Origin of the sequence: Pediococcus sp. M21F004, from assembly GCF_051122535.1 — a bacterium.
GTDB lineage: Bacteria > Bacillota > Bacilli > Lactobacillales > Lactobacillaceae > Pediococcus > Pediococcus inopinatus.
Map to the genome: position 1 here is coordinate 631,377 of NZ_CP177314.1, position 57,671 is coordinate 689,047.

The 57,671-nt window shown below is 38.1% G+C and carries 54 protein-coding genes, 1 tRNA gene, 1 pseudogene and 1 riboswitch (2 of these 57 cut by a window edge); of the genes and pseudogenes, 8 read left to right on the plus strand and 48 right to left on the minus strand.

Features of this window, described 5'->3' with window-relative positions; genetic code table 11:
• The 3 genes from ptsP to ACLHK8_RS03340 form a co-directional block, all read right to left on the minus strand.
• Nucleotides 1–1,557, minus strand: partial view of a phosphoenolpyruvate--protein phosphotransferase gene (gene ptsP / locus ACLHK8_RS03330; RefSeq protein WP_434520391.1) — the 5' portion only. 165 nt of this gene lie to the left of the window's left edge; the window shows 1,557 of its 1,722 coding nt (coding positions 1–1,557); the start codon lies at nt 1,555–1,557; its stop codon lies off the left edge, out of view.
• Nucleotides 1,557–1,823, minus strand: coding sequence for a phosphocarrier protein HPr (locus ACLHK8_RS03335; RefSeq protein WP_057774159.1), 267 nt, complete (start codon nt 1,821–1,823; stop codon nt 1,557–1,559). The genes ptsP and ACLHK8_RS03335 overlap by 1 nt, the downstream gene beginning before the upstream one ends.
• A 163-nt stretch (nt 1,824–1,986) precedes the next feature.
• A complete protein-coding gene (locus ACLHK8_RS03340) occupies nt 1,987–2,184 on the minus strand; it encodes a hypothetical protein (protein ID WP_057774161.1) in 198 nt (65 codons plus the stop codon).
• Between the two features lie 249 nt (nt 2,185–2,433).
• Between ACLHK8_RS03340 and ACLHK8_RS03345 the strand changes: the two genes are divergently transcribed.
• Entirely contained in the window at nt 2,434–4,671 is a 2,238-nt protein-coding gene (locus ACLHK8_RS03345) for an ATP-dependent Clp protease ATP-binding subunit (protein WP_063696971.1), read from the plus strand.
• 101 nt (nt 4,672–4,772) lie between these two features.
• Here ACLHK8_RS03345 and ACLHK8_RS03350 read toward each other — a convergent pair whose 3' ends face one another.
• From ACLHK8_RS03350 to recX, 7 genes are all read right to left on the minus strand, one after another.
• On the minus strand, nt 4,773–6,929 hold the full coding sequence (locus tag ACLHK8_RS03350; RefSeq protein WP_063696969.1) for an LTA synthase family protein: 2,157 nt from the start codon (nt 6,927–6,929) through the stop codon (nt 4,773–4,775).
• Nucleotides 6,930–7,139: 210 nt separating this feature from the next.
• The gene (locus tag ACLHK8_RS03355) at nt 7,140–8,717 is read right to left on the minus strand and encodes a peptide chain release factor 3 (RefSeq protein WP_063696966.1); all 1,578 of its coding nucleotides are present in this window, start codon (nt 8,715–8,717) and stop codon (nt 7,140–7,142) included.
• 187 nt (nt 8,718–8,904) lie between these two features.
• Nucleotides 8,905–9,315: a glycerol-3-phosphate cytidylyltransferase gene (gene tagD, locus ACLHK8_RS03360; protein WP_057774169.1), complete on the minus strand. Its 411-nt coding sequence runs from the start codon at nt 9,313–9,315 to the stop codon at nt 8,905–8,907.
• A gap of 124 nt (nt 9,316–9,439) precedes the next feature.
• Entirely contained in the window at nt 9,440–10,546 is a 1,107-nt protein-coding gene (locus tag ACLHK8_RS03365; RefSeq protein ID WP_057774171.1) for an AI-2E family transporter, read from the minus strand.
• 241 nt (nt 10,547–10,787) lie between these two features.
• A complete protein-coding gene (locus ACLHK8_RS03370; protein ID WP_063696980.1) occupies nt 10,788–11,345 on the minus strand; it encodes a DUF402 domain-containing protein in 558 nt (185 codons plus the stop codon).
• Nucleotides 11,346–11,487: 142 nt separating this feature from the next.
• On the minus strand, nt 11,488–12,687 hold the full coding sequence (locus ACLHK8_RS03375; protein WP_063696964.1) for a serine hydrolase domain-containing protein: 1,200 nt from the start codon (nt 12,685–12,687) through the stop codon (nt 11,488–11,490).
• Between the two features lie 20 nt (nt 12,688–12,707).
• On the minus strand, nt 12,708–13,529 hold the full coding sequence (gene recX, locus ACLHK8_RS03380) for a recombination regulator RecX (RefSeq protein WP_057774175.1): 822 nt from the start codon (nt 13,527–13,529) through the stop codon (nt 12,708–12,710).
• Between the two features lie 148 nt (nt 13,530–13,677).
• On the opposite strand from recX, the gene ACLHK8_RS03385 reads away from it, so the two are divergent.
• Nucleotides 13,678–14,139: a flavodoxin gene (locus ACLHK8_RS03385; protein ID WP_057774177.1), complete on the plus strand. Its 462-nt coding sequence runs from the start codon at nt 13,678–13,680 to the stop codon at nt 14,137–14,139.
• Between the two features lie 29 nt (nt 14,140–14,168).
• On the opposite strand, the gene ACLHK8_RS03390 is transcribed toward ACLHK8_RS03385, so the two are convergent.
• From ACLHK8_RS03390 to ACLHK8_RS03410, 5 genes are all read right to left on the minus strand, one after another.
• Complete coding sequence (locus tag ACLHK8_RS03390; RefSeq protein WP_057774180.1) at nt 14,169–14,588, minus strand: GtrA family protein; 420 nt, start codon at nt 14,586–14,588, stop codon at nt 14,169–14,171.
• A 6-nt stretch (nt 14,589–14,594) separates the two neighbouring features.
• Nucleotides 14,595–15,719 carry a non-hydrolyzing UDP-N-acetylglucosamine 2-epimerase gene (gene wecB, locus ACLHK8_RS03395; RefSeq protein WP_063696962.1) on the minus strand — a complete coding sequence of 375 codons (1,125 nt, stop codon included), beginning with the start codon at nt 15,717–15,719 and terminating at the stop codon, nt 14,595–14,597.
• A 173-nt stretch (nt 15,720–15,892) separates the two neighbouring features.
• Nucleotides 15,893–17,215, minus strand: coding sequence for a nucleobase:cation symporter-2 family protein (locus ACLHK8_RS03400; protein WP_320532109.1), 1,323 nt, complete (start codon nt 17,213–17,215; stop codon nt 15,893–15,895).
• A 110-nt stretch (nt 17,216–17,325) separates the two neighbouring features.
• A riboswitch (purine riboswitch) is annotated at nt 17,326–17,425 on the minus strand.
• A gap of 101 nt (nt 17,426–17,526) precedes the next feature.
• Nucleotides 17,527–17,760 (minus strand): heavy-metal-associated domain-containing protein, encoded by a 234-nt coding sequence (locus tag ACLHK8_RS03405; RefSeq protein WP_063696960.1) that lies wholly within the window; start codon nt 17,758–17,760, stop codon nt 17,527–17,529.
• Nucleotides 17,761–17,856: 96 nt separating this feature from the next.
• Nucleotides 17,857–19,728: a heavy metal translocating P-type ATPase gene (locus tag ACLHK8_RS03410; protein WP_434520488.1), complete on the minus strand. Its 1,872-nt coding sequence runs from the start codon at nt 19,726–19,728 to the stop codon at nt 17,857–17,859.
• A gap of 167 nt (nt 19,729–19,895) precedes the next feature.
• On the opposite strand from ACLHK8_RS03410, the gene ACLHK8_RS03415 reads away from it, so the two are divergent.
• Nucleotides 19,896–19,969 (plus strand) — tRNA-Arg (locus ACLHK8_RS03415).
• A gap of 511 nt (nt 19,970–20,480) precedes the next feature.
• Here the strand turns inward: ACLHK8_RS03415 and ACLHK8_RS03420 are convergent.
• From ACLHK8_RS03420 to ACLHK8_RS03440, 5 genes are all read right to left on the minus strand, one after another.
• Nucleotides 20,481–21,374, minus strand: coding sequence for an IS3 family transposase (locus ACLHK8_RS03420; RefSeq protein ID WP_063696711.1), 894 nt, complete (start codon nt 21,372–21,374; stop codon nt 20,481–20,483).
• Entirely contained in the window at nt 21,371–22,045 is a 675-nt protein-coding gene (locus ACLHK8_RS03425) for a helix-turn-helix domain-containing protein (protein ID WP_057775631.1), read from the minus strand. Before ACLHK8_RS03425 ends, ACLHK8_RS03420 begins: the two co-directional genes overlap by 4 nt.
• 212 nt (nt 22,046–22,257) lie before the next feature.
• Nucleotides 22,258–22,485, minus strand: a complete 228-nt coding sequence (locus ACLHK8_RS03430; RefSeq protein ID WP_320531880.1) for a helix-turn-helix domain-containing protein — start codon at nt 22,483–22,485, stop codon at nt 22,258–22,260.
• Between the two features lie 24 nt (nt 22,486–22,509).
• Nucleotides 22,510–23,376, minus strand: a complete 867-nt coding sequence (locus ACLHK8_RS03435) for a DegV family protein (RefSeq protein WP_434520392.1) — start codon at nt 23,374–23,376, stop codon at nt 22,510–22,512.
• 358 nt (nt 23,377–23,734) lie between these two features.
• Nucleotides 23,735–25,390: a peptide ABC transporter substrate-binding protein gene (locus ACLHK8_RS03440; RefSeq protein ID WP_434520393.1), complete on the minus strand. Its 1,656-nt coding sequence runs from the start codon at nt 25,388–25,390 to the stop codon at nt 23,735–23,737.
• A gap of 221 nt (nt 25,391–25,611) precedes the next feature.
• Here ACLHK8_RS03440 and ACLHK8_RS03445 point away from each other — a divergent pair, with 221 nt between their 5' ends.
• A complete protein-coding gene (locus ACLHK8_RS03445) occupies nt 25,612–27,039 on the plus strand; it encodes an ISNCY family transposase (RefSeq protein ID WP_057775614.1) in 1,428 nt (475 codons plus the stop codon).
• Nucleotides 27,040–27,213: 174 nt separating this feature from the next.
• Here ACLHK8_RS03445 and ACLHK8_RS03450 read toward each other — a convergent pair whose 3' ends face one another.
• Nucleotides 27,214–27,492, minus strand: a complete 279-nt coding sequence (locus ACLHK8_RS03450; protein WP_057775553.1) for a hypothetical protein — start codon at nt 27,490–27,492, stop codon at nt 27,214–27,216.
• Between the two features lie 69 nt (nt 27,493–27,561).
• Nucleotides 27,562–28,017 (minus strand): hypothetical protein, encoded by a 456-nt coding sequence (locus ACLHK8_RS03455; RefSeq protein ID WP_434520394.1) that lies wholly within the window; start codon nt 28,015–28,017, stop codon nt 27,562–27,564.
• Between the two features lie 214 nt (nt 28,018–28,231).
• On the opposite strand from ACLHK8_RS03455, the gene ACLHK8_RS03460 reads away from it, so the two are divergent.
• A complete protein-coding gene (locus ACLHK8_RS03460; protein ID WP_434520395.1) occupies nt 28,232–28,774 on the plus strand; it encodes a VanZ family protein in 543 nt (180 codons plus the stop codon).
• Nucleotides 28,775–28,823: 49 nt separating this feature from the next.
• Here ACLHK8_RS03460 and ACLHK8_RS03465 read toward each other — a convergent pair whose 3' ends face one another.
• From ACLHK8_RS03465 to ACLHK8_RS03475, 3 genes are read right to left on the minus strand one after another with little or no spacing between them, the layout of a single operon-like run.
• Nucleotides 28,824–29,750: a hypothetical protein gene (locus ACLHK8_RS03465; protein WP_434520396.1), complete on the minus strand. Its 927-nt coding sequence runs from the start codon at nt 29,748–29,750 to the stop codon at nt 28,824–28,826.
• A gap of 57 nt (nt 29,751–29,807) precedes the next feature.
• Nucleotides 29,808–30,692, minus strand: a complete 885-nt coding sequence (locus ACLHK8_RS03470) for an IS3 family transposase (protein ID WP_434520489.1) — start codon at nt 30,690–30,692, stop codon at nt 29,808–29,810.
• Nucleotides 30,677–30,934, minus strand: a complete 258-nt coding sequence (locus tag ACLHK8_RS03475) for a transposase (protein WP_063698079.1) — start codon at nt 30,932–30,934, stop codon at nt 30,677–30,679. The genes ACLHK8_RS03470 and ACLHK8_RS03475 overlap by 16 nt, the downstream gene beginning before the upstream one ends.
• Nucleotides 30,935–31,516: 582 nt before the next feature.
• Here ACLHK8_RS03475 and ACLHK8_RS03480 point away from each other — a divergent pair.
• On the plus strand, nt 31,517–32,806 hold the full coding sequence (locus tag ACLHK8_RS03480; RefSeq protein WP_434520397.1) for an ISL3 family transposase: 1,290 nt from the start codon (nt 31,517–31,519) through the stop codon (nt 32,804–32,806).
• Nucleotides 32,807–32,912: 106 nt separating this feature from the next.
• Here ACLHK8_RS03480 and ACLHK8_RS03485 read toward each other — a convergent pair whose 3' ends face one another.
• The 20 genes and pseudogenes from ACLHK8_RS03485 to ACLHK8_RS03580 form a co-directional block, all read right to left on the minus strand.
• Nucleotides 32,913–33,950 (minus strand): LCP family protein, encoded by a 1,038-nt coding sequence (locus tag ACLHK8_RS03485; protein ID WP_434520398.1) that lies wholly within the window; start codon nt 33,948–33,950, stop codon nt 32,913–32,915.
• A 136-nt stretch (nt 33,951–34,086) separates the two neighbouring features.
• On the minus strand, nt 34,087–34,935 hold the full coding sequence (gene rfbD / locus ACLHK8_RS03490) for a dTDP-4-dehydrorhamnose reductase (RefSeq protein ID WP_434520399.1): 849 nt from the start codon (nt 34,933–34,935) through the stop codon (nt 34,087–34,089).
• A gap of 55 nt (nt 34,936–34,990) precedes the next feature.
• Nucleotides 34,991–36,019: a dTDP-glucose 4,6-dehydratase gene (gene rfbB / locus ACLHK8_RS03495; RefSeq protein ID WP_434520400.1), complete on the minus strand. Its 1,029-nt coding sequence runs from the start codon at nt 36,017–36,019 to the stop codon at nt 34,991–34,993.
• 14 nt (nt 36,020–36,033) lie between these two features.
• Nucleotides 36,034–36,615, minus strand: a complete 582-nt coding sequence (gene rfbC / locus ACLHK8_RS03500; protein ID WP_434520401.1) for a dTDP-4-dehydrorhamnose 3,5-epimerase — start codon at nt 36,613–36,615, stop codon at nt 36,034–36,036.
• The gene (gene rfbA / locus ACLHK8_RS03505) at nt 36,615–37,487 is read right to left on the minus strand and encodes a glucose-1-phosphate thymidylyltransferase RfbA (protein WP_434520402.1); all 873 of its coding nucleotides are present in this window, start codon (nt 37,485–37,487) and stop codon (nt 36,615–36,617) included. Before rfbA ends, rfbC begins: the two co-directional genes overlap by 1 nt.
• 14 nt (nt 37,488–37,501) lie before the next feature.
• Nucleotides 37,502–38,932, minus strand: a complete 1,431-nt coding sequence (locus tag ACLHK8_RS03510) for a flippase (RefSeq protein WP_434520403.1) — start codon at nt 38,930–38,932, stop codon at nt 37,502–37,504.
• A gap of 170 nt (nt 38,933–39,102) precedes the next feature.
• Nucleotides 39,103–40,047, minus strand: coding sequence for a GT-D fold domain-containing glycosyltransferase (locus ACLHK8_RS03515; RefSeq protein WP_434520404.1), 945 nt, complete (start codon nt 40,045–40,047; stop codon nt 39,103–39,105).
• 16 nt (nt 40,048–40,063) lie between these two features.
• On the minus strand, nt 40,064–41,209 hold the full coding sequence (locus ACLHK8_RS03520; RefSeq protein ID WP_434520405.1) for a hypothetical protein: 1,146 nt from the start codon (nt 41,207–41,209) through the stop codon (nt 40,064–40,066).
• 25 nt (nt 41,210–41,234) lie between these two features.
• Complete coding sequence (locus tag ACLHK8_RS03525) at nt 41,235–42,086, minus strand: glycosyltransferase (RefSeq protein WP_434520406.1); 852 nt, start codon at nt 42,084–42,086, stop codon at nt 41,235–41,237.
• Entirely contained in the window at nt 42,083–43,045 is a 963-nt protein-coding gene (locus tag ACLHK8_RS03530; RefSeq protein WP_434520407.1) for a beta-1,6-N-acetylglucosaminyltransferase, read from the minus strand. The genes ACLHK8_RS03525 and ACLHK8_RS03530 overlap by 4 nt, the downstream gene beginning before the upstream one ends.
• A 77-nt stretch (nt 43,046–43,122) precedes the next feature.
• Nucleotides 43,123–44,283, minus strand: coding sequence for a glycosyltransferase family 4 protein (locus ACLHK8_RS03535; RefSeq protein ID WP_434520408.1), 1,161 nt, complete (start codon nt 44,281–44,283; stop codon nt 43,123–43,125).
• Nucleotides 44,280–45,464, minus strand: a pseudogene (gene cps2T / locus ACLHK8_RS03540) (beta 1-4 rhamnosyltransferase Cps2T). Before cps2T ends, ACLHK8_RS03535 begins: the two are co-directional and overlap by 4 nt.
• A gap of 21 nt (nt 45,465–45,485) precedes the next feature.
• Nucleotides 45,486–46,154 (minus strand): sugar transferase, encoded by a 669-nt coding sequence (locus tag ACLHK8_RS03545; RefSeq protein ID WP_434520409.1) that lies wholly within the window; start codon nt 46,152–46,154, stop codon nt 45,486–45,488.
• 39 nt (nt 46,155–46,193) lie between these two features.
• Nucleotides 46,194–46,976: a tyrosine-protein phosphatase gene (locus ACLHK8_RS03550; protein WP_434520490.1), complete on the minus strand. Its 783-nt coding sequence runs from the start codon at nt 46,974–46,976 to the stop codon at nt 46,194–46,196.
• Nucleotides 46,963–47,706 (minus strand): CpsD/CapB family tyrosine-protein kinase, encoded by a 744-nt coding sequence (locus ACLHK8_RS03555; RefSeq protein ID WP_434520410.1) that lies wholly within the window; start codon nt 47,704–47,706, stop codon nt 46,963–46,965. Before ACLHK8_RS03555 ends, ACLHK8_RS03550 begins: the two co-directional genes overlap by 14 nt.
• An 8-nt stretch (nt 47,707–47,714) precedes the next feature.
• Nucleotides 47,715–48,467 carry a YveK family protein gene (locus ACLHK8_RS03560; protein WP_434520411.1) on the minus strand — a complete coding sequence of 251 codons (753 nt, stop codon included), beginning with the start codon at nt 48,465–48,467 and terminating at the stop codon, nt 47,715–47,717.
• Between the two features lie 17 nt (nt 48,468–48,484).
• Nucleotides 48,485–49,624 carry a serine hydrolase domain-containing protein gene (locus ACLHK8_RS03565; protein ID WP_323707301.1) on the minus strand — a complete coding sequence of 380 codons (1,140 nt, stop codon included), beginning with the start codon at nt 49,622–49,624 and terminating at the stop codon, nt 48,485–48,487.
• Nucleotides 49,625–49,795: 171 nt separating this feature from the next.
• A complete protein-coding gene (gene thiD, locus ACLHK8_RS03570) occupies nt 49,796–50,620 on the minus strand; it encodes a bifunctional hydroxymethylpyrimidine kinase/phosphomethylpyrimidine kinase (protein ID WP_057771961.1) in 825 nt (274 codons plus the stop codon).
• Nucleotides 50,621–50,622: 2 nt separating this feature from the next.
• Nucleotides 50,623–51,975, minus strand: coding sequence for a DEAD/DEAH box helicase (locus tag ACLHK8_RS03575; RefSeq protein WP_057771958.1), 1,353 nt, complete (start codon nt 51,973–51,975; stop codon nt 50,623–50,625).
• Between the two features lie 17 nt (nt 51,976–51,992).
• A complete protein-coding gene (locus ACLHK8_RS03580) occupies nt 51,993–52,994 on the minus strand; it encodes a Gfo/Idh/MocA family protein (protein WP_434520412.1) in 1,002 nt (333 codons plus the stop codon).
• Nucleotides 52,995–53,172: 178 nt separating this feature from the next.
• Between ACLHK8_RS03580 and ACLHK8_RS03585 the strand changes: the two genes are divergently transcribed.
• A complete protein-coding gene (locus ACLHK8_RS03585) occupies nt 53,173–53,559 on the plus strand; it encodes a DUF4828 domain-containing protein (protein WP_057771954.1) in 387 nt (128 codons plus the stop codon).
• Nucleotides 53,560–53,597: 38 nt separating this feature from the next.
• On the opposite strand, the gene ACLHK8_RS03590 is transcribed toward ACLHK8_RS03585, so the two are convergent.
• On the minus strand, nt 53,598–54,380 hold the full coding sequence (locus ACLHK8_RS03590; protein WP_434520413.1) for a GH25 family lysozyme: 783 nt from the start codon (nt 54,378–54,380) through the stop codon (nt 53,598–53,600).
• Nucleotides 54,381–54,514: 134 nt separating this feature from the next.
• Between ACLHK8_RS03590 and ACLHK8_RS03595 the strand changes: the two genes are divergently transcribed.
• Nucleotides 54,515–55,846, plus strand: a complete 1,332-nt coding sequence (locus ACLHK8_RS03595; protein ID WP_323707298.1) for an APC family permease — start codon at nt 54,515–54,517, stop codon at nt 55,844–55,846.
• 171 nt (nt 55,847–56,017) lie between these two features.
• On the opposite strand, the gene ACLHK8_RS03600 is transcribed toward ACLHK8_RS03595, so the two are convergent.
• Together ACLHK8_RS03600 and rlmD are read right to left on the minus strand one after the other, a co-directional pair.
• On the minus strand, nt 56,018–56,821 hold the full coding sequence (locus ACLHK8_RS03600) for a hypothetical protein (protein WP_320531901.1): 804 nt from the start codon (nt 56,819–56,821) through the stop codon (nt 56,018–56,020).
• Nucleotides 56,822–56,915: 94 nt separating this feature from the next.
• Nucleotides 56,916–57,671, minus strand: partial view of a 23S rRNA (uracil(1939)-C(5))-methyltransferase RlmD gene (rlmD, locus tag ACLHK8_RS03605; RefSeq protein ID WP_320531902.1) — the 3' portion only. It continues 615 nt past the right edge of the window; 756 of the gene's 1,371 nt are visible here — the last part of the coding sequence; its start codon lies beyond the right edge, outside the window; its stop codon occupies nt 56,916–56,918.

Here is a 57,671-nt window from a genome sequence, read left to right on the forward strand (position 1 = left end):
ACCCATTAAAATTGGAACAGCTGTTTGATCTCCAGCCATTTCACCACACATACCAGTCCATTTACCTTCTGCATGAGAAGCATCAATTGTACGTTTGATTAAACGTAACAATGATGGATTATATGGTTGATATAGGTATGAAACTTTTTCGTTACCACGATCAGCAGCAAATGAATACTGAATCAAATCGTTGGTACCAATACTGAAGAAGTCAACATACTTAGCTAACTTATCTGCAATAATTGCAGCAGCTGGGATTTCCATCATCATACCAACTTGGATTTCATCACCGATCTTAGTACCAGCTTTAACCATCTTTTGTTTTTCATCTTCAAAGATAGCTTTAGCTTTCTTAAATTCAGCAACGGTTGCGATCATTGGGAACATGATAGCAAGCTTTCCGTATGCAGAAGCCCGCAATAATGCGCGTAACTGGGTACGGAACAAGTCTGTACGATCAAGACTGATCCGAATTGCTCGGTAGCCCAAGAACGGGTTCATTTCTTCTGGAAGTGGCAAGTATGGTAACTGCTTGTCTCCACCAATATCCATTGTCCGAACAACAACCTGTTTGCCCTTCATGCCTTCAACAACGGCTTTGTATGCCTTAAACTGATCATCTTCACTTGGAAGCTCACTGGCATCCATGTATAAGAATTCAGAACGGAACAAGCCGACTACTTCAGCACCATTATCGACAACTCCCTTAATATCATCTGGAGTACCAATATTAGCTGCTAAATCAAAGTGAACGCCATCTTTTGACAAAGTCTTTTCGTCACGAAGTTTGTACCATTCAGCTTTTTGTGCCAAGAATCCTTTTTGCATAAGTTCATACTTAGAAACTTGGTCAGCATCAGGTTCAACAATTGCGACACCGTGAATTCCGTCAATAACGACATTTTCTCCGGATTTAATTTCTGTTGTAGCTTTTTCACTACCAACAACTGCAGGAATTTCAAGTGTTCGAGACATAATTGCTGAATGCGAAGTTCTTCCACCAATATCAGTAATAAAGCCTTTGACATACTTGCGATCCAATTGTGCAGTATCACTTGGAGTCAAATCGTGCGCTACAATAACCACTTCAGAGTTAATCAGGGCTGGATTTGGTAATTCAACACCTAATAAATGACTCATTACACGTTTTGTGACGTCACGGATATCTCCGGCACGTTCTTGCATGTATTGGTTATCAGTCATAGCTTCAAATGTTTCAATAAAGCCATCTGTTACATCTTTTAATGCTTGTTCTGCATTTACAGAATCATTCTTGATCTTATCTTCAATATTCCCAATTAATTCAGGATCGGAGAGAATCGTAATATGTGCTTCAAAAACCTCGGCTTCATCCTCTCCAAGATTCTCAGAAGCCTTACTTTTGATTAACTCTAATTCTGATTTAGATGCGTCCAAAGCGGCATTAAGTCGTTTGATTTCAGCATCTGGATCATCAATTGTTTTCTTATCAAATGACAGATCAGGGTCGACAAGCATGTAAGCTTTCGCAATTGCAACACCATCACTGGCAGCAATTCCCTTCAATTCTTTTGTCATTAGTCAGAAAGTCCTTCCTTTTTCATTGTATCTGCGAGTGCTTCAATTGCTTCTTTTTCGTCGTCGCCATCGGCAGAAACTGTTACATCAGCATTCTGGCCAACACCTAATGACATTACACCCATAATAGACTTCAAATTAACTGATTTGTCTTTGTAAGTTAACTTAACGTCTGCGTTAAATTTGCTAGCTGCCTGTACTAATAAAGTAGCTGGACGAGCATGAATACCTGTTTCTGCAATAATATGAAAGTCGCGTGTTTCCATTATAAATCGATCTCCTTTAATATATATATAATTTGGTAAGGGCTTTCTTTTAATAGTAAAAAATAAATAACCATTTATTCTACTAACAAATAATCAGCCTTTCCCATTGATTTTAGCAATTTCTCTAAATTATTACAAGCCCTTTCACGAAATTAAAAGAAAATTAAGATTTACCGTTTTCATCACTTTCAAAATGGTAAACCACTTTTCCGTTTCTCTGAGCTTGACCAATAATTCTTTTTCGTTGTTCATACTTCATATAAATAGGTTGAAAATCGGGAAACTCATCCGATTCAACTATTAATTCCTTGATGCTTCCCTGACGCAGCTGCTCTAATAAATTTGAAAAGTCGCGTGCCATTTAATCACCTACCCTTTTTTGGATAATTTTAGTTTAGTTGATTTCATAAAAAAGTTCAAACATTGGCACTCTAATTATGAAAGTGCTAATATAGCTTTGTGACCAGCGCATTGGCTGATTATCCGATTCTAGCAGGCTAAATTTTAGAAAACAAATTGCTTGCACAAATTAGTATGCGAGGTATAATGTGTTCATGGTCAAAGTTGGTCAAACTTTTTAAGCTTTGATTTTTCGAAAGGAGACGGCAAGATGCTTTGTCAAAATTGTCATAAAAATGAAGCAACGATTCATCTGCACGTTAATGTGAATGGACAACAGCGGCAGATTGATCTTTGTCAAAATTGCTATCAACTTCTAAAACAACAAGAAGGCAATAATTTTGGAAATGGAGGTGCTACGAATATGGCACAAGACCCATTTGGATTTGGAAATCTAGACGACATTTTCCGTGCTATGCAAAATGGTAACGTTGAAAATGCGCAAAACTTTAGTCAACAGGTTCCCCCTACTCAACCTAGTGGCCCCACTGATAATAATGGTGGTCGCCAAAATGGCCAAGGTGGTCTGTTAGCTCAGTACGGCTTAAATCTGACTGATCTAGCAAAACAAGGGAAAATTGATCCTGTTATTGGACGCGATACAGAAATTTCAAGGGTTATTGAAATACTGAACCGTCGTACCAAAAACAATCCAGTTTTAATTGGTGAAGCCGGTGTTGGTAAAACAGCAGTTGTTGAGGGCCTAGCTGAAAAGATTGTGGCTGGTGATGTTCCTCAAAAATTGATTAACAAACAAATTATTCGTTTAGACGTTGTTTCACTTGTTCAAGGAACTGGAATTAGAGGACAGTTTGAACAACGGATGCAACAACTTATGAAAGAAGTTCAAAAGAATAAGGACGCCATCGTCTTTATTGATGAAATTCATGAAATTGTTGGTGCTGGTAACGCTGAAGGTGGCATGGACGCAGGTAACGTTTTGAAACCCGCTCTTGCCCGTGGCGATTTCCAACTTGTTGGTGCAACAACTTTAAATGAATACCGTGATATTGAAAAAGATGCTGCTCTTGCCCGTCGTTTGCAACCTGTTCAAGTCGACGAACCTAGTGTGGAAGCTTCCATCAAGATTTTAAAGGGTATTCAAAAGAAATACGAAGATTATCACCATGTTCACTACACAGATAAAGCAATTGAGGCGGCAGCCAAATTGTCAAAACGCTACATTCAGGATCGTTTCTTACCTGATAAGGCAATCGACCTGCTTGATGAAACAGGTTCTAAGAAAAATTTGACAATTAATACGGTTGATCCAAATACTATTCAGCAAAAGATTGATAATGCCGAAAAATACAAGCAAGATGCAACTAAAGCTGAAGATTATGAAAAAGCCGCTTATTATCGTGACCAAATCAATAAATTAGAAAAAACCAAGTCTGGTGCAGCTAACCAAAACGAAATTCCTACTGTAACCGATAAAGATATGGAACAAATTATTGAAGAAAAAACTAGTATCCCGGTTGGTGAACTCCAAAAACGGGAACAAGAGCAGCTTCAAAACCTTGGTAAAGATTTGAACTCCAAAGTTATTGGTCAAAGCGAAGCCGTGAACAAAATTGCTCGAGCAATTCGGCGAAATCGAATTGGGCTAAATGGCACTGGCCGACCAATTGGGTCTTTCTTATTCGTTGGTCCTACCGGAGTTGGTAAAACTGAATTAGCTAAACAATTAGCTAATGAGCTCTTTGGCTCTGAGGATTCAATGATCCGCTTTGACATGAGTGAGTACATGGAACCACATTCAATTTCTAAATTGATTGGTTCCCCTCCTGGCTATGTTGGCTACGAAGAGGCTGGTCAGTTGACCGAACAGGTTCGTCGTCACCCATACAGCTTGATCTTACTTGATGAAGTTGAAAAAGCTCATCCAGATGTCATGCATATGTTCCTTCAAATTCTTGATGATGGCCGTTTGACCGATTCACAAGGTCGCACCGTCAGTTTTAAAGACACGATTATTATCATGACTTCCAACGCCGGAACTGGTGATGTTGAAGCTGATGTCGGATTTGGTGCTGCAGCTAAGGGTGAAACGCATTCCGTTTTGAACAAGTTAGGTAATTACTTCAAACCAGAATTTTTAAACCGGTTTGATGACATTGTCGAATTCAATTCACTCACTAAGGAAACCTTAATGAAGATTGTTGACTTAATGATTGGTGATGTTAATAAAATGTTGGCCGTTCAAGGCTTACATGTGCATGTGACAGAACCAGTTGAAGAGAAGCTAGTCGAATTAGGTTATGATCCAAAAATGGGTGCTCGTCCTTTGCGACGTGTCATTCAAGAGCAAATTGAAGATCGCATTGCGGATTACTATCTTGATCATGCGGATGCAAAAAATCTTGTGGCAAAAATTGCCGATGGTGAGATTACCTTATCCACTGAAGATCTCGCTCCCGCAAAAAAAGCATCATCTTCTAAATCTTAATAGTTAAGTTGTAAAAACCAAGTCCCTGGTGACTTGGTTTTTTTGTATCCAAAAAGGAGCCCATATCTGGTTTTATAAACAATGATATAAGCTCCTTTAATTTACTTTGATGAAGATGACGATGAAGCTGATGAACTCGAGCTAGAGCCTGAACTGGAACTGCTGCTATCATCACTACTGCTACTTGAACTTTCACTCTTTAATTCGGGTGCGTCAGTTTTGTAGAGATCCTCCGTTGATTTTCCGTCATTTTCTTTTAATAAACTGGTTGGTGTCTTCGTCTGCGCTTCACTTAATTCTTTCAATGCCGCCGATTTTTTATAATTAAAATCTGATTTGTCGACTTTTTTAAACCAGCTTTGTTTTGAGAATCGGAGTAAATCACCGTTAATAACGGAATCGGATAACGATAATTCCTGATTGACATACTTTTGAATTTTAGCGACTTCTTTTTTCTCAGTATCCGTTTCATCTGTAATCTGTTGTCCCGTCTTAGTCAGATACAGATCGCCCCCATACTTAGTGTACTTCGGCGAAACAAAGTCTCCATCCCTAAAGGAAACAATTTGATTACGATCCTTTGAAAGGAGATCTTGACCAAACTGAATGGCCCCAGAAACATTAATTCCCATCAGGTTTTCTAACGTTGGCATAACATCTATCTCACCACCATAGGTATGATTGATGCCACCCTTTAGTCCGTCCATGTGAATCATGAAAGGCACTTTCTGGAACATAGCCAAGTTGTAATTATCAATTTGTTTTAGGCCTAAAATTTTCGCAATAGCTGCTTTATGGTTATTTGAAATTCCGTAATGATCACCATAGAGAACTAGCATACTCTTCTTATCCAACCCAGATTTCTTCAGATAACTTAAGAGTTCGCCAATTGATTGGTCCAAATAATGCGCAGTTTGCACATAAGGATCAACCGTTGGATCACCGGTATCCCAAGCCTTTATAGAAGCATCCTTCTTGGCAATCAAGTAAGGATAATGGTTTGAAACAGTGATGAGCTTGGCATAAAACGGTTGAGGTAACTGCTGAATATACTTAACAGTATCTTTCAAGAAGAGTTTATCCTTCATCCCGTAACCACTGACATATCCAGGTTTGATCTTGTAATATTCCTTACTAAAGAAATATTGGTAACCAAAAGACTTATAGGCATTATCACGATTCCAGAAACTTGGAACGTCCCCATGGAATGAAGCCGTCGAGTAGCCATTTTGATCTAAAATAGCTGGCATACTCTGGAGCGTATTGCTTGTCCCATCCATAACCATTGCTGATCCTTCTGCTAAACCAAATAGTGAGTTTTCAAGCATCATTTCAGCATCGGCCGTTTTCCCCTGGCCGACTTGATTAAAGAAATTATCAAAACTAAGCGTATCGTCTTCGTGATATAACTTATTTAAGTTCGGCGTAATTTCTTGGCCATCCCACTTTTTATCAATCACAAATTGTTGCAAACTTTCCAAATGAATGACAAAGACATTTTTTCCCTTTGCGACCCCTTTGTACTGGATGTTAGACGAAATATGATTATCTTTTAAGAATTTTTGAACCGGCTTCAATTGATTGTTTGAAGCTTTCGATTTCTGTTCACTATTTTGATACGTCTTAATTGCATCATACGCTGTGTACGTTTGGAGACCTAAATACTTAACGATGTAATTATTATCAAAAGTTCGCGTTAAAAGCCCGGAACGATTGCTATATGCCATTCCCAAGTTTACGCCAAACACCCCAACAGATAAGATGGTGGTGGCTACTGCGTATCGAAATTTAAATGGTGTGGTATCAATTTTAATGAATCGAATCAGTAACAATAGAATCAAAAAGGCAACATCTATGAACACCAAAAAATCAGTGCCACGCATGATTCCCATTAAACTTTTCCCGAGGTTATCTGAAGTGGCTCCAGATCCCTTAATCAGATTAAAAGTAATGAAATCTGAAAATTCCCGATAGTATAAAATGTTAGAAAATAACCAAGTCGACAAAATCGCGTCAACTAAAATCATCCACCAATAAGCCCATCGACCTCGAAAATATAATCCAATCCCGAACAGCAACAGCGCCGTCGCAATTGGTGAAATCGCTAAAATTAATTCTTGCATATTGCCTTTGACACCCAAACTGAATTTAGTTTGGTAAGCCATGTAGGATTTAATGCAAAATAGAATAACGGCGAACAAGAAAAATCCAAACCGTGTATTTAATCCACGGCGAATTTTATGCCACGCTTGACTCATAGTTGACCCTCCATTGCACATTCACAATTTTAAATTTAAACGCTAAATAGCATTCATAAACTAAATAAGTATAACTGAAAATCCGTTTTTTTAATAGTCTTATCCCGGGTATCCTTAGAGATTTTAAGGAACTTTAACCATTGTTAGTTAAATAAAAGAGGACAATCTCAACTAAAAAATTGAGTTTGTCCCCCCCCTGTTTACGTAATTTTATAGCTTGGCTGTTAATTTAACTTCCGGATATTTGCCTTTAAACCAGCGTTCTGCGAATTCATTTTCAAATAAGAACAGTGGCTTGTCAGCACGATCCTTCACCAATAAGTTTCGTGAAGATGACATCTTTTCATCTAATTGATCAGACTCAATCCAGCGCGCAATCTTTTTACCCATTGGCTCCATCACGACTTCAGAATGATATTCATTTAACATCCGGAATTGGAAGACTTCGAATTGAAGTTGGCCAACCGCACCTAAAATATAATCACCCGTATTGTAATTTGTGTACAGCTGAACTGCTCCTTCTTGCACCAGTTGTTGAATTCCTTTATGGAATGATTTTTGTTTCATCACATTTTTAGCAGCAACGTGCACAAATAGTTCTGGCGTAAATTGAGGAAGCTTTTCAAACTGAACATCATGCTTCCCGGCATAAATGGTATCACCAATCTGGAAATTTCCCGTATCATATAAGCCAACGATATCACCAGCCACCGCCTTTTCAACCGTATGCCGGGAGTCCGCCATAAATTGGGTGGAGTTTGACAAACGAAGAACTTTTCCCGTTCGCTGCAACGTCACATCCATTCCGCGGTCAAACTCACCCGAACAAATTCGTACAAAGGCAATGCGATCCCGGTGGTTAGGATTCATATTAGCCTGAATCTTAAAGATAAATCCAGAAAACTCTGAATCATTTGGTTTAATAACTTCACCAGCGCGATCTTCGTGTGCAGCAGGTGCTGGTGCGTATTTCAAATAAATATCAAGGAAAGTTTTAACGCCAAAATTAGCTAAAGCCGAACCGAAGAAAACGGGGGTTAAATCTCCCGAGGCAATCTGGTCTTCATCAAATTCATTTCCGGCTTCACTCAATAATTCCATGTCACCTAGCGCGTCTTGATAAGTACTATCTTCTGTTAAAGGATGATCACTTGATAATTTACCGTCTTTATCCAAAGGCAAATATTGATTACCATCTGCATCTTTGCGATATAAAACGATTCTCTCATTGTAACGATCGTATAATCCTTGGAGACCCTTACCCATCCCGATTGGCCAGTTCATTGGGTAAGCATTGATTCCCAAAACTTCTTCAAGTTCATTGACCAAATCTAAAGGTTCGCGACCATCACGATCCAATTTATTCATAAAAGTAAAAATGGGGATTCCCCGCATTTTACAAATTTGGAATAATTTCTTAGTTTGGGGCTCAATTCCTTTTGCAGAATCAATAACCATCACGGCAGAATCCACCGCCATCAGTGTTCGATACGTATCTTCAGAGAAATCCTCATGTCCAGGGGTATCCAAAATGTTAATTCGTTTGTCACCGTAATCAAATTGCATAACCGAACTTGTAACCGAAATGCCCCGCTTCTTTTCGATTTCCATCCAATCAGACTTGGCAAAACTACCTGATTTACGAGCCTTTACCGTTCCAGCCTCGCGCACAACGCCACCAAACAATAATAACTGTTCCGTGATCGTTGTTTTACCAGCATCCGGGTGAGAAATAATGGCAAATGTTCGCCGTTTGGCAACTGCCTGATCTATTTTTGTTTCGCTCATAACTAATTTCCTACTTCCTAATTGCATTCACAATATAATTTACTACTTTTATCCGGATAATACATCCCAAATTAAGAATAACGTATTTTTTACAAAAAGTGCGCTGATTCGACTTCAATTTGGCTATTTTCTTACTAGTTTATAACTAATAAAAAAACTGAGGATTTGCCCCAGCTCCGTTTTATATTTATTTTTGTGGTTCGTCTTTACCGCCAAGACCCAAATCACGTTTGATCTTGGTAGTAGAAATGCCTTCTGTTCGGGGAAGATAGACAACTTCACAGTAGTCTTTTAAGAAATCAAACTTACCCTTCCAGTCATCCCCCATGACAAAGGTGTCAATATGACGTTCTTCAACATCCTTGATTTTTTGATCCCAACCTTTTTCAGGAATAACTTCATCCACATAACGGATAGCTTCCAAAATATACTTACGATCTTCATAGCTTGTGTAAGCTTTTTTGCCCTTTAAGGCGTTAAACTCATCCGTTGATACACACACTGTCAAATGGTCACCCAGTGCTTTAGCTCGCTTTAGCAAACGAATATGTCCCTTATGAATTAGATCAAAAGTGCCATAAGTAATTACCTTTTTCAATGTTCATTCTCCTAAGAATAATATTAAATACTTCATAATACTACCACATGTATAGCGCCCGATTCCAGTAAAATAGGAATTAATTAACAGGGATCCTCGTTGCTTTTGCTTGTTTAGTCCAGCCTCACTCGTCGCTATTCAAAATCCAAATGTGGTAAATAAACTCAACTAGGACTTTTACCACCGCATACGCAGGGATTGCTAAAATCATCCCTGGAATTCCGGCAATTTTACCAGCTGCTAACAATAAGATAATAATCGTAAGTGGGTGCACCTGTAAACTACGTCCAATAATATTGGGATAGATCAAGTTTCCATCTACTTGCTGGACAATCAAGACAACGACCACGACCCATACGACTTGCATGGTCGACTGGGTAAGAGCCACCAGTAAAGCTGGAAAGATTCCAATGTATGGGCCCACATACGGCACAATGTTGGCAATTCCGGCCACTACTCCGAGCAATAGCGCATACGGCTGCCCAATAATCATGTAGCCGATTGCCGTAAATGTTCCAACAAAAATACATTCCAAAACTTGACCAGAAATATAAGATGATAACGTTGCGCTCATTTTTTCAAATAAATCTTGGATGGTATCCGCATTTTTGGCAGGCAATAGCCGTTTGACAGTTGGCATGAGTTTCCAGCCATCTTTCAACATATAAAACAGCATAACCGGTACCGTAATAACGACGATGGTCACAGAGGTAACTGTTGAAATCAGGGTTCCAATGCTGCTTGTCATCGTGCCCAGAATTGATTCCGCATAGGTTCCAATTGAACTATTCATCTTTTTTATATACGGATCCAGATCAACATTTTTAATCCAATCCGAATGTTCAACAAAATGTTGGGACGTCTTTTGAAGGTTGCTGGCAATGGTTGGCAAGCTTTCAATCAGTTGGGCAATCTGGTTAACTAGTTTGGGAATCATCCAACCCAGGGCATATCCGATCACACCAAACAATAATACGAAGACGATCACAACAGCCCAAGTGTGGTTGATATGAAATTTTTTATACTTAATTTTTTGAATTAGTTTAACTAGTGGATTTAATAAATAAAACAAAAATCCCGATAAAATAATGGGCACAAACACGGTAGAAATGAAGGTTCCGATTGGTGCAAACAAAAAATTAATTTTTGTACATACGTAAATCAAGCTGGCCACAATTAATAACTCTAATGACCAAAATAAAAGCGGGGATTTTCTGATTTTATCAAACATAGCATGACTTCCTTCTAAATGTAATTAGCATTCTACAAGATCTTTCAGCTTACGTAGAAACGCCCCATTTTCATTATTTATGATAGTCCTATTATAAGCTACTCAGGTTCATTTGACTGCTTATTTTCCCAAAAATCTTTATACAGAAACTGGCAACATTCGAGAATCTCAAACATTGCCAGTTAGTTTTATGCAGAATTAAAAATCGGCTGACCGATCCAATTCATTATTACGACCAAAATTAACGCCGGTTATTACGATGAACAAGTTCCAGATAACGGCTATACCAAATATTAATAAACTCATCAGAAAACGGCCCCGCCCCTTGATCAATCCAATCTGTCAGTGTCAACACACTTGATTGAATGATCTGCTTAGTATCTTCTGGATAGTGCCATTGCTGACTAAAGCGCTCGTATTCGTCAACATCTAATAACTTTCGATCTCCATTCGGATAAACTTTTACATCCAAATCATAATCAATATACTTCAAGGCTTCCTCATCTAACACATACGGAGAAGCTAAATTACAATAATTTGAGACGCCGCCTCTACGAATCATGGTGACCACATTAAACCAATAATCTTTTCGAAAATAAACGATGGCTGGTTCACGCGTTACCCAGCGTCGGCCATCATCCTCAATGACTAATGTATGATCATTACAGCCAATAAACTCGTCATCACTATTTTTTAATACCATTGTATCTCGCCATGTACGATGCAAACTCCCATCATGTTTATAGCTTTTGATCGCAATATAGTCCCCCGCTCTGGGTTTCTTAGACTTGCGATTCATTGATAACACAGCTTTCCAATTCCGAAGGTTTTTAAAACTTAGAATTCCACTTGTCATTATATCAAAAAAGCCACCTCAACAAAAGAACGAGACTTGTTCACGGGTCGTCCGGTTTTGTCTAGATGGCTAAAATTAGTCTAATTTAATACATTCCTTGCATTAAATTTTGATAAATCTGAGCACACTGCTTTTTTAAAGCCGATTTTTTCAAATGATAATTACTCAACATCACGACCGCATTTTGCCCATCTCGGCTAATCATCACGCCACTTTCTTCTCCGTAACCAACGCCGTGACTCCAATAACTGGTCGGACTTTTGGAATAGAGGCCCCCGCCGTACTGGCAAATACCACTCGCCTCATGCAAAATAGCAGTATTTTGGGCGGTTAAAAAACGAGCCTGCAGGATTGCTTGGGTTACCTTGTAAAAATCCCCGGTACTCATGTACACATTTCCGGTTGCTAACTCGTTGTGCTGACTAGCGGCTAACTCGTGATAGGCATGCAAATAATTAATTGAATTATCCGTAATTGGTTGATTAAGATATGGCGTGGATAGCCGAAGTGCTCGGTCTGCCTGCATCACAAACCCCGTGTTGTGCAATTTTAATGGGGTAATAATGTGGTGGGTAAAGATGTGATAATAAGTTTGACCTGTTATTTTCTGCAAAATGCCCGCCAGCAACGTATAATTGATCGGCTGATAGGACCATTGATTATTTTTGGCCGCGACAAACTGCACATGGCGCGCCGCATAATCTGCGACTCCTTGACTAGAAAGGACTTGCTTGGATAATTGCTTAATTCGTAACCCCGTCTGCATATTCAGCATAGATCGAATTGTAATTTGTGAAGCCCCGGTAATTGCTGGATAAAATTCAGCGAGGTGATCGGTCAAACGCAAATTTCCGGCCTGAACTTGTTGCATAATCAACATTGCCGTCATTGATTTTTGCATCGACAGAATTTGATACTCTGAGTTAGCAGTATTTAAAGCTTTTTGCTGATAATTTGCATATCCATATCCTTGGTTATAAAATGGCTTGCCATTTTTAACGATTAACAGCGTGCCTACAAACCGATTTTTGCCCACAATCGGACTCAATAACCGTTTAAATTGACGGGTTTGTTGGGTTAGTCGGGGTGGTTGCACCACAATTTTTTGTGGTCGAAAAGTTTTCCCTCGTGGCTTATGGACCGGCACTTTATTCTTAGCCCGAAAGAAGTTTACAGGGTATCCAGCCTGCTGCATCCGATAACTCTGATACCCAATTTTCAAACCCCAAAATCCCAAGCCTAATAAAACCACAAGCAAAATAAACCGCCATAAATTCTTTTTCATATTGTGTAACTCCCCCCTGCTTAAATCTCTTCTGAATCTGTTTGCTGCTCTAATAAAACGTTAATCGCATCAATGCTGAATCCTTTCCCATATAAGGTTCGCTTGGTCCGCATTTTGCGTTGTGAAAAGACATAGCGCCGATTACGTCGCCAAACCTTGGCAAACTCCGCATTGAGCTTTTCATTTTCTAACTCAGGATCAGCTTCAAAATGAGTCTGTTCCAAAATCTGGGAGATCACATCCCCCGAGAAACCTTTTGTCATCAAACCTTGGCGAACTTTTTGTTTCATTTTCGTTAACGGTTCTCGCTGGTAATGGTGCGCAAGCTTTTTCGCAATTTCTATCCCATTTTGAACCTGATCTTCATCCGGATATTCGGCTAGTCCTTGATCAATGTCATTTTCCAAAACCCCTTTTTGACGGAGATTTCTTCGAATCACAATTGGCCCCTTGTCAGAAGTTCGTGCCATGGTGCGGACATAGCTTTCTGCATATTGCTCATCATCCACTAAGTTCAAGTCCCGTAATCTAACTAACGTCGCTTGAATGGTGGGTTCCGGAATTTCTTTTTCTTTTAATTTTTGTTCAATTTCATGTTCCGTTCGTAAATGACCGGATAAAAAAGCAAGAGCTTTGGAGTACGCTTTTGACACATCATCAGCGGCTAAAATCTCAGCACGGAGCTTTTTGTCGATTTCCATCCCTTTAAAAATCCGGAATTTAATCATTACATCTTCACTGATGGGAAACGCATAATGTTCGTCGATAAAAACGTTATAGCGCCCTTTTCGTTTTTGCGTGGTAATTTTAGTAATTTTAGGAAGTGACTCTTTTTCTGCCATTTCAGCCTCCTTGTCTCAGCAAAACATTCACTAAATTGTGTTTCTCTGCTATAATTCTTTAGGACTTATTAGGGTGAATCTTAAACCTAATTCAGAATTTTCGTATGATGACTACCACCATGTTTTAAAGAAAGTGAGGAACCACCACATGCCAACTGCAAAAGTTGTTTTTGCAACCATCACCGGTAACAATGAAGATTGTGCCGACATTATTACCGAAGCCTTAGAGGATTTGGGCGTCGAAGTGGACGAATCAGAAATCTCTCAAACGGATGCTGACGAATTTAAGAACTTTGATATTTGTGTTGTCGTGCCCTATACCTATGATGAAGGAGCCTTACCAGAAGAAGGGATGGACTTCTATGAAGAACTTCCCGAATTAGACCTAACTGGTAAAATCTTCGGCGTGGCTGGATCTGGCGACGTATTCTATGAAGAATTTTATTGTGTTGCCATTGATCAGTTTGCTGAAGCTTTCAAAAAAGCCAAAGCTACTCAAGGTGCCGAACCAGTAAAAATCAATTTAGCTCCCGAATCCGAAGAAGATTTAGATCAACTAGATGCTTTCGCCAAAAATCTAGTCGATAGTTACACAGCAAGTCAAAAGTAGAAAAAGATTGAAACTTATTTACCCCTGTTTCAATCTTTTTTTGTGTCCTGTTTGCGAAAAATAATCCATTTACTAAAGACATAATTTACGATCACCACAACGACATTATCAACTAACTTCATTAGAATCGCATTCTCACGCAACAGGGAAACCCCGATCCACATAATCACAACTTCCATAAAATAAGTTAATAAGCGGAAGAAGAAAAAGGATCCAAGCTCTCGCCAAAAAGCGCCCCACGTAGAGTAGTTTGAACTAAACACCCAAACTTTGTTGGTGAAAAACGCGACCAACACAGACGCAATCCACGCAATGGCCGTCCCAACCTGATAGTTCCAATTTGTGTACAGATCAAATAATGTAAATACCCCAATATTGACGACCGTTGTTAAGGCGCCAAATACCAAGTACAAAATGATGGCTTTATTTTTTGTTATAAATGCTTTCACTAGTCATTAACTCCGATTATCATTTAATTTTTTGGCCAAAAAATCCAAAATGTGGTTTGCAGCGTGACCGTCACCATAAGGATTCTTGGCAGTCGCCATTTTTTGATAGGCTTGCGAATCATCCAACAATGTTTCCATAGCTTCTTTTACAGTTACAGGATCGGTCCCAACTAACTTTAAGGTACCTGCCGTTACTCCTTCTGGACGCTCTGTTTCGTCCCGTAACACCAAAACTGGTTTGCCGAGCGACGGAGCCTCTTCTTGCACGCCACCAGAATCCGTCATAATAAAGTAACTGTGCGCAGATAAATTGTGGAAATCCACTACATCTAACGGGTCAATCAAGTGAATGCGACTGTCATTGCCCAAAATTTCATTGGCAACCTTTTGCACGGCCGGACTCAAATGAACGGGATAAATAACTTCTACATCAGCATGCGTATCAACGACTTGCTTGATGGCTTTAAAAACGCGTTTCATGGGTTCTCCCTGGTTCTCCCGACGATGCATCGTCAACAAAATTAACCGATGTCCGGGGGCAACCAAATCAAGCACCGCATGATGATAATCATCTTGAACAGTCTCTTTTAAGGCATCAATTGCCGTATTACCAGTTACCACAATGTGATCGGCAGCATGATTTTCTTTCAACAGATTCTGCTCACTTAACGTTGTGGGCGCAAAATAAAAATCTGCCAAAACGTCAGTTAACTGGCGATTCATTTCTTCTGGAAATGGTGAATACTTGTCCCAAGTCCGTAAGCCGGCTTCGACATGTCCCAGTGGCACCTGATTATAAAAGGCACTGATACTGGCGGCAAACGTGGTCGTTGTATCGCCATGAACCAAAATAACATCTGGTTTAACTTCTTGAATAATCGTATCTAATTTATTCAAAACGCGCCCGGTAATCTCACTTAGCGTTTGGTTAGGCTTCATGATGTTTAAATCATAATCCGGCTTAATCTTAAAAATATCGAGAACTTGATCCAACATTTCTCGATGTTGCGCTGTCACCACTGTAATGGGATCAAACTCGCTACTTCTCTTATTCATTTCCAAAATAATTGGAGCCATTTTGATCGCTTCTGGCCGGGTGCCAAAAATGGACATGACGCGTAATTTTTTCAAGGTAAGCCTCCGTATTTAACCATCTATTTTTGTTCTTTATAAATCAGTATAACGCGCCCACTCTTAATATTTAAGTCCTAAACTTATTTTTAGCATAGAATTAATCATCCTCTAAACAAAAATTCGCAAATTTTTAAATTCTCTTTTTCAGAATTCAAAATTTGCGAACTTTTTTATTTAGCTTCTACTTTTCTTTTTGGTTGTAATTTAAATAATAGATTTAATACAACTGCCACGATACTTGTGACTACGACCCCGTTACCCAGAATTAAGTTCAATTCAGAAGGCATCGCTTGAAAAATGCTAGGCACACTGGAAACTCCCAGCCCGGCCCCAATGGAAACCGCCGCAACAATCAAATTACGACTGTCATCAAAGTTGACACTTTTCAAAATGCGCACACCTTGTAATCCGACTGTTCCAAACATAACCAACATGGCTCCGCCCAAAACTGGGGTTGGCACAACCGTTGCCAAGGCTCCAACCTTTGGTAATAATCCTAAGATTAAGAGAAATAGACCGGCAAAGTAAATTGGTTTACGCGTTTTAACGCCTGAGAACTGCACAATTCCCACGTTTTCTGAGAAGGTAGAATATGGGAAGGTGTTGAAGATTCCACCTAACATTTGCGCAATTCCTTCTGCTCGGTAGCCACGTTTTAAATCATCCCCCGACAAATGCCGATTGGTCATATCTCCTAAAGCGAAGAATACTCCCGTTGATTCGATCATGGTCGTCAATGCGATCAGGATCATAGTAAGTGAAGAGGACCATTCAAAATGAGGCACGCCGAACATAAAGGGTTGTGGAAAACGGAACCAACTACTTTGCGAGACACTGCTCATTTGAATCATCCCTAGGGCACCGGCTAGTGCGGTTCCAGCCACCAAACCGATCAAAACGGCGATCGACTTAATGAAACCACGGCCCCACACGTTCATCGCAATAATGACTGCCAGTGTGAAACCTCCCACTAATAAATTGTTAAATGACCCAAAATCATGAGCACCAACCGTGCCCCCACCTAAATCAGTGACCGCAACGGGCATCAAAGTAAAGCCGATGACAATGATCAGCGAACCGGTGACCACTGGTGGAAACAATTTGCGCATTTTAGAAAAAACGCCGCTCATTAAAAAGACAAATAATCCCGAAACAATAATGGCTCCATACATTGTGGTAATGCCAAGCGTTTTCCCGATTGTTCCCAATGGTGTAATTACTTGAACCGCACAACCTAAGACTACTGGCAACCCAATGCCCACCATACGCGTGCGATGGACTTGTAATAAGGTGGCAACTCCACACATGAATAAATCCATGGAGATCAATAAAGCCATCTGGGTGGCCGAGAAATGAACGATGGCGCCGATCAAAAGCGGAACCATGACATCTCCAGAATACATCGTTAATAAATGTTGCAAACCCAGGACTGCGGCATGTCCATTCGAAGTACCATCTTCTTGTGGAACGCCCTCTCCTGCGTCAAAATCAATCTGTTCTTGTGCCCATTCTTCCTTTGAAACCAACACGTTACCCCCTGTTGAATCCATATATAACCTATATCACTGCAAAACAAAAACGATGTCCGCAAATAGAGACATCGTTTGATGAGTTTATTGCGTATAGTCCAGAATTTACGGTTCTGGGTAGAAACTCGCCAACCATATTAAGGCGCTTATATATGCATTTCGATTTTAATTACTAAAATACTATAACACTGAATTTTTACTTGGACAACGGTTGTTAAAGCACATGAAAACGGCACCATCCTAGGGATTAATCGGATGCTGCCGTTTTTAAAAAATTATTTAGCTGGTTCTTTTACTTTGATGCTCTTAACTTCGTAACCTAATTTTGTAACAACCTCTGCCAAGGCATCAGCGTTATTGACAGTTTCGTCAAAGTCAATCTTAGCCTTGCTGGCGTTGAATAAAACTTTCACTTTTTCTGCTCCAGCTTGTTTTTCCAAAGCGCCTTGAATCTTTTGTAAACATGATGGGCAAGTTAATGCACCTAATTGTAAAATTGCTTTTGTCATTCTAAAAACTCCCTTTCTTAACTTTATGAATTCATTTTAAGGCCAAATCGGTTAATAAAACTTGATCAACATCAATTTTTGAAAACTTTTTTAAATTTATTTTGCTCCGACGGCATGATAACGAATCAGGCGCATCGCATTGAAGATAACAACCAAAATGCTGGCTTCATGAACAAACATTCCACTGGCCATGTAAATATACCCAAAGATCAACCCAATGAGTAAGAAGACCACTGTGCCAATGGCAATCACAATGTTTTGCCGAGTGTTAGCAACGGTCTTTTTAGCCAAGCCATACGCATGAACCAATTCTTGAAAACTAGATTGCATCAAGACAATGTCAGAAGTTTCAATTGCAACATCTGTTCCGCCACCCATGGCGATCCCAATATCGGCCGTTGCAATCGACGGACTATCGTTAATGCCGTCCCCAACAAACGCTACTGTATGTCCAGTATCCTTGAGCTGTTTCACAAAGGTAACTTTATTTTCTGGTAATAAATTTGCATGGACTTCATCAATACCCAGTTCTGAAGCAACGTGAATAGCGGTAATTTCGTTATCTCCTGTCAACATTACCAGCTTTTTAATGCCAAGCTTCTTCAATGCTGCCAGGTTCTCCTTAACATTATCACGAATCACATCAGAAACTCCAATGATCTGTTGCACTTTTTGATCAATCGCTACGATGACTGTAGAGCTCCCAGTCTCTTGAAGTTCCTTTAAATTAGCGTCTTGTTCGTCAGTGAGATCAATATGATTGGCTGCCATCAGTTTAAGGTTCCCCACTAAAACTTGATGTTGTTCAATTTCAGCTTCAATCCCTTGTCCCTTAACCGTATTATTGGAAGTAATTTTTAAATCTTGGAAATCAATTTCATTTTTAGTTGCGTAAGTCGTGATTGCTTTTCCTAAAGGATGATCAGACTGACTCTCCAGTTTAGCAGTCAAAGCTAAGCCTAATTTTGGATCATCTGCATAGTTCTTAATGGCAGAAACCTCTGTGTTCCCTTTCGTCAAAGTTCCTGTTTTATCAAAGACTAAGGTATCAACTTTAGCAAACGTATCAACAACTTCGCCACCCTTGATCAAGACTCCGTTTTTCGCACCATTACCAATTCCGGCAACGTTTGAAACGGGAGCACCAATGACCAAGGCTCCAGGGCATCCAAGCACTAGGACCGTGATGGCTAACTTGAAGTCTCCAGAAATAAACCCGACTAGGACAGCTAAAACGAGGACCGCTGGCGTATAGTATTTGGCGAACTGATCAATAAATTTTTCTGCGTGAGACTTAGTATCCTGCGCATCTTCAACTAATTCCACGATTTTGGCAAACGTTGTGTCGTCACCGACTTTGGTAGCTTTAATCTTTAAGGTTCCGTTATCTAAAATCGTTCCGGAGAAAACACCGTCGCCCACTTGTTTAGTGACTAATTTAGATTCACCAGTAACACTTGCTTCATTTAAATAACCGGATCCTTCAACAACATCCCCATCAATTGGGACTTGACCACCGGTTTTTACGAGAACCACATCGCCTTCATCAACATCGTCAACGTCAGTTTCTACAACAGAACCATCCGCTTGAACGACCCCGGCTGTTGTGGGTGCCATTTCGGTCAACGTTTTAATGGATTCACGCGTTTTCGCTAAAGTTTTAGCTTCTAGAAAACTTCCAAAGAGAAATAAGAATGTGACAATTGCCGATTCATCATATTCTTGAATCACAAAGGCACCAATTACGGCGATGCTTACCAATAACTCAATTCCGATAACCCGAACCTTCAAAGCCTCAACAGCCCGGATAATAATGGGAACTGCGGCAATAATTGAGGCAAGAACAAACGCCACTGTATATAACATTTGCGAACCCAGCGCCTCACCTAGAAACCCAACGGCAATCAATGCTGCCGAAGTCCATGTAATTGGATTAATATTTTTTTGTACAACCTGCTCAAATTTCATCATAATCATTATCCCCTTGTCTTATTTAATAAGTCTAATATAACCGGAAAACTAACCTTTGAAATTGACTGAGATCAAGTTACAGGATTTATATTTATTTTTATTCTGGAAATTTGGCGGTTGCTTGCTTATGCCCTGATTTTATGGCAAAATACGAAAGGTAACCTGTCTCCGTGGCTCAACTGGATAGAGCAATCGCCTCCTAAGCGATAGGTTGCGAGTTCGATTCTCGCCGGGGACATCAAAAGGACGAATGTGCTAACCCAATTAAGGGATTAGTTCATTCGTCCTTTTAGCTTAGTCTCTTTAAGAAACCTGGACACCTTGAATACCAACTTCATAAATCCATCCTTTGATTGCCTTCAGATCATCAATACGCTAATATGCCGCAATCAATTATTCCACTCACCCCAATAATTCAATGGCAGCTTAATTAAACCAGCGCACTAGTATGAACTAACTTTGTAAAGTTCATTCTAGCAAACCGGATATTTTGTTCGCGTATCAAATGGTATTTGCCGGATTTCATAAAAAAAGCCCCACTGAAATTAATCAGTGAGGCTTATACTCTCTTAAACTCTTTTAGGAGGGGCTCAAGAAAGGTAGTTGTGCATCTCCACAGCAATATATTATTTTACACCCTTAATCAGTTTATTCAAGCTTTTTGCTTAAAATAAAGTTTTTAGTTTCTCTTATTGTGCACTAGGCCCTGTCAAGTTGACAGATGAAATAATATAAATTTAAGTTTGTTTCTAAATGGCTTCATTCCAGTATTCATCTGGAGTGAGGCCATTTCTTATTGCTGAACGGTTATGGTGGTTAAAATAATATATTCCATCTTCTACAAGTTTTACTAGTTCTTCATAAGTTTTTGCCAACGGATGGCGAGCCATCCAACGAAGTTTAAATTCATTCCACCAACGTTCCATCGGAGCGTTGTCGTATGGAGTGCCTGGTCTTGACATGCTACGTGTCACGTTATAACGAGCCAAATAATTATTGAAAGCTCCAGAAGTATAAGCAGATCCTCGATCTGTGTGAATTAATGGATGAGCATTACTAAATTGATTGAAAGCTCGCTGAAATACTTGAATTTCGGCTGCACTAGTCTCCGTCAGGCTTAGATTGTAGGCTAACAGTTTTCGCCCGTATAAATCTAAGACACCACTTAAACGTACCTTGTGCTCACCATTTACACCGTAGGTTAATTCAGTTGAGTCTGATAACCAAACTTGATTAGGTGCCGTAACTTTGAAGCTTTGATTTAAAGTGTTATCCAGGATATATTGATCAGACTGTTTAACCCGATTATGTTTCTTAACCTTGATTTCACAGCGTAATCCGAGTTCACGCATAATTCGTTTCACTTGTTTAAGTGTCACAGCAAAAGTGACTTGGTTATCTTTTTCTAGGTTAGTAAGAAGATTCCCAGCTCCTATTCCTTGAAAATGAAAATCAAACCAGTATTGGACACGCTCCTTAAGTACTTTATCTTGTCTTTCCCAAGATGTTATTTGGCGATTAATTCCTTTGTAATAAGCTTGACGGCTTACGCCGACAACTTTAAGTAGTTTGGTGACCGCTCCTTGTTTCCCCTGACTGACTTCACTTATGGCCTGATATGCCAGTCGATGCTGTTTATTCACTCCCTGCGCTGAATTTCTTGAAATTTTTTTATGAAGGCTTCCATAAGTTCTTTATCTTTCAACTCTGATTCTAGTTGTCGGATTCGCAAATTAGCTTTTTCTAAATCAGTTAGTTCACTTAGTTGTTTATGATGTCCACGATTATCAATCAGAGCTTCATAGCCAGCTTGTTTTGTTTTAAGTACCCATGAGCGTGCTTGCTGATAAGAAACAGCGAAATGTTCGGCTGCTTCAGCATAACTATGTTTGTGTCTTGTCACATATTCGACAACCTCAATACGTTCCTTAAAGTTGGTTTTACGACTCATAATAGGGACCTGCTTTCTAAACGGCGAGGCCGTTATTTGTTTATCCCTATTATACCTGGAAACCCAATTGAGTATCTGAGTCGTTGATCGTAATCCATACTTTATAGCTATTTCACGATACGTGCCTTCACCATTCAAAAAATCACTAATGGCTTCCCGTTTTAACTCCTTAGAGTAATGCTTGTTATGATGGGCTTCGGAAAGCTCTTCGGTCCCGCCACTTTGATACTTTACTTGCCAATCTTTCACAGTTTGGGTTGCAACCTTATTGTGTTTGGCAAAGTTACCTAAAGATAAGTTTGACTGTTTAAATTCCGTCAATATCGCTAATTTTTCAGCCGCTGTATATTTAGATCTAGGCATAGAAAAATCCCTCCATGATAATCAGATGAATTATATTATTTCATCTGACAACCATAAAGGGATTATTGCATTGTAAATAATGTTTGCTAAAAATTAGGTAATAATAAATTCATGACTATTTTTCTACCTACAATTTTCAAGAAAAAATCGCCAAACCTCTCAGCCTCCTGGTCATAAACCTTGGAAACTAAAAGTTTCAGCGATTGCACACTTTATTTTTTATCAACTAACTGGTCTTTTCTAATTCCCGTAACAGCTTCCATGCCTTCGCGGGTCACAACCAATTGTTTACCAAACTTGCGAATGGTACCTTCTGGAAAACGTTTTGGATACTTATTGAAAATGGTCCGTACGTAATCCTTTTGTTTACCCCACATTACACTGGCTTCATGGCTACCCATGTAGTCTTCGTCATTCAAATCAATTCTCAGCTTCTTCATTTGTTTCTTCCTCTCTTTTTGCGCCTACGCAACCTCTTTTATCCATAAAATGGAAAACACGCCTGAACCCAAATGGGCACCAACAACTGGACCGATTTGGCCGGTTTCCACAGCTGCCACGTTGGTTAATTTGGATTGAATACTTTGTTGCCACTTCTCAACTTCTGGTTCGTTATTTGTTCCACATAAAAACACGCGAACTGTGTAGGGTAGGTTTTTGGTTTCTTCAAGAAACCGGCTGACAATGTTAGTTCGGGCTCGTTTCATCGAACGCACCTTATCGACAGCTTCAATATTATACTTCTCTTTGTTAAGTGATAAAATCGGTTTAACTTTCAACAATGATCCCACAAACGCCGATCCACTTCCTAAACGACCACTGTGGACCAAATTTTGGAGGTCATCCACGATAAAATATTCCCCAATTGTTGCTTTCAACTCTGTCATTTTAGCGATGATTTCTTCTGCTGAACTACCGGCAACTGCCATCTTGGCCGCTTGAATCACCATGTATCCCATGGGTTGGACGGCAATTTGGGCATCGACTACATGAACGTTGATCTCAGTTATGCCCGCCGCAAACGCACGTAAATTGTTAATAAACCCACTGATCCCACCGGATAAATGAATACTGACAACCTCTTCATAGCCAGCTTCTGCCAGGCTATGATAGAGTTCGCCCATGACTCCCATTGAAGGTGGTGCCGTAGTAGGAAAAACCTTTTCTGTTTTCAATCGTTCATAAAACTCCGCATCGCTAATATCGACTCGTTCCCGATATTGTTGATCACCGAAGGCCACCGAAATTGGTGCCACCGTAATATGCAGCCTGTCACAAATATTTTGAGCGAGATACGCGGTACTATCAGTTACAATTGCAATTTTAGTCAAAATTTTCACTCCCATACCTTGAGAGTGCCTTAAAGGGCATCTTGCACGAAACTAATCCCTTTTAGACACGTTTAGTTAGTGATCAAATTATACCCTGTATCCCACTAAATAACCGCCATCATGCTCAACTAATTCCGCAAATACCCATGTATCAGACTTTTAAACATTTTCATCTCGTGACACGCGAAATTGAATTGTCACAATCACTAAAACGTTACCATCTAAATTACCTCACATTATTAACTACCCTCCATAGAGATTACTAGCTAAAATGCAGAAAGTCAAAGAATTCGAAACATTGTCCGCCGCAAAAAAATTCAGAATCGCCATTTACCGGCAATTCCAAATTTTAATTTAACTATTTTGTAACATACATACCCTTCCAGTTCCATGGAACACCGGCAGTGTTGTATACATAACCTTTAACTTTGGTATTAATCAATTGTGGAACCACCCCATTAAATAATGGTGCGTTTCCTTGTTGATTCATCAAAACCTTTTCGGCCTTAACCATGTCTTCCCAACGTTTTTGCGTATTGTTAGCATCGGCATTGTTAGCTTTATCGATCAAAGCATCGTATTCCTTGTTGCTCCACTTACCATTATTAAAGCTGTTGTCTGATGTAAACAGGCCCAAATCAGAGATTGGATCTGAGAAATCAGCTCCCCAGTTTGTGATAACTAATTGGAATTGTCCCTTAGCAGAACGTGCTAAACGAGTCTTGTAAGGAATTGATTGGATGTTGATCTTCAAACCAGGTAATTTTTCTAGCTGAGTCTGCAAAAATTCTGCTGTTTTCTTAGTAGCTTCAGTATCGTCCGCAGTTAAGGTGTAGGTCACACTCGTCTTACCTTCTGCTTTCAAACCTTTAGCCCAAAGTTTCTTAGCTTTTGCCAAATCATAGGTCACTCCGGTACCAGTGTACGCTTCTTTAGCGAAGTCCTCACCAGTCTTCGGATTAGCTGCCAAACCATCTGTCACAAATCCCTTAGGTGCCGTTGAACCATCGGCTAACACTTTGCCAACCAACTGTTTCCGGTTGATGGCAAGAGACATCGCCTGCCGGATATCGACATTTTTGAAGACTTTAACTTTTGCGGTGTTGTATTCAAGATAAGAATTACGAGCCTGACGACCTAAGAAGAAGGACTTGTCATTCTTCATATTCGCAACTTGGGTTCCTGACAAAACAGTCTGATCAACTTGTTTACCTTGGAATAAGTTCAAACCAGTCTGGGTATCCTTAACGACTTGATCGTTAATTTTGGTTAAGTAAACGTGCTTCTTATCCCAGTAGTTCTTATTTTTAACAAGGGACCATTTGTTATTGGTTCCCGTCCAGCCGGTCATTGTGTAAGGACCATTATAAACTTGGTACTTACTTTGAGTTGCGTACTTATCACCATATTTCTGAACCACTTTTTGATCTTGTGGGAAGAAACTTGGGAAGCCCATTAACAACTTGAAGTAAGGAATGGCTTTTTCAAGCGTTACGGTCAATTTATAATTTCCATCGGCCTTGATTCCTAAACTGCTAACTGGTTTTTTACCGGCCTGAATCTGGTCGGCATTTTTAATCCCGCTGTATAAGTATGCGTATTGTGAACCTGTCTTAGGGTTGTTAATTCGTTGCCAAGAATAAACAAAGTCTTTAGCAGTCACTTTATCGCCATTACTCCATTTAGCATTCTTTCGAAGGGTAAATGTGTATGTCTTCCCATCTTTAGAGACCGCAGTTTTCTTCGCAATCCCTGGTAATACTTTATTATTTTTACCTAAACGATATAAGCCTTCTCCTACATTATTCATAGCATCAAAACTAATTTGGTCGGTTGCAAGGGATGGATCCAGTGAAGGTAATTCCGCCGTCTCTGTCCAATTCACAACTTGTTTATCTGCTAGGTTACCCTTAGTAGCAGCACTTTTTGAAGAGGAACTCCCATTCCCACAAGCGGCTAATAAGAGTAACGGTAATGCCACCAACAGCGTTACTGAACTTTTCTTGATTTTCATAAATTCTCCAACTCCCTATGTTTTAAAACTGATTATGAGAAAAAATCTAATTAGAATTTAATAACCAATATAGCTCATGGGAGGTGTTCTGTCAACTTCAAAATTAAATTAAGATTAAACAGTTGTTGTTCGCCAGTGATAATGTCTTAACTAATTGGTCAGCAAAAATGTCTCGCAAATATGTTTCACCTCCGGCAAAATAGTTAATGGAGGTGGACAACATGAGAAAGGTTGTTTTAACAGTGAAAGAAGACCACAAATATCAAGTAATTCAGCAAGTAGTTAATGAACGAAAGAATCGTTGTCGAGCTAGTATTGAATTAAATCTATCATTACGACAAATTGATCGATTAATAATCAAATATCGAACTAAGGGTAAATCTAGCTTTGTGCATGGCAATACTGGCAAAAAGCCACAGAATAAGATCTCAACCAAACAAATCAATCGAATTATTAAGCTGTATGAAACTGATTACCAAGGCTTCAATATTTCCCATTTCTATGAGTTTTTATTAAGTAGAGAAGGTATTCAAGTTTCTGAATCAACTTTACGACGAATACTTAGAACCCATCGGGTTCTGTCACCCAAAGCTCATCACAATACCAAAAGACAAATACGCAAAGAATTAAAGCTCAAGGAACAACGGCAGGCTTTGTCTAAACGTGACGAAAAGACCTTACAAGTTGTTGAACCAGTGGAAGCAATAAAGGCTCATCCGTCACGCGCTAGGAAAAAATTTGCCGGTGAACTTATTCAGATGGATGCCTCGGTTGAGCTCTGGTTCGGCAATACAAAGACTTATCTACATGCCGCGATTGATGATTATAGTGGTGCGATTGTTGGCGCCTACTTTGATACCGAAGAAACGTTAAACGCTTATTATCAAGTTATGGCTCAAATATTGACTTCTTTTGGAATCCCGTATGAGATTTTAACAGACCGAAGAACGGTTTTTAACTCAAACAAAAAAGCAGATTCTCCAACGAAGGAAAACCCACTCACTCAATTCGGTTATGCGTGTAAGTCACTGGGAACCAAACTCTCAGTGACTAGCATACCGCAAACCAAAGGCAGAATTGAACGCCTTTTTGAAACACTACAAAGCCGACTTTTAAATGAACTTAAACTAGCAAATACAACGACAATTGAGCAAGCTAACGACTTCCTCAACCCATTTGTAAAAGAATTCAATCAAAAGTTTGCTTTACCTATTAAAATTAACACGAGTGGCTTTGACAAACAACTTACATCTTCAGAAATTGATCAGATTTTAATCACAACTCGAGAGCGCTCAATTTCATCTGGTCACACTGTCAAATTAAATAATCAGGAATATCAATTATTTGAATCAGATAAGCTAGTTTGTTTAAAACCACGAACTAAGGTCTTAATCGTTAAAACTTTAACTGGTAAGCTTTACGCTACTACAGATGCAGATCAAATATTTGATTTACATCCGCTTGCAGATCATGACTTAGTTTCGCCAGCTTTCGAGGTTATTATTGAAAAACCATCTAATATGGCCCCAAAGAACAAGAAGCCCAAGGCTTCTATGAACCACCCATGGAGGAGAGCCAATTATCGCGACTATTTGCGTACAATTGGGTATTCCGAAAAAGGAGCAAATCATATGGCATATGAGATTTAAATTTGACAAGGATGTTCAATGATTATTGAGACATTTTTCCTTACCGATTGACACTTCAAAATTAAATTAAGATTAAACAGTACCGTTAAACTGTGATTTTTATGAGAAAAATTAAATTTAGCCGAAAAAAGCAGCGATATTTTTCAATATCACTGCTTCCGTATTTATATCTTATTATGCTTCAAGCTTGGTTGCTTCTGCAAAACGGACAATCACACGACCATGAAGATCATGTAATTCTTCGCTGCGAGCTTCTGCAACACTGTCTGCATCAATATCAATCAAAATTGAATTTTCGTAAACCTTACCTACTTGGCCATCAAAACCGGTTGGGAGTAAGGCAGTTTTTTTAACGTGAACTCGATCACCAATATCAAATGGTTTTGGTTCAACTTCTTCTTCTTCTTTTGGGACTCTTTTATCGATCTTTTTTTCTACTTTTTTTTCTGCCATGACTAACATCCTTTCCTAGGGCGTATCTTCACATTATAAAGCCTTTTGCCCGATAGGTAAAGCCAGACGCTAGAAACTCTTTTGACCGTTCATTAATTTAATCGTTTTCTTCCATGATAAACTGTGGCGTTCATTCTTATTGAGCTTCTTGTAATAGAGTTGTGCTTCAGGACCTTGGCCCCACATCGCAAGTGCTTTGTAGTTTCTGCCGTTCTTACCACGGACGGTGACTAGTTTGAAGAAGAATCCGAATCCCCAACGTTTGTCAGATAATGAGTAGCTACCTTTGTAGTAATATTTAAAGATCATATTTTTACCATATGTTCTCTCCATAACGGTATGATTCAAACCCACCATTGAACTCTTTTTAATATTTAAACCAGTCCGTTTAGTTAAGTACCAATTCCCGCGCATTGCAACTGGAACAGCTCTTCTAGAAGCGGCCTGACTTGTCGTATTATTTGTTACTAAAAACAAACCCATCGCCATACTTACTATTAATAAAAATCGCATTACTTTTTTCATCAAAACCGCCTCCAAAATGTTACATTAATATTACAGTCTCTTTACAGGTTCATCATATAGCATTCCAGATTTGATTGCAATACCTTTTTTAAAAAGTTTAAGGAACTTCGAAGGCCTTAAGAAAAAGTTAACGAAAAACCGCGTACTTATGGGTTTCCTTCAAAGAATATTTGCGATACAATGGAAACATTAATTAATTTTGGGAGGTGGTCAAGTGACGATTCTGAAGTACGTGCCGTTTGTAATAATTTCAATGTTGATCGCAATCTATAATTTACAAAAGCTCAAACAGAAACCTTCTATAACTGCTGGAATTGTGCGCCTCAGTTTTATCGTTTACGCAATCAGCGTGTTCTACTTAATCTTTACTCCGGGCGTCTATTCCTTCGGCTCTGAATTATACTCACACGCAATCCATATTGGCTACGCTAAGGTCATTATGACCCCTTACCAAGATTATGGCATGCAAGGCATGTTAAACATCGTGATGACCGTCCCAATGGGTGTCTATCTATATATCTTTGGCCACAAGGATCGCCCACTGCTAATTGAGGTCCTGCTCATCGCTTTAGGTTTCGCCCTATTTAACGAAGGTGGCCAATTTGCATTAGATCAAGTCGTTCACCTCAACCGAACTGTTGACGTTATGGATGTGATCCACAATGCTGCTGGTGTGGTGATTGGCTTCTACTTGATGTCTCCTTTCAATTTATTCTTAAAAACCGAAAAAAACGACCTTCAGAAAAGTAAACTCTGAGATCGTTTTTGTATTTATTCAATTATCAACTGCAGTTTTTATATTATATTTAACAGAAACTATTTATATCATTGTCGTTTTCGAGTCCTATGCCTTCTGGAAGTTCATCTAAATATTTCGGATACTTTATAATTTCATCAAGAGCGTACTGCTTATATTTATAAGTATCTCCCGAATATTTTTTAAGTTCTTTTTCCTGTAAATCCTTCTTTGAAAACGGAGTCTTCTTTACGGATCCATTTTTTAATTTTTTTTCACGAACTAAGCTTCCGTTGTTAAAACCTTCAGTTTGTTTATGTGCAAGAACTATTTTATTGATAAAACTTTGCGTTGAATAGCCATACCTTTTCACAGCAAGCTGCGTTGGACATAATAGTATTCTATATGGCTTACCTTCCACAATCGGTAAACACGAACGTGCATCTACAAAGCAATGCGACTTCACATCCCAAGTATTTCCAACTTTTTCCATTCGGGCGGAAGTAGCAATACCAAGTTTCTTATAGACAGATTCACTATAATCTGCTATTTCTTGGCCAACTAGGCTAATCGATAGATCAGATAAGTGATCCTCTCCAAAACCAGGTATAACAATTGACCATACATTTATATCATTGCGTTCTTCATCATCAAGTTTGCTTAGCTGACTGATTGTATCAAAAACTTTCTTTAGTCCATCCTCAGAAAAACCTTTTCCCGCAGATTTTCCACTAGACATACCAAAATGTAATAAATTATTTTCACCAGAATATTGCAGTAGTTGTTTGGCTTGGCTTTTTTCCCCGGTTTCATAAAAATGTAAAACCGTTTCGCAAAAATCAAAAATTTTTTCTAAAGCTAAATCGCCATTGAAATTCTGTACGTTTCTATGAAATCGACTTGGATCAAGAAAAATAAGTGAATCATTAATAACATCAATATTCACAAAACCATAATTTGAACTTGGATCTAAACAAAATAATTCTTGTGCATGCATATTTCCATCTCCTATTTTTGGATCTGAGTCAAGAATCCGGACACGTTTATGTATAATTTAAGCGACTAATTCTTCCTTTTCATTCGGGGTTAAATAATCAATGGCACTATGAATCCGATCATTGTTGTAAAAGCTCTCAATGTAGCTAAATAAAGCCACATTTGCTTCATCAAAATTTTGGTAATGGGTCTGATAAACTTCCTCTTTTTTTAAGCTGGCATGGAATGACTCCAGAACTGAATTGTCATATGGACAACCGCGCTTGCTATAAGAGTGCTGGATATGGCGTTGTCGTAGAAGTTCTTCAAAGGTGGTGCTGCGGTATTGACTGCCTAAATCGGTATGAATGATCAACTGGTCTGTTACTTTTCTGGTTTCAAAAGCTTGTTTTAAAGTGTCGAGCACTAGATCGGCAGTCATGTGACGACTCAACTTGTGGGCAATGATTTTACGTGAATACAGATCCTGGATGCTTGATAAATAACACCAGCCATCAGCTTTGGTGTGAACGTAAGTGATATCGGCACACCATTTTTGATTTGGTGCTGTCATGCTAAAATCCTGAGCGAGCAGGTTCGGATAATTCGCTTCGTCGATATTATTTGCTTGTTGGTAATGCCACTTCTTTAGGGTGATCGATTTAAGTTCCATTTGGCGCATTAAACGCTGAACTAACTTGATGCTTGCGGCTAGTCCCTCTTTTTTCAATTCCTTTAAAATCTTAGGAGCGCCATAGACCCGACGGTGATTATAATAAATGCGCTTGATCGCTTGGCAGAGCGTCTTTCGATGTTCTGCTTGTGGTGAGATATAATGATTCTGTTGATCATAATACGTGGAACGAGGGACTTGTAGTACCTGACAGATCTCCTTAATGCGATGTTGCTTTAGATTTGGTTTGATTGCGGCTTGCCAATCTTCCGAGCTTACTTTTTGGCGAATATGGTTAAGGCTTTTTTTAAGATATCATTCTCACTTTCAAGCCGATTAAGACGCTTCTGTAGCGCTAAAATATCAGCTTTCGAGGCACCAGTTTCTTTGTCCTCTTTGTATAAATTGATCCATTTGTAAATAGTGACATTTGCAATACCATATTCATTTGTAAGCTCAACTACCGAGGTGCCATCCTGGTAGAGTTTAACGATCATTTTTTTGAAATCAACTGAGTATTTCTGTTTAGACATCAGAACACGATCCTTCCTATAATGGCATTATACTAAATCGTGTCCATAGATTCATACTACATCCATTTTGTTAAGAGAAGTAGAAACTAATGTTGATAATAAGCATTTGCAAATTTTTTAAAAAAATGATATCGTAACTGCAGTTAGAGTTTGAGTAATATTCCAAATTATCAACTCTTAGTTTCCGAAGATCAGCGGTGGCAGCCGTTGGTCTTTTTTTCTCTTACTTTTTTATTATACCACTAAGTTTGTAAATCACAACGTGTGGTATGCCGTATTTGGCAAATTAATGCGTTTTAAGCTGTTTTTGCTCTTTTTGACAAAATTCTATACTTAAAAACTGAGAATACCTTAAAAGCCGTTTTTTTGACTTTGGAGGTTTTTTCCGAAAAAAACTCCTTTTTAATATTTTTTATTATTTATCCTAATAAGTAAATATACTTGTTAGAATAATATTAGGAATTAAAAAAAATGCCAAACGAAGATAAAACGGGTCTACACTTTCTGGTATTGGTGAATAACTAATACCGGTTTTTTGTCTGTTTTGAAAATCAGAAAAATAAAAAAGGACATCTGTCCTCTTTGTGCTACGATTTAATCGCCAAAACAAATCGAAAAGAGGAAATTCAGATGTCCCTAACTAATTCTATCTTATGCTTATTCGAAATAACAGACCCAAACTTAATTGTCACTGGTATTTCTAAAGAACGGTGTTCCACAAACCAACGTATTCATGTCGTCCATGCAACTTTGTCTTATCAACTTTTAAAGTGCCCACATTGTGGCCATAAAAGCTTAATTAAAAACGGAACTCACATGAGTCACCTGCGTTTAGGAACCTTATCCGGTGGTCGTTACGAAATGCATTTAAAACGTCAAAGATACCAATGTAAAGATTGTTCAAAAACCTGTGGTGCTAAAACTAAGTTGGTTAATCGTAACGAAACTTTCACACATAATATCAAACATCAAGTGATCGTTTTGGCACGCGATATGTTGACGAGTAAAGAAATTGCTAAACTTTGTGGAATTTCGCCAAGCAGTGTTCAACGAATCCTAAATGCCAATATTCACTTAGCCTATCGTGTTAAACATCTCCCAGAGAATCTTTGCTTTGATGAATTTCGTTCCTGTAATCACTGGATGTCCTTTAATTGTTGCGATGCCGTTAGTCATCGCCGAATTGTTACTTTAAAAGATCGGCTAAGTAAAGATATCATTGACTACTTTGAAGCTCGTTTTTCGGTTCAAGAACGTGCCCAAGTTCAATCAGTGACGATTGACATGAATGCTGAATATGGCAGCTTCATTCATCACTTATTTCCCAATGCGGCCACGATTATCGATCGTTTCCATATTATTCAACTGGCTGGGCGTGCCTTAGATAATGAACGCACGCAGACCATTCGTACTATCCAAGATAAGCATTCACGAATTTATCATATTTTAAAATCTCAATGGCGTTTATTTCATCTTGATGAAATAAAAGTTAATGATTCTAAGGCTGTTTATTTACGCGGAATTAACGAGTATATGACGCAACAAAACGCCATTGATTTAGCTCTAGACGCTTTTCCCAGATTTAGATCTGTGTATCAAACCTATCAAGGTATCTTAAGTGCCATACACCAAAAGGATGCTAATGCGTTCCAATCCTTACTTACTAACTACCAACCCACTAGTAATCAAATGGACATAACGATCAACACGTTTATCAAAAATGGTTCAGCCCTTCTAAACAGTTGTCGTTATCAATTTTCCAACGGTCCAATTGAAGGACTTAATCGTAAAATCAAGGCATTAAAGCGTAACTGTTTTGGTTTTCGAAATATTGACAACTTCTTTATCCGGATTAGTTTAATTCATGAGTAAACAAAAAGCACATTCACCGAAGTGAATGTGCCGTTCAAAATCTCCACCAATACGATTTGACAGAGACCCGATAAAACTTAAGTTTTATCTTCGTTTGGCATTTTTTTTAATTTCCTGCATTCACATTAGCACTCTGCACACTACTATCCGAACTGGAACTAGCATCGGACACACTCAATGCAATATTCCCGGTTGTTGCATGATCCAAGCCCAGGTTCTTTCTGTTAAGGTTCGTCACACGCTGTAACTCACTCTTAGCCATCAGTTCCATACTCTGACCATTAACCGTCTGACCAGTTCCTTGCAAATGAGTCTGTGAAACTGATTTGCGTGCGCCAAGATAGTTCTGCGCAATCGCTGATAAGTCGCTAAACGTCAAATCTGTCTTCATCTGGGATGAGACTGAATCCAAGAAGTCCTTATTAAGCAAACTTGAGATTGATCCAGCCTTACTCATAATCGCCATAATCACTTCGCGTTGACGCGTTTGTCTTCCGTAATCCCCATCAGGATCACTATAACGCATTCGTGAATAGGCCAAAGCCTTCTTACCGTTCATCTTAGTAGATTGCCCCTTGGTGAAAGTATAGCCATCATAAGAGAAACTCAACGTAGGTGTGATTGTTACCCCACCAACCGCGTTGACTACTTTTTCCATGCCACCCATGTTCATGACCGCATAGAAATCAATCGGCACATTCAGCATCTCTTGAACCGTCTTAATGGCAGTACCAGAGCTTCCAAACGCATAAGCTGCATTGATCTTCGATGGTGATTCACTCTCGTATCCTGGAATGGTTATACCAGTATCACGGGGAATACTCGTGATCGTTGTTTTGTCCTTCTTAGGATTCAACGTAATCAACATCATCGTATCTGTCCGTCCTTTGTAAGAACGTCCCAACGCACCCGTATCAGTCCCCATAATTAAGATCGAAATGGGACTTTTAGCCTGAATCACAGCATTTGCATTTCGGTTTTTCTTAATCCCAGCACTTTGATACGTATTATCAACCGCATGTTTGATATTGTAGTATTTCCGTGCTGCATATGCCCCCACAGAAACCAACAAAACCAAAATAACTGTCAAAATCACGTTTCTTACTGTATGCTTTCTTTGTTTAGGTTCATGTTCATGTCTCATATCACGCCTCCTGAAAATTAACTATTATCATTGTATGCTACTCCATCGTAAAATTCATTAAATCTTCACAAACTTAACCTTTGTATAAAAATATGTAAGGAAGCAATTTTACTCGCTACCATTATAAACTAAACACTTACTTATCAATAACTGCTAGCATTTGCTTCAAAGCTTCCTGCCACGTTGGAATCTTGAAACCAGTTGCCTTAGTTTTTTCTATGGATAATACTGAATGAGCTGGCCGGGTTGCTTTTTGAGGATATTCTGCAGAAGTTACAGGTTTTACTTCGGTTGCGGTCTCCTTCAAAATTTCTGTAGCAAACTCGAACCAGCTGGCTTGATTGTCGTTACTCAAATTGTAAACGCCGTAAGGAACTTTATTTTCAACTGCATACAACATAAAATCCGCTAATGTCTTAGTCCAAGTTGGCCGACCGACTTGATCGTCTACTACCGTAATCACATCATGAGTTTTTGCCAAGTTTAACATTGTGTACACAAAGTTCTTACCATACTTACCAAACACCCATGAAGTTCTGATAATGTAGTACTTACTCATCGTTTCGCGAACAGCTTTTTCACCTAAACTCTTAGTGCGACCATATTCGCTTTGAGGATTCTGCTTGTCCATTTCCTTATACGTTTCTGGATTTTTGCCATCAAAAACATAGTCCGTACTGATATAAACAAATGTGGCACCAACAGATTCAGCTGCACGAGCAACATTTTGTGTACCAACAACATTCACGTTCTCATCTGTCGTCTTACCGGGTTCTTCCTCAGCAGCGTCCACCGCTGTATATGCAGCGCAATGAAAAACGACGTCAGGTTTATTCATTTGAAAATAGTCGTTTACTTTTTGCCCATCGGTAATGTCCAAAATCTTTGAATTTGTAGCTGCATAACTAATCCCTTTTGAATCCAATAATTTTCTTAGTTCTGTTCCTAATTGTCCGGTAGCCCCTGTGATCAAAATGTTATCCATTCTTGGTTTTCTCCTTTTTTCAAATCAAAAAAGCGGGACATTAGCCCGCTAAATCTTATTGACCGTTTTTAGCATACTTACTTTCAACAGCCTTCTTTTCATCTTTCCACCAATCTTCATGATCAGTGTACCATTGAATTGTGTCCTGCAAACCTTCTTTAAAGTCAGTAAATTCAGGCTTCCAGCCTAACTCAGTACGCAACTTTGTGGAATCAATGGCATAACGCATATCATGACCTGGACGATCCTTAACTTGGTCATAGGCATCGGCAGGTTGGCCCATACCCTCAAGAATCATTTCAAGCACTGTCTTGTTATCTTTTTCACCATCGGCACCAATCAAGTATGTCTCGCCAAGTTTACCTTCATTGAGAATCAACCAAACTGCTCGAGAGTGATCATTCGTGTGAATCCAGTCACGGACATTTTTACCTGATCCATAAAGCTTTGGCCGAATGCCACTTAAAATATTAGTTACCTGCCGAGGAATAAACTTCTCGATATGTTGATAAGGACCATAATTATTGGAACAATTTGAAATTGTCGCCTTTAGTCCAAACGATCTTACCCAAGCACGCACTAATAAATCCGAGCTTGCCTTAGATGAAGAATAAGGACTACTTGGCTTGTAAGGAGAATCGGGTGTGAACTTTTCACCAACTCCTTCACCATGACCTGGTAAATCTTCACGTAAAGGTAAATCTCCAAAGACTTCATCAGTTGAAATATGGTGATAACGCACACCATATTTACGACAGGCCTCAATTAATGTATAGGTGCCAATAATATTGGTCTGAATAAATGGGCTTGGATCAATCAATGAATTGTCGTTATGACTTTCTGCCGCATAATGCACAACGGCGTCGGCATCTTGAACTAACTTATCAACCAACTCTGCATCGGCAACATCACCGACAACCAGCTTCACACGATCTTCAGGAAGACCTGCTAAATTTGCACGATTACCCGCATAAGTAAGTTTGTCCAAAACTGTAATTTTTACATCTGGATGGTTATTCACCACATAATGAACAAAATTAGATCCGATAAAACCTGCACCACCGGTAACAATAATATTTTTCATATTAGGCATCCTTCCTAAATCTCACCATAGACGAATGGATTGTCCTTCTCAAATTCAGTAAATGTTGGTTGCTTGGCATCTTTTTCTGAAGTAATAGCCTGATCAAAATCAATTGGCCAAGTAATGCCTAATTCCGGCGTCTTAAATGAGAACCCACCATCAGCTTCCGCATCGTAATAATTATCACATTTGTATAAGAAGTTAACATCATTTGTTAAAGTTACAAAACCATGGGCAAAACCTTTAGGTACCAACAATTGACGATGATTACTTGCTGAAATAATGTATCCTTCCCATTGTTTATATGTAGGAGATCCTTTACGCACATCAACAATCAAATCTAATACGGCACCGGTAACGACCCGAATTAGCTTTGTTTGCGCTGCTTTTCCCCGTTGGAAATGTAAGCCACGTAATACCCCGGCTTGTGTAGATAAAGACTGATTATCTTGAATAAAATCAAAATTAATCCCAGCTTTTTTAAAATCTTGATCAGAATAAGTTTCTGTAAAGAAGCCACGCTGATCACCAAAAACAGCTGGTTCAATAATTTTAACATCTTGTAATTTTGTAGTTGTTACCTTTAATTTTCCCATTAGTTTTCCTCCGCAATTAATCTCAATAAATACTGTCCATAGTCATTCTTCTTTAACGGCTGAGCTAATTTATAAACTTGTTCTTTATCGATGTACCCCATCCGATAAGCAACCTCTTCTAAACAAGCTACCTTTAAGTTCTGACGTTTCTGGACTGTTTCAATAAAGCCTGATGCTTCATGAAGAGATTCATGAGTTCCGGTATCTAACCAAGCATACCCACGTCCTAACAATTCTACATCAAGTTGTCTACGTTTGAGATACTCTTTATTAATATCTGTAATTTCAAATTCACCTCGTGATGATGGATTTAAATTTTTAGCAATATCCACAACCTGATTATCGTAAAAGTACATGCCAGTAACCGCATAGTTACTTGCGGGATGTTCTGGTTTTTCTTCAATTGACTTTACATGATTATTGTTATCAAATTCAACGACTCCAAACCTTTCCGGGTCATTTACTTGATAACCAAACACAGTTGCTCCTTGTGTCTTTCGGGCGGAACGCTGAACTAATTCAGATAAACCACTACCGTAATAAATATTATCACCAAGAATTAAGCACACAGAATCATCTCCAATGAAGTCTGCGCCCAAAGTAAAGGCTTGGGCCAAACCATTAGGCTTGGCTTGAATTTTGTAGGTTATATTAATTCCAAATTGTGAACCGTCTTCCAATAATTCCTTAAAACGGGGTGTATCCCGAGGTGTCGAAATCAGTAAAATATCTTTGATCCCCGCTAGCATCATTGTTGATAATGGGTAATAAATCATGGGCTTATCATAAATTGGAATTAATTGCTTTGAAATGGCTTCCGTTATTGGATAAAGTCGTGTACCAGAACCGCCTGCTAGGACTATTCCCTTCATAATCTTTTATCTCCTCATTTTCTTTTATATTTAGTAACAACTTTAGTAATTAAATTCATTAAAAAAGTTGGACGTAAAACTAATAAACAGCTTCCGTAAATAAGCACACCTGTTAACGCATCAAACAAAAGAGTACCTATGCCAAAGCTAATATTTCTATTCAGAAAAAGAACAGTAAAACACATAACTGCCCCCGCAAAAATAAATTTCCAAATTTCATGAAATAGTGATTTTATTTTGATTTCCCCAGAAATTGTGTATAATTCATAACTTGTCACTCCGGCTTCAGAAATTACTGTTGCAACAGCTGCTCCACTAGCCCCCCAAACAAGGATCAAAGGAATGTTTAATATTAAATTTAAAACTGCTCCAATCGTGACAGCAATTGTGTATTCCTTATTTCTATTCTGTGGCAGCAGATATTGGGCTCCAACTACATTACTCCAAGCCATTATTGGAATTACTAAAGCTTCTATCTGCATAATATTTCCAACCATAGAAAAATCTTTTCCAAAAAACCAAACTGCAAAAGACCGAGATATTGCAATAACTCCAAACATCATGGGAATTGCCAATATAGAATCAAAACTAAAGAAAAAGTACAAGGAACTCTTTATTTTTTTAAATTCATGATTAGCATATGCATTAGCAATATGAGGTAACATCACACTACCTGTTGCAGTTATAACCATTAGTAACACTTTGATAAGCTTATCTGCATTATCAAAGTACCCAGCCGCAGTCACTGAATCCATCTTACCAAGCATTGTTTTATTTAAAATTATATAAATATTAATTGAAATTTGTGGCACAAACAAAATCAATGTAGGCCTCAAATGTCGAAACAATCGTAATTTATTTAGAGGCACCGAGACTAAGTACTTTCTTAAATATGGAAACATCGTCAAATTTCCTAGCAAAGTAGAAAATGACAGAATAAAAATATATAATACTAAATCCTTACTATCCCTAATAAACGTAAAAATTGCTAGAACAGAAATTAATTTCACAAAAATATTTCTTATAACAGTCACCTTAAAATCTTCCATACCCATAAAAAACCATGTAATATCAAAGGCAACTGATAAGAGAGCAAAATATTGCATTACAAGAGCTTGTCTATAATCCGAATAAAAAAAAAGAAAAATAAAAAAAATAAATGACACGAACAAAACTGCGATGGCTCTTAAAAACAATACTTCCCAAAATATTTTAGAATATTCATATTTATCACTTCTATGATATGCAGTTTCTCTATTACCATACAGAGAAAATCCTAAGCTTCCAAACAATATGAAAAATTGAATAATTGAATTAGTATACGCATTTACACCTATTCCACTGGGACCTAGGACACGAGAAACATATGGAATGGTTACAAATGGAACTATTAATACAAAAAGTTGATACGAAGAATTCCATAAATAATTTTTTAATACCTTCATTGTTCCTCCTGCATTAAAGCATTCTGTCGTTTTTCAAATCCGATTAAATTAAATATTTCATAATTAATCAGGTTTAATTTTTTAATACAAAATAAACCTTCGTACAAAAAGTTAGCAGAATGTCATAATAAATCGTATTATGTTTTTAATTCCAAATAGCAATCTTTTATTTAATCAATACTATCAACAACCTCATCTAAAAACTTAGGGTTTATTATTGTATTTGTAACCAAATTTCCTCCTTTAACTTCATTGACATATTTTCCTTCAATTGGTTCTTTCTCTTCTGCACACCGTAGAAACCACTCGTACTCTATATCAAGGTGTCCAATATCAATTGCACGTATTCCTGCTTTGCACAAATCAAAACACAAAACCGTTGCAGTTGGACCCAATGCAACTAGAACAATTGCTTTTTTTGTATGATTTTCAATGACACTATTCAGTATCCGATTGTATGAACTAAATGCATTTTCCGCAGGACACAGAATTCGTGTAATGTTTGCTGCATTATCAAGTAAATCATTATTTACACCGAACCTAGTTTCTCGTCCCTCTACAATTAAAACGTCTTTTTTATTCCATAGTTTTTGCAAATTTTTAAAATGCTCTCCGCTATTCTCTTTTTTTTCTCTGTCGATATATGGCCTTGACAAATTAGCATCTAAATAAATGTTTGAACTGTTTAAATAGGAGCTCCATTTTTTCCCATATTTATTTATCAATTTTTCCCAGGCCAAGCCATCAGTCTTACTAAGTTCTCCAACTCCTGAAAAAACATTTGGAATTCCAATTCTATGATTAAGCAAACTACTATTTAAGATTTCTAATAACCGATTACTTAAAATCGGGTCATTTTCCTGAAATTGATAAGAGGAACTCTGGTCTATCCATCTAAATTCTCCATCGCCATAACGACTCAATGAAAAATTAGAATTTACTAACTCATGAATAGAACTATCAATATCTTTTACTCGAGGTGTCTTCATAAAAAACGACGTAATTTTATATTTTATTGAAACTATTGGATGCGTAACCAGAAGATAATTACTAGTATTTATCTTTTGCATTTGTTTGTATAGTTCTAAAGATTTCAGCTTTGATTTGAGTGTCATTAGTTACCTCCTAAAATTACTCGTTTGAACTCTCAACACTCTTAATACCTGCAATAGATATCAATAATATCAAGGTAAAGTTATAGGCTGGAGAATACAGAGTGTTTTCCATCAATCCAACAAAACTCATTATTATAACTGGAATTAAATATGCAAAGTTAGCAGCATTTAACAAGTTTCGTGAATAAGAAATATAAAAATAACAAAAAACAAAAAGTATAACCACTCCATATTTTAATAGCATTGAAATATAACCATTATCCATAACCAAAAAATATGTATTCCTTAAATTCATTGGATCTTGTAACTGAATGTATTGACCAAGTAGCTTCACTGGATAATTTTTAACAAAATATGAAATTAAGTTTAATCTTCCACTAAACAACTGGTCAAGAATATTCCAGAGTCTTGACATAGGGTTATAGAATCTAACTGCAAAATAGCTCAACAATGCTAATATTGGAAAAAGTAATTTAATGAAAAATCCGACCACTCTACTTCGTAACAAAAAGTTTGTTTTTCCCTTAAAAGCGAGCATGAGAATAAGTCCCAGAAACATACCTAAAACGCTTGATCTGGAATTAGTTGTTTCCAAAGTAAACATCATAATACCGACACCCAATGCATAATCAAACACATTTATCTTTTTATATCTAATTACAAAATATTCCAAAAAAATACTTAGTAGTAAAGCTCCAGCTGTATTAGGTTGCAAAAAACCAAAACCGTCACGAACAAAACCATCTGATCTATATAATACAGTACTCCCGATAATACCAATTTTTTCAGAAACTGATACTAAAAGAAAAATAAAAATTCTAAGGAAAAAATCAAGTTTTATAAATCTTTCAAAATCAATATTTTGAGCACCTATTATCATAAAAATAGTAAGCAAAATCACATTATCATTTGCATTCCTATAAGAAACAAAGCCAACAAACACAAAGAAAATAGATAATACCCAGTTTTTCATCTGCATTTTAGAAAAAATAAATAATATACACATAGCCAGCACAATTATATAATAAGAAAAACGATAAATCGTCTCTGCATTATCAAAAAGGGATTGAAAATTACTAGCATAAAATATATAAAACGCAATCATGTACAATAGATACATAGCAAAGTATATCCCAGTTTTTAACTTTTTAGTTAATAACAACAGTATTTCTCTCCAAACAAGATAATTATTTTTTTGTTTTCTTCAAAAACTTTTCTATATAAACAGAATGCATCAAAAACATTTTGAACTGTTTAATTACACCTACTCCATATTTACCAATTAAATATCTATAATTTTCAACATGCTTTTTATCCCTACCAGATCTATCAAGAAAATATAAAAGGGAAAAAGCATCCACCAGTTCCCCGAATCTATTATTTCTATTCTTTTTCTTGTTGGGGTGTGTAATTACAGCGGAGTTCATCAAATAACCAGGTACTACTTTAGACAATCGATATGTGAAATCGTAATCATCAAGTTCAATACCCATTGTTTCATTTATATATATATGATTGTTTCTCACCACGGACATCTTCACTATAATACCCGAATATCCAGCTGCATTTATCTTTGGATCATTGCAATATTTTTTCAAGGGAACAGAATAGAATGTCATTGATTTAGAAAGATTCCCTCTAAAATACCTTAAAGTTTGTTTCCCCTTTTCATCTTTAATTTTAGTTGCAAGAAAGGAAAAATCCGTACAAGAAGCTATGTGTCTCTTAATTTCTTCAACAGTTTTTTCACTGACTATAGAATCTTGATCAACAAAAAAACAATAGTCAAAATTTTTTTTTAACGCCAGTCTCATTCCTTCATTGAAGCCATAGCCAGGCATTGTGTTTCGCTTATTATTTAGCACAAAGACATGATCGTTCTTCAAAAAATCGAATTCTTTTTGATACTCAGAAAGGCCTTTTTCGTCATTTAAATTCAATAAAACGTATACGCCGGAATCCAATAGTATTTTCACATTACTTGCTATATATTTTTCATACAGACCAGGTAAATAAATATTAATAACAGCCAAAATCAATTTTTAAACACCTCGTTTTTATCCAAATATTGGATTAATAATTTGGAATCTTTACTGTTCACTTTTCTTATGAACAAGACATTAGGATTCTTCATGTTTTGCTTTACATAGTGAAGATCACTCAGAGTAAACACTTTATTTAACGACGGATGAATCAGATGTATGTTAGAAAAAAAAGCAACAACGGCCGTTGACTGATGTTTTTTCATATATATATATCTTGGAAAAACTTCTTCTCCTTGTGCAATATTAGCCGATTTAAAACCAGAATTAAAAAAAATAGTGTGGAAAAATTTTTCGTCTGGGGAAAAATAATGTTTCATTTCTTTTTTTAATTTTTTCCCATTACTAGAATGCAAGAAATTCATCGTATACTGCAAAAAATCTTCGTTAAGTGCCCACCACTGTGATCCTTTATAAACATTCCAAGAACAGTTTTGATTGAACCTTATTTTTCCATCTTTTTTTTTGCAAACCAGACCACACGTTTCATTTACAATTCTTCTAACTATTCTAAAAGCAATACCGTTCTTCCCAAGAAAAGGTATATCGTAAATATACCGATTTGTAATTTCTTTTGTAATACTTTCGACTTTTGAACTCATAACATTAAATCCACGTATATAGTTAATATCGTTATTTAGGTGATCAAATATTTGTTTCCCCGAATACAATGGATAATCCTGCCCTGAAATCAATATAATTTTTTTGTATTTATTGTTTTCTTTTAATGCTTTTTCAATTAAGTTTAAAGTTGCATTTATCATCGAATATCCTGCCCAGCGTACATTAACTCTTTTAACAAAATAAACATTTGCCATTTTTTTTAAAAGATTAACATTCATTTTGCTTTTTGAATCTATATGTATAAAAAAATCAGCATGATAGTTCAAGGCAGTCACCAATTTTTCTAACATTTCTGGATCTCCATGAGCAAGTATTAAATACGCTATCTTCACCTAATTTATACCTTCTTTTCAACAATTATTAAGAATATTAAAACAAAAAAGCCACTACAACGAAATATTTTATCAATTTATGATGATGTCAAGTTTTGATATAGCTTTGAGAAATTTAATAAGAAAGTCTCTAAAGAAAAATATTTTTCTTCTTTTATTTTTGAATTATCCCCGTATCGAATTCTAAGTTGCTTATTACCAATCAACGTATTTATTTTTTTTGATAAATCAGGAACGTTCCCAGGCTCGGCCAAAAGACCATTTTCTTTTTCTCCTACCATTTCTGTAATACCTCCATGCCGATAACCAACGATTGATTTCCCACTGGCCATGGCCTCTAGAACAACCGTTGGTAATGGATCAGGATTAGTGCTGGGCAAAACAAAAATGTCAAAAAAGTTATAAAAGCTTGCCGTATCTTTCCTAAAGTCTAAAAGTCTAATCTGACTCTTCACCCCGGAACTTTTTATTTGTACCTCTAGCTCTTCTCTGCGCCATTTCTCTCCATCAAACGTTCCCCCAAGTAAAAACGCATATAAATTTTTATTTTTCTTTAACAACGGAAACATTGCGTTCAAAAAATCTTTTTGTCCCTTCCAAGCGTTAATTCTACCAATCATTCCAACTCGAACACTGTTTTCAGGAATTTCAAGTTCATCGAAAATGTAGTTAAACTTCGCCTGATCTGAATATATGTTATTGTCAATTCCATTATGAATAATCACTATTTTCTTTGCAGATATTAATTTTGAATTTATTAAATGCTGTTTAACAGGTTTGGATACCGCCACAATCTTTTCCGAAAACATTCCTGCTAAAAAGCTTGTCACGAAAAAAACAATTCGTGGTCTTAATATTATTTCATGTACATGCCAGATTAAAGGTACCCTTAATTTTCTCTTTAATGCAATTCCTTCAAGTACAGCTAGAGTATTAATATGAATTAAATCAATTTTTCTTCCCTTAAAAGTGTTTAAGATCTTTTTTATTGATTGTCGATAGAAGTAACAATACTTTAGTATGCCCTTAAAATTCATATACTTTCTTCTAAGAATTGGGTAATCCACTACATGAACCTCAATATTAGCTTCCAACATTTTTGTTTCCAACACACCCGTACTTGGCAACACAACGATTGGATGAAATGATTTTTTGTTCAATCCAGTCACCAATTCTAGCAAAATTTTATCTGATCCATACATCTCTGACCCTGCGTGCAAATACAAGATATTCTTCACCTTTTATCTTCTCCTCCACAAAAAACTTGCTCATATGCCTTCAAGATAATATTCCAAGAATAATTTTTTTCTATTCTTTTTTTGGCAGACTCTCCACTTTTTTTAATATCAACCGGCTTCAAGTTGTCAACATTGTTAATTAATTGTTTTAAGTTATCCGTGCTCTTGTTCCAATAAAACGCCGTATTCTCAGCAACTTCCCTATTAAATCCAACATCATAAAGTAAATTAACATCTGTACTAGCAAGAGCTTCGAGCAGAGAAGGATTCGTTCCGCCAACTGAATGCCCATGTAAATATGCAAAAGCAAGTTCGCGAATTTTCATTAAAAGTTCCGCTTCATAAACAGTTCCTACAAACTTTATACGCGTGTCAGACTCAAAATGTGTGTTCCCCTTTAATACCTCAAAAAATTTATTATGTGCAACGTTTGTAATAATAACAAGATCTTTCCTAGTTGATGAACGCATAAATTCTCTTATCATCGTTTCATAATTATTTTCGGGAACAAATCTTCCGACGATCAAATAATATTTTTTGGGCTGGATGTTAAACTCTTTTAACCATGCGGTAATTTCAGAATTTGCAGCAGTCAAATCAGATTTCTTAACATTTGATCCGTAAGCAATAAATGTTGTTGTAGGTTTATATTTTTTATAAACAGAGTTGATGTACTTTTCGATATTCTTACTATCGCAAATTAGTAAATCAGCATGTTTAACCATCAGCCTTTCAGAAATTTTCCAGTACTTTCTAACTGGAATACTCCACTTGGCTCTCATCCATTCATGACCGTCTGGATTAACATACACTTTGCCACCAATTGCATGCGCCTTCTTAACAATATTTTTCATAAACGGCCCAATCCGACAAGCTAGAATATAAAATATTGGTTTTGAAATATTATGATTTTTAACACACTTAAGTGAGTAGTTTAAAGAGGCTACATCATAATATATTGCTTGCGCTGGTCCAACATCGGGAACATAGATATTAAAACAATCCGCATTATTATGTTCAAAATGAACATGATTTTGTTTTTTCTATTTTGATTTACAAGCCACATGATAATGAATATCACTATTCTTACGGTACTTGGTTAAATATTCTACAAAAGTTTCATATCCACCATAATTTGCAGGGATCCCTTTTGAACCAATGATAAAAACATGCTTTTCCAACTGATATACCTCTTTCTCGGATTAATATGCATCATTAGGTAAAATCATAATTTTAATTGTTTTAAATAAAATTATAGTGTCAAATAAAACGTTACTTCGTTTAATATAGGATAGATCTAGTTCTACCATCTCAGAAAAGCCAATTGAATTTCGTCCGCTTACTTGCCACAGACCTGTGCATCCTGGTTGGACAAGCAATCGTTGTTTATCATATTCCGTATACTCAGCTACTTCTCTGGGCAACGGAGGCCGTGGTCCAACCAGACTCATATCGCCAGTTAAAACGTTATATAATTGAGGTAATTCGTCCAAACTATATTTACGAATAGTTTTTCCTACCTTTGTTATTCGTGGATCTTTCTTAATCTTGAACATTGCTCCATCAACTTCATTTTTATCTAATAATTTTTGAATTTTCTTATCTGCATACACAACCATTGACCGAAATTTATACATCTTAAATGGCCGTCCATTAACTCCTAAACGAATTTGAGAATAAAAAACGGGTGCTCTCCAATCCTCCGATTTAATAAAAATTGCAATAATTAAGAAAGAAGGACTCAAAATAATTAATGCAAGTAAACTAGCAATAAAGTCAAAAAAACGCTTAGCTGCATAATAGATATGGCGCTCATTAACTTTATTCTTATCCAGCCATATTTCTTCCTCATTAGACTTATTCATTTCCATATCATACTCTCCTCTTAGCCTATTCCTTGAAATTACTAATTAAAACAATCCCCAGAGTCCCTTTCTCTTCTTATCATGAACGTGATGGATCTCCCCCGAAATCACATCATCTCCATTTATAATACTCTTTGCATTTTCCCCATATACTTCCACAAACCGTGCGCCTTTTGCTTTTTCAAGCTTCTCAAATGCTTGTGCCATTTTGAAATTACGGCCTTCAAAATTATGTGCGTCAGACGCAAATATAAAACCCAAACCAGCATCAATAATTTGCTCTGTAAACTTTTGAACATGTTTACCGAACACACCGACATAACTACTTGCCGTTAGCTGGGTTAAGCATCCCTGATTCACAAAATCATACAGTTGATCAGGATTTTTCATAAACCCTTGATTACGCTCCGGATGCACTAATACCGGTGTAATTCCTCGTGCTTGCAAGGTAAATAGCATCTGGTTAGTATATTCAGGAACCTCATTATGTGGTAATTCCAATATCAAATATCGATTACCTTCATCGGCAAACAAAATATCATCTTGATCAATGGCCTGCATTAGTTCCCCAGTTATATGTACTTCTTGTCCTGGATAGACTGTTAACTGGATTCCATTTTGATCTAGAGCTTCTTGAAAAGACTTTGTTTTTACAATTACGTCCGCTTTGTGATTTAGATACTCACCATCCATATGATGTGGCGTGAGTAGCATATGAGTAATTCCTTGTTCCACAGCTACCTTTGCGAGCTTCAAAGAGGTTTCCATATCTGGAGACCCATCATCCACACCAGGCAAAATATGACAATGTAAATCAATCATTCTTATCATCTACTCCGTAATAACCGCCATAGTATCCACCATAATAACCAGCAGTTTTATCAGCCTTAAAACGATTCATAACAGTTCCCAGCAAATTTGCGTGAACTGTCTTTAATTGTTCAACGGCATGCGTAACACTACCCTTTTCAGCACGACCTTGAGGAACAACTAAAATCGTTCCATCAGCTTTACTTGCTAGTAATTGAGCATCCGTCACTGTATTGACTGGAGGGGCATCAATAATCACCACATCAAATTCAGTAATTAATCGCTCTAACAGCGACCCAAGATTTCTTGAGTTTAATAATTCTGCAGGATTAGGTGGCACTGGACCACTACTAATAACACTTAAATTAGGAATATTCGTAGTTTGCACAACTTCTTCGTAAACCGCATTATTAGTTAAAAGACTAGATAGTCCAGCTGCATTCAACAGATTAAACGTTCGGTGGGCAGTTGGGCGACGTAAATCCGCATCCACTAACACCACTTTTTGATTCTGTTTAGCCCAAACAACGGCCAGATTGGAACTAACTGTCGACTTGCCTTCGGATGGTTCCGCAGAACTTACGACGAGCGATCTTAATTTCTTATCTGCCGAAGAGAACTGAATATTGGTCCGAATCGTGCGGAACTGTTCAGAAACTACGGAATTGGGATCCGTCACTGTAACCAATCCAACGCCACGTTTTAAATTTTCGTTATCTAATTTATGTTTTTTTCTAAATAATGGCATCTTTTCACCTAAACCCTTCGTCGCATTTTATCTGAGCGTTCCGAACTTGCTGTTTGTTCCCGAACTTGGCGATCAATATCCTTTTGACTAATTTCATTCACAATTCCTAAGCTCGTTAATCCCAAATCATTAGTTAAGTAACTTTCATCCTTAACGGTCTTATCATTGAACTCACTTAGAAAGGCTAGTCCTACACCTAAGATCAAACCCAATACAATTCCGGCAAGAAGATTAAGACTAGTTCGGGGCGATACAGGATGCTCATCGGCAGTTGCTTTGGAGACAATAGTCACATTATTAACACTCATTATTTTACCGATCTTATTTTTAAAAACCGAGGCCGTTTTGTTAGCGACAGATGCTGCGGTATCAGGATCTGTCGACGTGACATTGACAGTAAATACTTGTGAATTAGTCTCCGTTGAAACACTCACATCACTATCTTTTGAACCTGGTTGATTTTGCGTTTGTTTTTTTACAGAATCCTGAATAACTGGACTGGTAATAATATCCTTATATGTACTAATCATTTGAATATCTGCCTGATTAGCCTGTAATTGTGCCCCTTGCATACTGGCATCTAACTTACGGTTAACCAATATTTGTGTGCTTGCACTGTACTTGGGCGTCATGATGAAGAACGTAAAAATGGCTGCCAAAACAGTCACAATCAGTGTTGTACCCAAAATTAACTTAACATGTTTGCGTAGTGTTAATAAAATTTCACTAAATGTCACTACGTTATTGCTTGCTTGATCCATAAAATCCTCCGATTTGTTTATTTAAAAACAGTATTATAAATAATTGGGGCTGTTTGTGTACTCTTAATTCCGGTAGGGACATAGTTAGTTAGTAACACTACCCCATTTTGCTTGCCCGCATCAATTTGGACGCTATCTTGGTATCCACCCAATTGGCCATGGACAGTGAAATAATTTTTACCAGAGTAAACACCACCGACAAAACTAGGCTTGCTACTACCTATTAATTTATCTACATTAGTACTTTTTATGAATTTACCACTCAGAATGTAAAGATACGTGGTTGCCAAATCCCGTGTACTCATGTACATCTGATAAGGGCCAAGTTTTGTACTTTGGACTTTTGCCATTCCCGTAACTGCTACTTTACCACCTGAATAACTATCCTCATACGAAGTTGCCAGTTTATCGCGTTTGGTACTATTCAGCACAAACCCCGTATTTTTCAAGTTCAACTTATCAATTACTTGTGTTTGAATGAACTCTCGATAAGGTTGATCGCTCGCAATTTGAATAATTCCGGACAACAACACATAATTCACAGCCTGATAATCATAACTACCAGTTTGACCGCTGTTTTGAACGTTACGTTCATTCCAACTTAATAAAGTTGGAAAACTATCAGTTCCAGGTGGCGTGGCAGTAATGCTTAGCCCAGAAGTCATATTAAGCAAGTTCTTAACTGTGATCTGCTTAGCCCCACTAATCTTTGGGTAGTATTTACTCAGCTTGTCAGATAATTTAAGTTTCTTTTGTTGACTCAATTTCATTACGGATGCCGCGGTAATCAAATCCTGCGCGGAACCAATCTGATACCTAGTTGTATTAGTATTCTTTGAGCCACCAGGATAGTGACTTCTGCCTGTTGCTGTCAGGTATGTCAACTGCCCTTTTCTAATGATGGCAGTTGACCCAACCAAATTATTTGTTTTTAAAGCTGAATCAACTTTACTGGCAGCTTTATCTTTTTGCGTTGTGACAGGAACTTTATAAGCTGTCTCTAGTTTTTTTGATGAACGAACAGGTTTGCCTGTAAGTTTTTGATAATAACTATGTGCCAAACTATTCGTGTTGTATTTAGCTAATGCAAAACAGCCACCACCAAATACTAACAACACGATTACGATCAAAAGAAACCAAGCTAAGAATTTTTTCATACTGAAAGTCTCCGCTATTATCATTTTTTTAACATAACACTACTTGAGCCTAGCATTCAATTGTAAACATTGCAATATATTTTTTAAGCTTTTTTTAAGGAATAAAAAAAGAAAACGTCTTCAACTTTCTGATGAGGTTTTCCCGTATGATTTTTATCTATTTTTTAATATTTAAATCAGCTTGCCAACGTTCTCCATCCGATATGCAGGATGAAAAACTGGTCCTAAAAACTTATTTAGGTCAAAGCCATTTTGAATGGCAGCTGTATCAAACTTCTTAGCGAGGTGAACCGCATCGCTCACACTAAGCCCATTTGCCAAGCCACCGGTTACAGCAGCAGCAAAAGTACAGCCCGCACCAGCATTGCGATCACTCGCTTGTTTCTTAGCACTTAACGTTTCAAAAGTCTGGCCATCATAGAAAACGTCAACGGCTTCATCACTCTTAAGGCCCTTACCACCTTTGACCACCACATTTTTGGCGCCCAACTCATGAATCTTCTTAGCTGCTTGCTTCATTTCATCTAAGTTGTGTAATGTCCCCATCCCAGATAAAACACCAGCTTCAAACAAATTAGGCGTTGTCACATCAGCCAATGGCATCAACAAATCACGAATGGCATTCGCTGCATCAGGATTCAAGACATCCGTTTCACCCTTGCATATCATTACCGGATCAATCACCACATTTTTAAGTTGATGATCCTTAATGGCGTGATAGGCAATCTCCACTGTTTCTTGATCGCCAAGCATCCCGGTCTTCATTGCATCAGGATTGCCCCCGCTAAACACAGTGGCTAATTGATCCTTCAAAATTTGGGGCGCAACCTGATTAACATGGTGACTCCAGTCAGCGGGGTCCATAGTCACGATACAAGTCAAAGCAACCATTCCATAGGTACCGAATTCTTCAAATGTTTTTAAATCAGCCTGCATTCCACCAGCAGCACTGGTATCACTACCGGCAATTGTTAAAGTTTTTAAAGGTGTTGTCATGTTTATTTCTTCCTATCATTACGTTCAATATTTTTGTGCCGCATTCCCTTTTTCTTGGAATGCTTATTCTTTTTCACATGTTTCTTAGGTTTTCCACCCGCAAAGGCTGGCTTACTGGGCTTCGCTTTTGTCGGATGTTTTTTAACTGCTTTTTTTGGTTTGGCAGTTGGCATCATCACCACAGTTGCATTGGGATCAACCTCAGCTTTAGCCTGCTTCTTTTCAACGGTTTCGACCGCCTCGGCTGGTTTTTCTTCTTCAAGTTGATCCGTTAGTTTGCCGTGCATCAGATACAATGGCTTGAACGTTTTTTCAGGGAGCAATTTACGTAAGTTCCGCAAATCATGGTCATTTCCCATGTTAACGATCATCCCTGTATTTCCCATGCGTCCGGTCCGTCCCGTTCGATGGGTGTAGGCAATCGCATTAGGTGGCAAATCAAAATTAATTACCGCTGGGAGGTTAGCAATGTCCAGTCCCCGAGCTGCCATTTCTGTGGTAAGCAACAACTTAGCTTCACCCTTACGGAACTTCCGCATGGCGGTTGCTCGTTCCGTTTGCACTTGATGCCCAGCTAATTTCACACTGGAAACATGTTCATGCTTTAATTCAGCTGCCACGTGTTCAAGGGTCGAAACGTGATTAAAGAAGACCAAAGCCTGAAAGTGTTTGAGTTTTGCCAATCGGCGTAAGTACACAACCTTCTTATTATCTGCCACCCGAACTAACCCATGAACCACTTCACCTTGTGTTTTATCTGTTTGCCGAACATCAAACTCTTCGATGTCCACACCAAAGATTTCTTCAAGTTCTGCAGGTTTATGCGTTTGCGTAGCGGAGAAAAAGCCCAGTTGCACATCAGACGGCGCCGACATCACAATCTCCCGAACTTCATCCAGCGTTTCGCCGGTCAAAAGTTCATCTGCTTCATCCACAATAATCGTTTGAATGTCTTTGAGCTTTAAGCGACTTTCATGAATCAATGATAACATTCGGCCTGGCGTTCCCACCACGACCTCAGGATGCTTCTTCAACCGCTCAATTTGGCGTTGCATATTAGCCCCTCCAGTTAATGAAGTGGCCTTAATATTATTGACCGCTCCCCACTGGCGGAAGACATCGGTCGTTTGCACCGCTAGTTCCTGGGAAGGAGACAACACGAGAATCTGGGTACCATCCCCAGGGGCTGTTTTTTCGAGTAACGGCACTGTAAAGGCGATGGTTTTTCCAGATCCCGTTGGAGCTAAACCAATCACCGAGCGACCCTGTTTGAGGGGCTCATAGACGGCTGTTTGAATCTCAGTAGCCGTTTTAAATCCTTGTTGCTGAAAAAATTGTTCAAATTCCTTATCCATTTTCAATTCCTATCTATCTATTGAGCATCATCCGGGAAAACAATTTTGCCGGATTGACGTAAATTATATAGTAACTTGTTAACATTTTGGCTTAAATCAAGCCAAGTCCAGTAATCACGATCATTAAGTTCATTCTGGGGATCATTGATTACTCGGCCAAAATCTTCTGCTTCAGAAATCATGGGATTATCAGCGGGCTTCGTGCCGATGACCGTTTCTTTACCAGCCTCATCACGAATGCTGACATTTCCCAATTCAGCGGGATTATCCATCACAATTGTATCTTTCAAGCCATAAATTTCGGAGCCTAAATACGAATTGCTAGTCTTCCCGATATTTAAGGTCACATCAAACTCAGGATAACGAAGAATCGCCACGCCCTTGCCATCAACTCTGGTAGAAGTCAGCGTTGGGTAATAAGCGACGTCATCCGGCATCCCAAACCAGCCAACCGCGTCATAGGCTACGTAAACTCCTAAGTCTTGTAAAGCCCCACCGGCAAAGTTAAGGGTGAACACATTAGGCGTTTCACCAGCTAACACCGCGTCGTAACGACTCGAATACTTCATATAGGTTAAGGTTGCGCCTTGAACCCGATCAAGCATCGCAACTTGGCCCTTAACCACTTTAAAATTTGGTTGATGAACCTGACGAGCAGCTTCGAATAAGCGTGCTTGTGGATGTTCCTCTAAAGTCTGACGCAAAATTTCCATCTGTTTAATGTTTGAAACAATCGGTTTTTCGACAATCACATTTTTATCGTTTTCAATTCCCTGTTTAGCTTGTTCAAAATGCAAACTGTTTGGTGACGCAATGTAGAATGTATCGATCGTCTCACTTTTGAAAAAGTCCGTTAAGTTATCAAAAAATCCGGTTGCGCCATTTTTTTCGCCAAATTGTTTGGCTTTTTCAGTTGTGCGCGAATATACCGCCGTTAACTGATACTTTTTTGTGGCGTGTGCCGCATCTACAAATTGTTGTGTAATCCAATTGGTGCCAATGATTCCCAGTTTAATCATGATTTGCCCTCCAATTTTGTTTACTTCCTCATCCATTTTATCAGTGTTAGCGGGGTAAGTATATTTAAAAGCCGACAGTTTTAAAAAATCGGTAAAATTTAATTAAAATTACGTGTGTTCAGCAATTACAAATGATATTATTTAGGTGTAAGGATTTTACGGAAAGGATGCGATGAAAGTGAAGCCTAGAAACATTGCCTTGGTAGTTGCTTCGTTTTTAACTGGGATTTTAACTTCAAAAAAACTTCACGAACAAGATATACCGGACCCAGGCAATCCGTTGTTTTTTGTCGGCACTTGGAATTACCGTGCTGACGACTCTGATCGCATCCACACTATTGAGATTCGACCAAACTTAGATTTGTTCATTGATTCCCACCAAGTACGAGTCAAAGTGGAAAGTTGGGATAAATATACCATTACTTTTCTAGATAATTACGGTTATCACATTCGGATTCGTGCAAATGAGCAGCGCCCCATTTCTATCTATGACGAAACGGACAATGAAACCTATCCCATTTTAATTAGTAATTATAAAATTACCAAGAATCCTAAAACCGATTAAATAACCCTGTATCTTCATAAAAGATACAGGGTCTTTCTTTACTCAATTTCTCGCCAAGTTTGTTTTTTACCAGTAAATACTGAAGTCGTGAAACTCGTTTTTTGACCATCAACTTTGAGATCGGCCCCGTCACTATATTGCACAAATTCAGTTTGACTGTCGATTTTTCGTTTCCGCAATGCCGTTAAATTCTTCACAACTAGCCACTGACGACTATCTGAAAGATACGGCGTAATCATTTGTTTGGCAATCGTCGGTGTCGTCCAAATCACACACGGGGTGGCATAATAGTTAGCCAGCTCCCGTGTCAACTCCCGTAATTGTTTCCCCTGCTTAGCTTTGTTAGGCGGATTATTCGCATAATCGCCGTAATAGGCTACTTGAACCGCAATTGGCAAATTGCCAACCTTGTGCCCCACCTTTTCTTCGAAATACTTAACTTGCTCCTTGGCCGACTTACTGAAGCTAAACATCATATAAACTCCAATTTTTAACTCTGCGCCTTGGATTCGATCATAATTGGCTGTGAAATTATCATCAAAATAAGTGGTCCCACTGGTACTTCGCAAATAGGCAAATGACATCCCAGCTTTTTTGACGCCTTCAAAATCCACGAAGCCGTCCTGCTGCGACACACTGATACCCCGAATTGGATATTGCTGCAACGTTTGTGTTTGATGCACACGCCACAGATGCCATCCGGCCATTCCTGAGCCAATTGCAATCAAAATCAGAAGCACGAAGAGCCATTTTTTCCAATTAAATTTTCGTTTTCGTTTATAGGTGTTGCTATAAATCGGTTTGATATCTTCTCGGGCCAAATCAATTCATCCCTCACCGCTACTTTTCTGTCTATTGTACACCAAAACCATTTTGCTTGAGTTTCAGACATTTATATCCCCCGGCGTTTCTGCTATAATAATACGATTACTGAAAAACAGAGGAGAACATGCCCATGCAACAAGAAAACGATGGCTTAAAAAAAGAAGTTGGTACCTTTGCGGCCCTAGCGACCGTCATGGGAACCGTCATTGGTGGCGGGGTCTTCTTCAAAGTAGCGAGTGTCGTGGAATCCACGCAATCGGCCGGTTTGACCCTACTAGTTTGGTTTCTCGGTGGCTTGTTGACCATCTGTGCTGGCTTAACCAGTGCAGAATTGGCCGCTGCCATCCCCTTAACTGGAGGCGCCGTTAAATACTTAGAATATACTTATGGAAAACTACCTGCCTATCTGTTTGGCTGGGCGCAAAGTCTCATCTACTTTCCCGCTAACATTGCGGCCTTGTCGATCGTATTTGGCACTCAAGTTGTAGATCTCTTCCATTTAAACTCGCAGATCAGTTTGCCCATCGCTTTAATTTCTGGATTGTCGATTACTTTAATTAACTTTCTGGGAGCTAAAGCCGCAAGCCGTTTGCAATCCGGGACACTAATCATCAAACTTATTCCCATTATTGTGATCGTGGTCGTTGGTTTATTCACACCTGGAAATGTGGCCCTTCATTTCATCCCAACCCATCTCTCCTCACATACCGGTTTGGCCGGCGCCTTTAGCAGCGGCTTGTTAGCAGCCATGTTTGCTTATGATGGCTGGCTGGGCGTGGGGGCAATTGCCGGCGAAATGAAAAATCCTAAAAAAGATTTGCCTCGCGCGATTGGCTGGGGTTTGGCACTAATTACTGTCATCTATACGCTAATTAATTTAGTTTTCTTGAAAACTTTACCGATCACAGATATTGCCGGAAATTTAAACGCCGCTTCTGAGTCAGCCATTCACTTGTTTGGCGCTCTGGGCGGAAAACTCGTGACAATTGGTATTCTGATTTCCGTATATGGGGCGATTAATGGCTATACCATGACTGGTATGCGTGTTCCACTCGCTATGGCCGAGGAGCAAACCCTCCCTTTTAGCAAGTTCATTCGCAAAGTAGGCCGCCATTCCGGTGCCCCTTATGGAGCGGGCACTTTACAGTTTGTGATTGCTGCGTTGATGATGTTGCTCGGAAGTTTTGATTTATTAACAGATATGTTGGTCTTTGTGATGTGGATCTTTAGCGTCTTGCTCTTCATCGCCGTGTTCATTCTTCGAAAACGTGAACCAGATTTAGAACGGCCATATCGGGTGCCAGGCTATCCTGTCATCCCGGCCATTGCCATCCTTGGTGGAATCTTCATCTTGGTGACAACCGTCGTAACTCAGGTTTGGTTGGCAGCGATTGGTATTTTAATCACCCTACTAGGTATCCCCGTTTACTACTTAACTACTAGATATTATCGATTGAAATAAAAGCAGATCAGATTTCCAGAAGTTTGCCCCCGTGTGGCGGGTGCTTCTGTGAGACCTAATCTGCTTTTTTATTAATGTGAAATAAAGAATACACTTATTAATCGAAATTTTTCATTAAAAAACGCCTCATCCGCTAAAGAAAAAATTTCAACGGCAAAACGAACCAAAATCTTATTCTCCTATGAAGCTTACTGATTTCATGCTACCGTATTTTAAATTATATAAACGACGTTTTGATTTTTTATCCTTTTCAACTATTGCTGCCGTTTCAACAGAATATGTAAATTCCGTTGAAGACCACGGATATCTTTCATTTCCACTTGCATCTCTATATCTCATTTCCACTTTATGTTCATTTTGAACGGATTTCAACAGATTCCCTTTGCTACAAAGTTCTAATGAATCCATCACCTCCTGAGCAATTACTCTTATCGATTGATATATTGGATTGTTTTGTGGCTTGTTTCCATTTTCATCCGTAAATCCGAGTGAATTATTAATTTCTAATTGCGCATATTTTTCTGGAATTTCAGGATCTAAATGTGCTCCTCCATCTTTATTTGCAACAAATAATATAATATCTTTCCTTGAAAATAAATTCTTTTTATCATCAAAAATAATTTCATGCCACCAATCCTCAAACATCATATAGAAATTTCTGGTCTGTTGATCTAAATTTGGAATATACTTTATACCCTCCGGCCCCATAGATAAAGCTAATAAATTCCATGATGATACTAAATTTGCCGGACTATAAATATTTGCTGCTGATTTAAAAGCTAATTTCCCATCGATTTGATTGTATATTGATTTCGACCGGGCTGTTTCATGAAACAGTATACGCAAAGCTAATGCTATTCTTCTAGCTTCTTTTTCGTTTCCATTATCAAAATTAATTACTGAAGATTTAATGAATTCTATATTTGTATCCCAATGTTCTTTTATTTCAGGGTAGTGTCTCGTATATTTAGACATGTGTATCCTCCTCGAAAAATCGTTAATAAAATCAAAACAATTAAAAAGTTGACAGAATGTTTCTCTGCCAACTTCAATTAATATTATTATACTATTAATCTTTCACTAACACGGTGACACTTTCCACGTGTGGTGTTTGTGGGAATTGATCGATTGGAACTACTGGTTGATCCACATGATAACCATTTTCCATGAATAATTGGACATCACGGACCAATGTTGATGGATTACAGCTGACATAAACCACCTTTTTAGGTGTCATGGCAGTAGCAGCAGTAATAAACTCTGGTGCTAAACCTTTACGTGGAGGATCCACGACAATCACATCCGGTTCCAAACCATCATGTTGCCATTTGTCCATTTGTTCCTCAGCTTTACCTGTGAAGAATTTCACGTTATGAATCTTGTTTAATTTAGCGTTGATTTTAGCATCTTGGATCGCCTTATCAACAATCTCAACACCGTAAACTGTTTTGGCATGTTGTGCCATTGCTAATGAAATTGTTCCGATTCCACAATAAGCATCAATCACGGTTTCATTACCGGTCAAGCCAGCCTTTTTAATTGCCAGCTCATAAAGCTTTTCTGTTTGTACAGGGTTAACCTGATAGAAAGAATCAGCTGAAATGGCAAAGTTTTGACCCAACAAGGTATCATGAATAACTGCACTACCCCAGAGAATTTTTTCTTCTTTACCCATTAAAACGTTGGTTTGAGCAGCATTCACATTTTGAATAATGCTCTTAACTTCTGGTAATTGTTTGCGAATCTCTTCCGTGATTTCAAAGTTCATTGGAATCTTCTTCGCACGTGTGATCAAAACAATCATCATTTCATGAGAATAATGGCC

Coding starts and splice junctions, on each gene's coding strand:
- ACLHK8_RS03335 (WP_057774159.1), bottom strand. CDS start 1,823: ATGGAAACACGCGACTTTCATATTATTGCAGAAACAGGTATTCATGCT.
- ACLHK8_RS03340 (WP_057774161.1), bottom strand. CDS start 2,184: ATGGCACGCGACTTTTCAAATTTATTAGAGCAGCTGCGTCAGGGAAGC.
- ACLHK8_RS03345 (WP_063696971.1), top strand. CDS start 2,434: ATGCTTTGTCAAAATTGTCATAAAAATGAAGCAACGATTCATCTGCAC.
- ACLHK8_RS03350 (WP_063696969.1), bottom strand. CDS start 6,929: ATGAGTCAAGCGTGGCATAAAATTCGCCGTGGATTAAATACACGGTTT.
- ACLHK8_RS03355 (WP_063696966.1), bottom strand. CDS start 8,717: ATGAGCGAAACAAAAATAGATCAGGCAGTTGCCAAACGGCGAACATTT.
- ACLHK8_RS03365 (WP_057774171.1), bottom strand. CDS start 10,546: ATGTTTGATAAAATCAGAAAATCCCCGCTTTTATTTTGGTCATTAGAG.
- ACLHK8_RS03370 (WP_063696980.1), bottom strand. CDS start 11,345: ATGAATCGCAAGTCTAAGAAACCCAGAGCGGGGGACTATATTGCGATC.
- ACLHK8_RS03375 (WP_063696964.1), bottom strand. CDS start 12,687: ATGAAAAAGAATTTATGGCGGTTTATTTTGCTTGTGGTTTTATTAGGC.
- recX (WP_057774175.1), bottom strand. CDS start 13,529: ATGGCAGAAAAAGAGTCACTTCCTAAAATTACTAAAATTACCACGCAA.
- ACLHK8_RS03385 (WP_057774177.1), top strand. CDS start 13,678: ATGCCAACTGCAAAAGTTGTTTTTGCAACCATCACCGGTAACAATGAA.
- ACLHK8_RS03405 (WP_063696960.1), bottom strand. CDS start 17,760: ATGACAAAAGCAATTTTACAATTAGGTGCATTAACTTGCCCATCATGT.
- ACLHK8_RS03410 (WP_434520488.1), bottom strand. CDS start 19,728: ATGAAATTTGAGCAGGTTGTACAAAAAAATATTAATCCAATTACATGG.
- ACLHK8_RS03425 (WP_057775631.1), bottom strand. CDS start 22,045: ATGCCTAGATCTAAATATACAGCGGCTGAAAAATTAGCGATATTGACG.
- ACLHK8_RS03430 (WP_320531880.1), bottom strand. CDS start 22,485: ATGAAGAAGCTGAGAATTGATTTGAATGACGAAGACTACATGGGTAGC.
- ACLHK8_RS03440 (WP_434520393.1), bottom strand. CDS start 25,390: ATGAAAATCAAGAAAAGTTCAGTAACGCTGTTGGTGGCATTACCGTTA.
- ACLHK8_RS03445 (WP_057775614.1), top strand. CDS start 25,612: ATGAGAAAGGTTGTTTTAACAGTGAAAGAAGACCACAAATATCAAGTA.
- ACLHK8_RS03450 (WP_057775553.1), bottom strand. CDS start 27,492: ATGGCAGAAAAAAAAGTAGAAAAAAAGATCGATAAAAGAGTCCCAAAA.
- ACLHK8_RS03455 (WP_434520394.1), bottom strand. CDS start 28,017: ATGAAAAAAGTAATGCGATTTTTATTAATAGTAAGTATGGCGATGGGT.
- ACLHK8_RS03465 (WP_434520396.1), bottom strand. CDS start 29,750: ATGCATGCACAAGAATTATTTTGTTTAGATCCAAGTTCAAATTATGGT.
- ACLHK8_RS03475 (WP_063698079.1), bottom strand. CDS start 30,934: ATGTCTAAACAGAAATACTCAGTTGATTTCAAAAAAATGATCGTTAAA.
- ACLHK8_RS03485 (WP_434520398.1), bottom strand. CDS start 33,950: ATGAGACATGAACATGAACCTAAACAAAGAAAGCATACAGTAAGAAAC.
- rfbD (WP_434520399.1), bottom strand. CDS start 34,935: ATGGATAACATTTTGATCACAGGGGCTACCGGACAATTAGGAACAGAA.
- rfbB (WP_434520400.1), bottom strand. CDS start 36,019: ATGAAAAATATTATTGTTACCGGTGGTGCAGGTTTTATCGGATCTAAT.
- rfbC (WP_434520401.1), bottom strand. CDS start 36,615: ATGGGAAAATTAAAGGTAACAACTACAAAATTACAAGATGTTAAAATT.
- rfbA (WP_434520402.1), bottom strand. CDS start 37,487: ATGAAGGGAATAGTCCTAGCAGGCGGTTCTGGTACACGACTTTATCCA.
- ACLHK8_RS03510 (WP_434520403.1), bottom strand. CDS start 38,932: ATGAAGGTATTAAAAAATTATTTATGGAATTCTTCGTATCAACTTTTT.
- ACLHK8_RS03515 (WP_434520404.1), bottom strand. CDS start 40,047: ATGACACTCAAATCAAAGCTGAAATCTTTAGAACTATACAAACAAATG.
- ACLHK8_RS03545 (WP_434520409.1), bottom strand. CDS start 46,154: ATGGAAATGAATAAGTCTAATGAGGAAGAAATATGGCTGGATAAGAAT.
- ACLHK8_RS03555 (WP_434520410.1), bottom strand. CDS start 47,706: ATGCCATTATTTAGAAAAAAACATAAATTAGATAACGAAAATTTAAAA.
- ACLHK8_RS03560 (WP_434520411.1), bottom strand. CDS start 48,467: ATGGATCAAGCAAGCAATAACGTAGTGACATTTAGTGAAATTTTATTA.
- ACLHK8_RS03565 (WP_323707301.1), bottom strand. CDS start 49,624: ATGAAAAAATTCTTAGCTTGGTTTCTTTTGATCGTAATCGTGTTGTTA.
- thiD (WP_057771961.1), bottom strand. CDS start 50,620: ATGACAACACCTTTAAAAACTTTAACAATTGCCGGTAGTGATACCAGT.
- ACLHK8_RS03575 (WP_057771958.1), bottom strand. CDS start 51,975: ATGGATAAGGAATTTGAACAATTTTTTCAGCAACAAGGATTTAAAACG.
- ACLHK8_RS03580 (WP_434520412.1), bottom strand. CDS start 52,994: ATGATTAAACTGGGAATCATTGGCACCAATTGGATTACACAACAATTT.
- ACLHK8_RS03595 (WP_323707298.1), top strand. CDS start 54,515: ATGCAACAAGAAAACGATGGCTTAAAAAAAGAAGTTGGTACCTTTGCG.
- ACLHK8_RS03600 (WP_320531901.1), bottom strand. CDS start 56,821: ATGTCTAAATATACGAGACACTACCCTGAAATAAAAGAACATTGGGAT.